The 57,671-nt window shown below is 52.2% G+C and carries 45 protein-coding genes and 1 pseudogene (1 of these 46 running past the window's edge); 13 read left to right on the forward strand and 33 right to left on the reverse strand.

The window, feature by feature from the left end:
• Nucleotides 1–277 carry the 3' end of a D-alanyl-D-alanine-carboxypeptidase/endopeptidase AmpH gene (gene ampH / locus JM656_RS16595; RefSeq protein ID WP_203358719.1) on the forward strand. The gene continues 881 nt to the left of window position 1, outside the view, so 277 of the gene's 1,158 nt are visible here — the last part of the coding sequence; its start codon lies off the left edge, out of view; the stop codon is at nt 275–277.
• A 1-nt stretch (nt 278) separates the two neighbouring features.
• Here the strand turns inward: ampH and iprA are convergent, their stop codons facing one another.
• Together iprA and ehaB are read right to left on the reverse strand one after the other, a co-directional pair.
• On the reverse strand, nt 279–902 hold the full coding sequence (gene iprA / locus JM656_RS16600; RefSeq protein ID WP_203358720.1) for a hydrogen peroxide resistance inhibitor IprA: 624 nt from the start codon (nt 900–902) through the stop codon (nt 279–281).
• Between the two features lie 89 nt (nt 903–991).
• Complete coding sequence (gene ehaB / locus JM656_RS16605) at nt 992–3,922, reverse strand: autotransporter adhesin EhaB (protein WP_203358721.1); 2,931 nt, start codon at nt 3,920–3,922, stop codon at nt 992–994.
• A gap of 508 nt (nt 3,923–4,430) precedes the next feature.
• On the opposite strand from ehaB, the gene hemB reads away from it, so the two are divergent.
• Nucleotides 4,431–5,405: a porphobilinogen synthase gene (gene hemB / locus JM656_RS16610; RefSeq protein ID WP_192611314.1), complete on the forward strand. Its 975-nt coding sequence runs from the start codon at nt 4,431–4,433 to the stop codon at nt 5,403–5,405.
• An 81-nt stretch (nt 5,406–5,486) separates the two neighbouring features.
• Here the strand turns inward: hemB and tauD are convergent, their stop codons facing one another.
• From tauD to mmuM, 5 genes are all read right to left on the reverse strand, one after another.
• Nucleotides 5,487–6,338: a taurine dioxygenase gene (gene tauD / locus JM656_RS16615; protein WP_203358722.1), complete on the reverse strand. Its 852-nt coding sequence runs from the start codon at nt 6,336–6,338 to the stop codon at nt 5,487–5,489.
• The gene (tauC, locus tag JM656_RS16620; RefSeq protein WP_203358723.1) at nt 6,335–7,162 is read right to left on the reverse strand and encodes a taurine ABC transporter permease TauC; all 828 of its coding nucleotides are present in this window, start codon (nt 7,160–7,162) and stop codon (nt 6,335–6,337) included. Before tauC ends, tauD begins: the two co-directional genes overlap by 4 nt.
• Nucleotides 7,159–7,926: a taurine ABC transporter ATP-binding subunit gene (gene tauB, locus JM656_RS16625; protein ID WP_203358724.1), complete on the reverse strand. Its 768-nt coding sequence runs from the start codon at nt 7,924–7,926 to the stop codon at nt 7,159–7,161. Before tauB ends, tauC begins: the two co-directional genes overlap by 4 nt.
• Nucleotides 7,927–7,938: 12 nt before the next feature.
• Nucleotides 7,939–8,901 (reverse strand): taurine ABC transporter substrate-binding protein, encoded by a 963-nt coding sequence (tauA, locus tag JM656_RS16630; RefSeq protein ID WP_203358725.1) that lies wholly within the window; start codon nt 8,899–8,901, stop codon nt 7,939–7,941.
• A gap of 273 nt (nt 8,902–9,174) precedes the next feature.
• On the reverse strand, nt 9,175–10,107 hold the full coding sequence (mmuM, locus tag JM656_RS16635) for a homocysteine S-methyltransferase (protein WP_203358726.1): 933 nt from the start codon (nt 10,105–10,107) through the stop codon (nt 9,175–9,177).
• Nucleotides 10,108–10,349: 242 nt separating this feature from the next.
• Here mmuM and JM656_RS16640 point away from each other — a divergent pair.
• A pseudogene (locus tag JM656_RS16640) lies at nt 10,350–10,511 on the forward strand (RNA 2'-phosphotransferase); the annotation flags it as partial.
• 62 nt (nt 10,512–10,573) lie between these two features.
• On the opposite strand, the gene JM656_RS16645 reads toward JM656_RS16640, so the two are convergent.
• Nucleotides 10,574–11,056, reverse strand: coding sequence for a cold-shock protein (locus JM656_RS16645; RefSeq protein ID WP_203358728.1), 483 nt, complete (start codon nt 11,054–11,056; stop codon nt 10,574–10,576).
• Between the two features lie 103 nt (nt 11,057–11,159).
• Nucleotides 11,160–11,699: a DUF2058 domain-containing protein gene (locus JM656_RS16650; protein WP_203361309.1), complete on the reverse strand. Its 540-nt coding sequence runs from the start codon at nt 11,697–11,699 to the stop codon at nt 11,160–11,162.
• A 248-nt stretch (nt 11,700–11,947) separates the two neighbouring features.
• Here JM656_RS16650 and JM656_RS16655 point away from each other — a divergent pair, with 248 nt between their 5' ends.
• Nucleotides 11,948–12,724 (forward strand): MBL fold metallo-hydrolase, encoded by a 777-nt coding sequence (locus JM656_RS16655; RefSeq protein ID WP_203358729.1) that lies wholly within the window; start codon nt 11,948–11,950, stop codon nt 12,722–12,724.
• Nucleotides 12,725–12,745: 21 nt separating this feature from the next.
• Nucleotides 12,746–13,699 (forward strand): GlxA family transcriptional regulator, encoded by a 954-nt coding sequence (locus JM656_RS16660; RefSeq protein ID WP_203358730.1) that lies wholly within the window; start codon nt 12,746–12,748, stop codon nt 13,697–13,699.
• A gap of 8 nt (nt 13,700–13,707) precedes the next feature.
• On the opposite strand, the gene JM656_RS16665 is transcribed toward JM656_RS16660, so the two are convergent.
• Nucleotides 13,708–14,316, reverse strand: a complete 609-nt coding sequence (locus tag JM656_RS16665; RefSeq protein ID WP_203358731.1) for a class I SAM-dependent methyltransferase — start codon at nt 14,314–14,316, stop codon at nt 13,708–13,710.
• A 217-nt stretch (nt 14,317–14,533) separates the two neighbouring features.
• Between JM656_RS16665 and JM656_RS16670 the strand changes: the two genes are divergently transcribed.
• Nucleotides 14,534–17,611, forward strand: a complete 3,078-nt coding sequence (locus tag JM656_RS16670; protein WP_203358732.1) for a beta-galactosidase — start codon at nt 14,534–14,536, stop codon at nt 17,609–17,611.
• 46 nt (nt 17,612–17,657) lie between these two features.
• Here JM656_RS16670 and prpE read toward each other — a convergent pair whose 3' ends face one another.
• The 4 genes from prpE to prpB form a co-directional block, all read right to left on the reverse strand.
• The gene (gene prpE / locus JM656_RS16675; protein WP_203358733.1) at nt 17,658–19,544 is read right to left on the reverse strand and encodes a propionate--CoA ligase; all 1,887 of its coding nucleotides are present in this window, start codon (nt 19,542–19,544) and stop codon (nt 17,658–17,660) included.
• 38 nt (nt 19,545–19,582) lie between these two features.
• Nucleotides 19,583–21,034, reverse strand: coding sequence for a bifunctional 2-methylcitrate dehydratase/aconitate hydratase (locus JM656_RS16680; RefSeq protein ID WP_203358734.1), 1,452 nt, complete (start codon nt 21,032–21,034; stop codon nt 19,583–19,585).
• Nucleotides 21,035–21,192: 158 nt separating this feature from the next.
• Nucleotides 21,193–22,362, reverse strand: a complete 1,170-nt coding sequence (prpC, locus tag JM656_RS16685; RefSeq protein ID WP_203358735.1) for a 2-methylcitrate synthase — start codon at nt 22,360–22,362, stop codon at nt 21,193–21,195.
• Between the two features lie 106 nt (nt 22,363–22,468).
• Nucleotides 22,469–23,356 (reverse strand): methylisocitrate lyase, encoded by an 888-nt coding sequence (prpB, locus tag JM656_RS16690; RefSeq protein WP_203358736.1) that lies wholly within the window; start codon nt 23,354–23,356, stop codon nt 22,469–22,471.
• A 253-nt stretch (nt 23,357–23,609) separates the two neighbouring features.
• Here prpB and prpR point away from each other — a divergent pair, with 253 nt between their 5' ends.
• The gene (gene prpR, locus JM656_RS16695; RefSeq protein ID WP_203358737.1) at nt 23,610–25,205 is read left to right on the forward strand and encodes a propionate catabolism operon regulatory protein PrpR; all 1,596 of its coding nucleotides are present in this window, start codon (nt 23,610–23,612) and stop codon (nt 25,203–25,205) included.
• A gap of 43 nt (nt 25,206–25,248) precedes the next feature.
• Here the strand turns inward: prpR and yahO are convergent, their stop codons facing one another.
• Nucleotides 25,249–25,524 carry a DUF1471 family periplasmic protein YahO gene (yahO, locus tag JM656_RS16700; RefSeq protein ID WP_203358738.1) on the reverse strand — a complete coding sequence of 92 codons (276 nt, stop codon included), beginning with the start codon at nt 25,522–25,524 and terminating at the stop codon, nt 25,249–25,251.
• 846 nt (nt 25,525–26,370) lie between these two features.
• Here yahO and JM656_RS16705 point away from each other — a divergent pair.
• Together JM656_RS16705 and JM656_RS16710 are read left to right on the forward strand one after the other, a co-directional pair.
• A complete protein-coding gene (locus tag JM656_RS16705) occupies nt 26,371–29,043 on the forward strand; it encodes an autotransporter outer membrane beta-barrel domain-containing protein (protein ID WP_203358739.1) in 2,673 nt (890 codons plus the stop codon).
• Between the two features lie 164 nt (nt 29,044–29,207).
• Nucleotides 29,208–29,840 (forward strand): LysE family transporter, encoded by a 633-nt coding sequence (locus JM656_RS16710; protein WP_203358740.1) that lies wholly within the window; start codon nt 29,208–29,210, stop codon nt 29,838–29,840.
• Between the two features lie 20 nt (nt 29,841–29,860).
• On the opposite strand, the gene JM656_RS16715 is transcribed toward JM656_RS16710, so the two are convergent.
• Nucleotides 29,861–31,015 carry an OmpP1/FadL family transporter gene (locus tag JM656_RS16715; RefSeq protein ID WP_370552278.1) on the reverse strand — a complete coding sequence of 385 codons (1,155 nt, stop codon included), beginning with the start codon at nt 31,013–31,015 and terminating at the stop codon, nt 29,861–29,863.
• Nucleotides 31,016–31,207: 192 nt separating this feature from the next.
• The gene (locus tag JM656_RS16720) at nt 31,208–33,190 is read right to left on the reverse strand and encodes an alkyl/aryl-sulfatase (RefSeq protein ID WP_203358741.1); all 1,983 of its coding nucleotides are present in this window, start codon (nt 33,188–33,190) and stop codon (nt 31,208–31,210) included.
• Between the two features lie 306 nt (nt 33,191–33,496).
• On the opposite strand from JM656_RS16720, the gene JM656_RS16725 reads away from it, so the two are divergent.
• Entirely contained in the window at nt 33,497–33,886 is a 390-nt protein-coding gene (locus JM656_RS16725) for a hypothetical protein (protein WP_203358742.1), read from the forward strand.
• A 62-nt stretch (nt 33,887–33,948) separates the two neighbouring features.
• Here the strand turns inward: JM656_RS16725 and JM656_RS16730 are convergent, their stop codons facing one another.
• The gene (locus JM656_RS16730; RefSeq protein ID WP_203358743.1) at nt 33,949–34,554 is read right to left on the reverse strand and encodes an outer membrane beta-barrel protein; all 606 of its coding nucleotides are present in this window, start codon (nt 34,552–34,554) and stop codon (nt 33,949–33,951) included.
• 179 nt (nt 34,555–34,733) lie between these two features.
• Entirely contained in the window at nt 34,734–35,363 is a 630-nt protein-coding gene (locus JM656_RS16735; protein ID WP_192611269.1) for a winged helix-turn-helix transcriptional regulator, read from the reverse strand.
• A gap of 337 nt (nt 35,364–35,700) precedes the next feature.
• On the opposite strand from JM656_RS16735, the gene JM656_RS16740 reads away from it, so the two are divergent.
• The gene (locus JM656_RS16740) at nt 35,701–37,089 is read left to right on the forward strand and encodes a diguanylate cyclase (RefSeq protein WP_203358744.1); all 1,389 of its coding nucleotides are present in this window, start codon (nt 35,701–35,703) and stop codon (nt 37,087–37,089) included.
• Between the two features lie 5 nt (nt 37,090–37,094).
• Here JM656_RS16740 and JM656_RS16745 read toward each other — a convergent pair whose 3' ends face one another.
• Nucleotides 37,095–38,711, reverse strand: coding sequence for a mechanosensitive ion channel family protein (locus JM656_RS16745; RefSeq protein ID WP_203361311.1), 1,617 nt, complete (start codon nt 38,709–38,711; stop codon nt 37,095–37,097).
• A 409-nt stretch (nt 38,712–39,120) separates the two neighbouring features.
• Here JM656_RS16745 and JM656_RS16750 point away from each other — a divergent pair, with 409 nt between their 5' ends.
• Both JM656_RS16750 and JM656_RS16755 read left to right on the forward strand, forming a co-directional pair.
• The gene (locus JM656_RS16750) at nt 39,121–41,097 is read left to right on the forward strand and encodes an alkyl/aryl-sulfatase (protein WP_203358745.1); all 1,977 of its coding nucleotides are present in this window, start codon (nt 39,121–39,123) and stop codon (nt 41,095–41,097) included.
• A gap of 189 nt (nt 41,098–41,286) precedes the next feature.
• The gene (locus JM656_RS16755) at nt 41,287–41,637 is read left to right on the forward strand and encodes a YcgJ family protein (protein WP_203358746.1); all 351 of its coding nucleotides are present in this window, start codon (nt 41,287–41,289) and stop codon (nt 41,635–41,637) included.
• Between the two features lie 113 nt (nt 41,638–41,750).
• On the opposite strand, the gene JM656_RS16760 is transcribed toward JM656_RS16755, so the two are convergent.
• From JM656_RS16760 to JM656_RS16820, 13 genes are all read right to left on the reverse strand, one after another.
• Nucleotides 41,751–43,304 carry a peptide MFS transporter gene (locus JM656_RS16760; RefSeq protein WP_203358747.1) on the reverse strand — a complete coding sequence of 518 codons (1,554 nt, stop codon included), beginning with the start codon at nt 43,302–43,304 and terminating at the stop codon, nt 41,751–41,753.
• 700 nt (nt 43,305–44,004) lie between these two features.
• Nucleotides 44,005–44,709: an oligogalacturonate-specific porin KdgM family protein gene (locus tag JM656_RS16765; protein WP_203358748.1), complete on the reverse strand. Its 705-nt coding sequence runs from the start codon at nt 44,707–44,709 to the stop codon at nt 44,005–44,007.
• A gap of 742 nt (nt 44,710–45,451) precedes the next feature.
• Nucleotides 45,452–46,813: an ATP-binding protein gene (locus tag JM656_RS16770; protein WP_203358749.1), complete on the reverse strand. Its 1,362-nt coding sequence runs from the start codon at nt 46,811–46,813 to the stop codon at nt 45,452–45,454.
• A gap of 37 nt (nt 46,814–46,850) precedes the next feature.
• Nucleotides 46,851–47,525 carry a response regulator gene (locus JM656_RS16775; protein ID WP_203358750.1) on the reverse strand — a complete coding sequence of 225 codons (675 nt, stop codon included), beginning with the start codon at nt 47,523–47,525 and terminating at the stop codon, nt 46,851–46,853.
• A 326-nt stretch (nt 47,526–47,851) separates the two neighbouring features.
• Nucleotides 47,852–48,532 (reverse strand): acylneuraminate cytidylyltransferase family protein, encoded by a 681-nt coding sequence (locus JM656_RS16780; protein WP_203358751.1) that lies wholly within the window; start codon nt 48,530–48,532, stop codon nt 47,852–47,854.
• Nucleotides 48,533–49,588 carry a nucleotidyltransferase family protein gene (locus tag JM656_RS16785; protein WP_203358752.1) on the reverse strand — a complete coding sequence of 352 codons (1,056 nt, stop codon included), beginning with the start codon at nt 49,586–49,588 and terminating at the stop codon, nt 48,533–48,535. It lies immediately after the preceding gene.
• Between the two features lie 7 nt (nt 49,589–49,595).
• Nucleotides 49,596–50,246 carry an acetyltransferase gene (locus JM656_RS16790; RefSeq protein ID WP_203358753.1) on the reverse strand — a complete coding sequence of 217 codons (651 nt, stop codon included), beginning with the start codon at nt 50,244–50,246 and terminating at the stop codon, nt 49,596–49,598.
• Entirely contained in the window at nt 50,239–51,312 is a 1,074-nt protein-coding gene (gene neuB / locus JM656_RS16795; protein WP_203358754.1) for an N-acetylneuraminate synthase, read from the reverse strand. Before neuB ends, JM656_RS16790 begins: the two co-directional genes overlap by 8 nt.
• The gene (neuC, locus tag JM656_RS16800) at nt 51,309–52,466 is read right to left on the reverse strand and encodes a UDP-N-acetylglucosamine 2-epimerase (RefSeq protein ID WP_203358755.1); all 1,158 of its coding nucleotides are present in this window, start codon (nt 52,464–52,466) and stop codon (nt 51,309–51,311) included. The genes neuB and neuC overlap by 4 nt, the downstream gene beginning before the upstream one ends.
• Nucleotides 52,467–52,470: 4 nt before the next feature.
• Nucleotides 52,471–53,616, reverse strand: a complete 1,146-nt coding sequence (locus tag JM656_RS16805; RefSeq protein WP_203358756.1) for a LegC family aminotransferase — start codon at nt 53,614–53,616, stop codon at nt 52,471–52,473.
• A 10-nt stretch (nt 53,617–53,626) separates the two neighbouring features.
• Entirely contained in the window at nt 53,627–54,832 is a 1,206-nt protein-coding gene (locus tag JM656_RS16810) for a UDP-N-acetylglucosamine 4,6-dehydratase (protein WP_238929161.1), read from the reverse strand.
• A gap of 48 nt (nt 54,833–54,880) precedes the next feature.
• Nucleotides 54,881–55,177: a DUF1496 domain-containing protein gene (locus JM656_RS16815; RefSeq protein ID WP_203358758.1), complete on the reverse strand. Its 297-nt coding sequence runs from the start codon at nt 55,175–55,177 to the stop codon at nt 54,881–54,883.
• 13 nt (nt 55,178–55,190) lie between these two features.
• Entirely contained in the window at nt 55,191–56,870 is a 1,680-nt protein-coding gene (locus tag JM656_RS16820) for a hypothetical protein (protein WP_203358759.1), read from the reverse strand.
• Between the last annotated feature and the right edge of the window lie 801 nt (nt 56,871–57,671).

Raw genomic sequence — 57,671 nt, forward strand, 5'->3', positions numbered from 1 at the left:
GAAAGTGATTGGCATGGACGTCCCTGGCAGAGCTGATGCTCTGGGGCTGGGTTGGGTTTACATGGCACCGAAGAATGGGCGTCCGGGGATCATTCAGAAAACAGGTGGCGGTGGCGGTTTTATTACCTATATGGCCATGATCCCACAACAGAACGTTGGTGCGTTTGTCGTGGTGACACGTTCTCCGCTGACCCGGTTTACCAGTATGAGCGACGGTCTCAACGATCTGGTCACGGAATTGAGCGGCAATAAACCCCGGGTGGTTCCTGCATCCTGAGTTAGTACTCTGAAGGCAAACGGGTGATACCAACCAGTTTGCCTTTATTCATTACGATGTAACCGCCCTTACGCAAAGCAGCAAGCACTTCGGCAACAACAGAGCGTGAAATTCGCGTTCTCTGGTGAATATAATTCATAACACCAATACGAAAACGCAGCTCATCATCCCACTCATTCATTGAGATCAATGTGGCCCGGATTTGTTCGTAGGAGTTATGACCAATCAACTGTAAATCACGCAATTCCATAATGCGGTTTTTCCATGCCAGCCAGCAAAATGCCTCACGCCATAGATTATTTTTTTCAATTATTTTTATCGTTTGAGACGAAGGAAGATGATATCCAGTGCAGCTACCTTCCGTTATTAATTTATACTGCATATCATTTTTCATAACACCATCAGACAACCCAATGATAAAGGGGGCCTGAGCAATACCTACAAGTATATGTTCTCCTCTCCATAAAGAAATGGCGCCACTTAAGATAACAAACGTATTGTCCTTATGATTATCATTAGAAAAAACAGTTTGTTTTTCGGTACACAACTCGAAGCGAGTGCCATATTTAGACAAACATTGATCGAGTTTACCAAATTCATTAACTGGTTTACTCAACGATAGCATTTTTCGTCCTATGCAATAATGCCCATCAAATCCTTGACGGGCATTTCTTAGATTAAATAATTTTTAGTAACTTTCTCAGAGAGAAATAATTACCAGGTATATTTAACACCCACGTTTGCCGCCCAATCTTGATCTACGTCGCCGCCACCGAGATAGTTAGCATCGGTATAGGCGCTGAAGTTCTTGGTAAAGCTAAATTGTGTACCCAGGCCAACACGTACCGCAGAACCTTCGGTGCCGTTGTCGATAGAGTCACCGTTTACATCAGCATCGTTGTTGGCGTCATCGTAAACGTAAGCCAGTTTGAAGTACGGAGTCAGAGCCTGATCCTGGCTGTAAGTGAAGGTATAACCGGTATCAATACCCAGTTCATAACGCATGCTGTCGTATGACTGACCGTCAACTTTCATGTCGTTGCTCAGCTGGTAGTCATCACCAGACTGGAACAAGCCGGATACGCTACCATACGGAGTGACATAACCTGCATCACCCACTTTCCAGTCGTAACCCAGTTTCAGACCGAAGCCCCAGGCATCAGAGTTGGTGCTGCCGTCAACGTAAGTACCGTCGCTCATGGATGCAGACAGATCGTTGTTGAAGTGAGAATAACTCAGGTTGCCATCAACAAAAATGTCGTTCGCGAAGTGGGCAGAAGAGTAGATGTAGGCAGTCTGGCTGTCTTGATCCACCTGACCTGTACGGTCACTCATGTCACCTTTCGCAAAGCCTGCTGCCGCACCCACAATCCACTTAGCGTTGTTACCGTCAACTTTGGTATCAACACCCACCATGATGCCGTTGACATCCTGATCGTAGCTAATGGTGTCGTTGTCGCCGTTGAAGTTACCACCGAAGTAACTTACCCAAGCACCACCATTATCTGTCAGACCATGACGCGAGTTGCTCAGACGCGTACCTACGGTATCCTGCTCCAGATTCCAGATATTGCTGTTAGCAGACGGAATGCTCAGCGCCATGTTCGCGTAGTCGGTCAACTCCATCTGTTGCATCACAACAGTATTGCCTTTCTGCTCAGCCTGGTAAGTGTAAGCACCCAGATCGGCTTTGTTTGCCGCAGAGAAGGTCGCAGTGCTGTTCTTGTCATTCACATAGATCAGCTCTTTGCCGTTGTAGTCAGCAATGGAGCCAGCACCTGTTGCATTGTCGATACGGACTTTGTAGTTACCGGTTGCAGCTGCAACGTGGTCGCCAGCGTTATCCACTTCGGACTGATCAGCAGAACTGTCTGCATCGCCGTTGCCATTAATGGTCAGATGACCATCAGAGTTCATCGCAACAACACCGTAACCGTAGTTAGACTTCGTGGTGTCATTGGTGCGGTCGTTGGTCAGGTCGGCATCCAGCACATAATCGCTGCTGTGAATGTCGAACACCCCTGCATGGATATTACCGCCAGTATCAGTCGTGCTGGTCAGATTCAATACATCTGTACGGAACGGACTGGCATCATACTGATCAACATTGACATCCAGCAGACCGCCGTTGGTCACGGTGATGGTGTTGGCATACAGCGCCGCATCAGCTTCATTCCAGCCAGCAGAGATATCGTCAGCCAAAGATACGGTACTGTTGTCGATAGTCAGAGTGTCAGTAGCGACATGACCATCTTCACCGATATTCAGAGCAGAACCACCGGTCAGGGAGATGGAGTCAGAAACCAGTCGGGAATCCGCTACATTGACCTGAGAGCCGCTGTTGATGCTCAGTGTATCAATCAGAGAGGCTTTGGTAGTATCCCACTCAGAACCGCCGTTCAGCGTTACGTTGAACAGACCGCTTTGATAAACTTCGTTGCCAACAACGTGACCGTCTTCATCATAAGCGGTACCGTCAGTGTTAATGCCATAGGTGGAAGATGGCCACAGGCTATTGGCTGCAATGTCGATCAGTGTTGCCGTCGCATCAGTACCCGCAGCTACGCTGTCATATACACCATCACCATCGGTATCAACCTGATGTACAGACATTGCCGCACCGACCCATTTGCTACCATTATTCAGGGTAACATCCATGCGGTCAGTACCATCCCAGCCATTGGTGTCGAGATCGGCATCGGTATCACGATAGGAATCAGCACCGTTCGGGAAGAAGTTTTCGTCGAAGTTGCTGGAGAACACAACATCGCCCATCAGAGTAGAGTTGCTGAGATTGACCGTCGTCTGCATCGCATTGTCTGCATACGGATTCGCAATTGCGGCAATCGCAACGTCATCAGCAGTCAGAGTATTGCTATAGTCACTTGCGTTATTGGTATTGCCGAACCAACCTGAAGTTCCTTCATCTGACCATGAACCTGACGTCACGGTAGAATCAGTCACAGTGATGGTGTTGTTGAACACTTCACCGCTGTTTACGCCAGTACTAACGGTGTTGTCGTCAATATCTTCCCACTCATAGCCCTGAGCCAGCGTGATGCCCGCGACATGTGAGTTATTGGTAATCGCCAGATCGACTTCCTGATCCAGGGTGATGGCGGTACCCATGTTATAAACGTCTACAACGTGAGTATCGGCGGTGCCATCAGTGTTTGTGCCATTATAAGTATAATGCTCGTAGTTATCGTCGATCGTTGAGTTATCAACGGTCAGCGCCAGGCGATCATAAACATAGCCCGTATCACGACCACCTGCACAATCGCTCGTCATGCACTCGGAAGTAATCATTCCGTGCACGGTGCTGTTTTTGATTGTCAGGCTATTACTATTGGTATTCGTTGAAAGACCATCATCCAGATAGTAGGTTGAGATAACGCCGTTAACAGTCGCGTTATTGATTACCGGGTAGATATCTCCGTTATAAACGCTATCGGTCGCGTAGTTGTTCCAGCCGACGTAACCATCATAATAAACGCCGTCAGCATAAGTTGCGTCGTTATAGTGCGTAAACGTTGTGTAAGTAGTACCAGAAATATCAGTGGAAGCATTTGCCTGAGAAGTGATTGCCAAAGTGCAGGCTAATGCTAATTTTGAGACTACGAGTTTCTTTTTCCAGGAGTGCATTTTTCATCCCTCCTCAGGGACGTAATATCGTTGATCCATCAATTATCAATGCGTAGAAAACATTATGTTTCGCAAGGAGGATTATGCGGCACCCACACTAAAAGGTTCAATTATTCTTTCCCGGCAGTCCGGAATCGGACAATAAACAAATACCGAAAGCATCTAATAAGAACCCCAAAAACACCATTAAAAATTAGTGCGTTATATAGAATTAAAAAGAAAGATCCATACAAACCATCAATAATAAAAACAAGTAAAAACAAAACAACGAATAAATAATTAGCCATTATTTAAATAATAACAAAATAAAATAAATTGATATTTTAAATATGCAAAAAACAATAATTTAACCCACCAATATAAATATTTAGCCAACCATAACAAAATATTGTTCAACTATTTATTTAATAAATCGTGAAAGCAAAAGCATAAGGCCAACTTTCGTAAAACACTCGCACGCAGCTTCAGGTATACTACGCCCTTCGATTCCACAAACATCAGGCATACCATGACAGACTTAATCCAACGCCCTCGCCGCCTGCGCAAATCTGCTGCGCTTCGCGCTATGTTTGAAGAGACAACACTCAGCTTAAATGACCTGGTGTTGCCGATCTTTGTTGAAGAAGAACTCGACGACTATAAAGCAATTGAAGCAATGCCCGGCGTCATGCGCATTCCAGAGAAGCATCTCGCGCGCGAAATTGAGCGCATTGCCAACGCGGGCATTCGTTCCGTCATGACCTTTGGCATTTCTCACCATACCGACGACACCGGCAGCGATGCCTGGAAGGAAGATGGTCTGGTGGCACGTATGTCACGTATCTGCAAACAAACGGTGCCGGAAATGATTGTCATGTCTGACACCTGTTTCTGCGAATACACATCACACGGTCATTGTGGCGTACTGTGCGAACACGGCGTGGATAACGACACAACGCTGACCAATCTGGGTAAGCAAGCGGTCGTGGCAGCAGCAGCAGGCGCTGACTTTATTGCCCCTTCCGCAGCCATGGACGGTCAGGTGCAGGCAATCCGGCAGGCGCTCGATGCCGCAGGCTTTACCGATACCGCCATCATGTCCTATTCCACCAAATTCGCCTCCTCTTTCTATGGCCCATTCCGCGAAGCGGCAGGCACGGCGCTGAAAGGCGATCGTAAAACCTACCAGATGAACCCGATGAACCGTCGTGAGGCGATCCGCGAATCACTGCTCGACGAAGCGCAGGGCGCTGACTGCCTGATGGTGAAACCGGCTGGCGCATATCTGGATATTTTGCGTGATATCCGTGAACGCACCGAACTGCCGATCGGCGCTTATCAAGTGAGTGGCGAATACGCGATGATCAAATTCGCCGCCATGGCCGGCGCGATTGATGAAGAGAAAGTGGTGCTGGAAAGCTTAGGGTCGATCAAACGCGCGGGCGCGGATCTGATCTTCAGCTACTTTGCGCTGGATCTGGCTGAGAAAAAAATCCTGCGTTAAGTTGTTTTGCCGGATGGCGGCTTCGCTATCTCCGGCCTACAAAAATGTAGGTCCGATAAGCGAAGCGCCATTAACCAATTTTCAGCCAGCACGGAAGTAAGGTTTATCGCCCAGAATGGTCGCCCGGTGCATAATGCGCCGCTGCGGCAGATAATCGGCGTTGGCGTAATGTTGCGTCACCCGATTATCCCAAATCGCCACGTCATCAGGCTGCCAGCGCCAGCGCACCTGGAACTCAGGTTTTGTGATATGCGCAAACAGGAATCCGAGTAGCGCTTCACTCTCTTTTTCCGTCACATCGACAATCCGCGTGGTAAAACCTTCATTCACAAACAGCGCCTGCTTACCGCTCACCGGATGGGTGCGTACGACCGGATGCAGCAATGGCGGGTGCTTTGCCACCGCCTCCCGCCACCGCTGATGATCGTCTTCGCTTTTGCGATATTTATATTCCTGAAACGATTTACGAAAATCATGCTCCGCGTGAAGGCCACTCAACAGCTGACGGAAAGGCGCTGAAAGCGCCTCAAACGCCGCAATCCCGCTAGTCCATAACGTATCGCCGCCGGTTGACGGCAGCTCTTTGGCAGCCAGAATCGCCCCGGCGGGCGGTGTTTCAATAAACGTCACATCGGTGTGCCAGTTGTCGTTGTCCGGCGGATTATCGTTATGGGTATCCAGCACGATAATCTCATCGACCCCTTCGGCATGCGGGTAGACCGGATGAATATGCAGTTCGCCGAAACGCTGCGCCAGCGCGCGCTGTTGCAGCGGCGTGATGGCCTGCTCGCGCAGGAACACCACCTGATGGCGCAGCACCGCGTGGTAGAGCTGTTCAAACTGGTTATCGCTCAGCGGGCGGGTTAAATCCGCACCGGAAACCTGCGCGCCAATATACGGTCCCAGCGGGGTAATGCTCAGACGTTCACTCATTGTACTTCTCCATGCCAGGGTGTCAGGCGTCGCTGGAGCGCACGCAAACCCAGTTCTAAAAGAAAGGCAATCACCGCAATGACTGCGATACCCGCCAGCACCACGTCGGTCGCCAGAAACTCCCCCGCCGACTGCACCATAAAACCTAAACCTCGCGTTGCCGCAATCAGCTCCGCCGCCACCAGCGTCGACCAGCCAACGCCCAGTCCGATACGTATTCCTGTGAGGATTTCCGGTAACGCACCGGGCAGAATCACAAACCACAGCACCTGCATACGGCTGGCGCCCAGCGATCTTGCCGCGCGAAGGCGAACCTGCTGCGCGCTTTTTACTCCCGCCATCGCCGACATCGCGACAGGCGCGAAAATAGCCAGATAGATCAGCAGGATCTTGGAAGTCTCGCCAATGCCAAACCAGATAACCATCAGCGGCAGATAGGCGAGCGGTGGCACCGGGCGATAAAGTTCGATAATGGGATCAAGAATGCCGCGTACCGTTGGGCTTAATCCCATCGCGATCCCAACCGGAATACCGATAATCACCGCCGCCAGCAGCGCCAGCACAATGCGAGTCAAACTGGCCGCCAGATGTTGCCACAGCGTGGCGTCCATAAAGCCCTGTGGCCCGGCAATCGCGATCAGTTTCTGCAATACCTGCTCCGGCGGTGGCAGAAACAACGGGCTTACCAACTGCAATGCCGCCACCGTCCACCACACGGCGAGGATAACCGCCAGCGTGGCGAGACTTAACGTTATCTGTCGCGAGAATGGCCAGCGCCATTTCAACGTCCGCTGACGCGGCTTATCACCGATCACCACACTCATGAAAAGGCCTCCCGTTGCTCAAAGACGCGGCTTAACACATATTCGCGGGTCTCAATAAACTGCGGATCGGACTTAATGCTGCGACTCGGCTCGCCCGCAACAAAACGGCGGGCAAAGTCCAGCGGCAGGCGTTCCAGCACCCGACCAGGCCCTGGGGACAACAGCACCAGTTCGGTGGCCATAAATACCGCCTCTTCAATATCATGCGTAATCAGCAGTACCTTTTTGCCCGTCTCATGCCAGAGCGTCAGCAACAGGGTTTGCATCTGCTCGCGGGTAAAGGTATCCAGCGCGCCGAAAGGTTCATCCAGCAACAAAAGCTGCGGATTCGCCGCCAGCGCGCGAGCAATCCCCACCCGCTGGCGCTGCCCGCCGGAAAGCTGCCAGATAAAACGTTTTCCCGCCCCTTCCAGCCCGACTTTTTTCAGCATCTCCTGCGCTACCTGCTGACGTTGCGCTTTCTCTACGCCCGCCAGTTGCAGGCCAAATCCAACGTTATCCTGCACGTTACGCCAGGGGAGCAGACCTTCGTGCTGAAAGACCACGCCGCGCTCTGCGCCTGGGCCGTCCACCGGCTTACCCTCCAGCAGGATGCTGCCGCGCTGATACGGCACAAATCCGGCAATCAGGTTCAGCAGTGTGGTTTTTCCACAGCCCGACGGCCCCAGCACCACCAGCAGTTCGCCGCTGTCGAGCGTCAGACTGATATCGTCCAGCGCCGGTTTACCACCGTAATCCGCAAAAAGATGAGAAATTTGCAGCATCAGCGCCCTCCTTTATTGCACGAAGCGGTCGGTGACGTACTGGCTGTAATCTGTCGCCACGGCGGGCACTTTACCTTGCTCTTTGAGGAACTGTGCGGTGTCGATAATCGCTTTGTTTACCGGTCCGGTGAGTTCAGCCGTCTGCTGTTGTGGTGTCAGATAGGTGTTGCCTTTCACCAGTGCCGGCACGTCGGCTTCGGGTACGCCGCTTAGGCGCGACAGTTTGCTGATGTTTTCCGGCTGTTTCAGCCATTCATCAGGATTCGCGAGATAGGGTTGCTGGGCATCGATGGCGCTTTTGGCGAACGCTTTCACCACCTCCGGATGCTTCTCGGCAAAGTCTTTACGGACTACCCAGACATCCAGCGTCGGCGCGCCCCACTCGCCCACTTTTTCGGAGTCGGTCAGCACCTTACCGTCTTTTTCCAGCGCGTTCACCGCAGGTGCCCAGACGTAGGCGCCGTCGATATCCCCGCGCTGCCAGGCGGCAATAATCGCAGGCGGTTGCAGATTCACAATCTCCACCTGGCCGGGCTTAATCCCCCAGTGCTTTAAGGCCGCCAGCAAACTGTAATGGGTGGTCGAAATAAAGGGGACGGCGATTCGTTTTCCGATCAAATCTTCGGGCTTGCTGATGTTTTTCTTCACCACCAGTGCTTCAGAATTACCGAGTTTTGACGCGAGCAAAAAGACTTCAATTGGCACCTGCTGACTGGCGGCGACCGCCAATGGGCTGGAACCCAGATTGCCGATCTGCACATCGCCGGAGGCCAGCGCCCGCACAATGCTCGCGCCGCTATCGAACTTGCGCCAGTCAACGGTGGCCCCGCTCTCTTTGGCGAACGTGTTGTCTGCTTGGGCCACTTTCGCCGGTTCCGCAGATGTCTGATACGCGACGGTAACGTTAACCGCCTGAGCCTGAAAAGCGATGAATGCCAGTGCGGCAATGACGGTGCTACGCGATGTTAAAGCCATATTGTCTGCTCCCCCTATTTTGTTATGGAGGCAGTATTTCGTGGCGGCTGAGTTTGATAAAGGAATTAAAAATTCTGGCTAAGAACAAAGCGTTTTTAGAAAAAAAATGGCAATAGTTAGCTATGGGGAGCATTTAGTGACAGGCAGGATATCGCGCTCACATGGCCGCCCAGCACCACTGCCGGATGGCGACGCCAAAGCGTCTTATCCGGCCTACAAAGAGCATAAGTTTCAAAGAACAGCACGAATTCGTAGGCCTTATCAGGCCGACTGTCAGCTTCGCGCTTTTATAGCGGCAATATCCTCTGGCGTGGTGCGACAACACCCGCCAATCAACCGCGCCCCCGCCGCCAGCCACTGCGGCAGGTAATCCGCCAGCCGCGCGCTGCATTCGCCGTGCTGATGCCAGGTTTTACTCACCGGATCGTAATGCTCGCCCGAGTTCGGGTAGACCACCAGCGGCAGCGACGTCAGTCCCTGTAAATGCAGCAAGGCGGCGGTGGTCTTTTCCAGCGCAATGCAGTTGACGCCAATCGCCACCACCTGAGGGAAATGGCTGAGGAACGCGACCACTTCGCGCAGCGGCGTGCCGTCGCTCAAATGTTCGCTGTCGCGCAGAGTGAAAGAGAACCACGCACGGGCGCGCGGCCAGGACTTCAACAGTTCCGCCAGCGCTTTGATCTCGACAAAATTCGGCATCGTTTCGCAGGCCAGCAGATCGGCGCCCGCATCCAGCAACGCTTCCACACGTGGACGGTGGAACGCCTGAAATTCTTCGCGGCTACGCAGGTAGTCGCCACGGTATTCAGAACCGTCAGCAAGAAACGCACCGTAGGGTCCCACGGAGCCCGCCACCAGCAGCGTGCCCGCCTGCGGGTTTTCAGCCAGATACGCTTCCCGCGCTTTACGCGCCAGTTCAACGCTCTTTCCGATAAGTGCTTTTGATTGCGTCTCATCGAAACCGCGCGCCGCTAAACCTGCGGATGTGGCCTGATAGCTGGCAGTAATGGCACACTGCGCGCCCGCACGGTAGTAGTCCAGGTGAACCTCGCGGATCACTTCCGGGTTTTCCACTAACACTTTGGCGGACCAGAGCCTGTCCGCTAACGTACAGCCACGCGCTTCCAGTTCCGTTGCCAGCGCCCCATCCAGCAACAAGAAATCTTGCTTTTCGAGGATGGCGTTCAACGGATTATGCTGCGACATGTTGTGGCTCCTGTAGGAATTTTCGACGTTAATAAACAGAAAATCACCCTATCACAACGACGCAAACGGTAACCTGTACCATCGCCCATTTTTAACGCTCGCTCAAACCGGTCGTTGATGCCACACCCTAAGGGCTGGCGCTTGTCAGAGGGTAAGACGTAATGATTAGAAACAAAAAGGTGCGCAGCAGACTGCTCTGTCATCGTTATCGTCGGGTGCCCCTCGCAGTGGTAGAGGAAAGTGAAGCTACGGCAACGGCAGTTGGCAAGCGGCACGGAAAACCGGTGGTATTGAAGATTGATGCACGCTTAAAGCACGAGAAAGGGATCAAATTTTATCAGGCCGATAATGGCGTCTGGTTGACTAAAACGGTGCCGGTAAGTTTTATTTTCCGGGAGGGATAAGCGGTGCCGAAATTCTGCTTATCTGAGCCACAGAATTTCGGCACGGGTCAGTCCGAATGATTTCAGATCTTGAGCATTTTTACCGTGGCCTCGATGTCTATCTCATCTTCCGAGAAGATTAACGTCGTGCCCTGGAAGGTGGTGATTGCCAGTTTTTTCACCGAGCGCATCTCGCCAGGCTTCGCGTCTGTTTTAGGTCTGATATTGCTCATCAGGATCCCCACCGACAGCACCGCGTTTTCTTTATCAATGCCGGTATCGACAGGGACTTCTTCGCTGTACACCAGGAAAGACTTGATCGAGGTGAGCTTAAGGCGCTCGCCCGCAATGTAGATGTATTTGCTTTCCGGGACGACTTTCACCGCATAGGCTGACAAGCCCTTGTTGTTGGTGGTCGGTTCGAAGGTCACCGCCGCATCTTTCTTAATAAGCTCCGGATTGGCGACCTTAATCACATGAAAATAACGGTTATCACCGTTTTCATCTTTGATAAATCCAAAGCCTTTATCTTTAAACCACGTTGTGATTGTTCCGTTCATCGCCATTACCGCCTGATTAATCGTTTATCTACTCAGTTTTGCTGCGCGCAGTGTAAAGCACAACGCCTGCACAGACTATGCCTTTGGCTTAAGTCTGGACTACCTTTATTTACCACATCAAATCATCGGGTACTTTAAAGTCAGCATACGGATCTTCTTCATCCTGCTCTTCTGCACTCAGCGCGCTGTGTAACACAATACTGCTCGCATCCCGTTGGGCGATCTTATCGGCTACGCTTGCGGGGATAATCGCGTATTCGCTCTCGCTACTGTTATCAACAGCCAAACGCGCAATCGCGAGACGACCGTTGATCAGCTGAGTCTGAGTCAGCTTATCCACCGTGATTTTTTTGATTAAATTGTTGTCGGTGAAGTTAAAACCAATATCGCCTCTTGAAATGGTGATTCGGTTCATTTCAATAAGTTGCTTCACTTGCGCTTTATACTCTTTCGATAAAACAGCCTGTTTTTGTTGTTCGCTCAGCTGTTTATCACGCTCAAGTTGCGCTTTTTTATTCTCTTCCACGGCCTCTCTTGCCTCACGAGCCTGAACGCGTGATTTTTTAGCCGTTCTCTGGACTTTGGCCATTTTTTTGCTGGTCACTAATCCAGCTTTAAGCATCTGCTCTTGTAAGGTGAGTTTTGTCATCTTCGTATCTAAACCGGTTGAATATTTATGGGGATTATACCTGTATTTTTTGAGGCTGTACCTGTTTGCCACATCCTGGCGTGGCGTGAGCCGACGTGTTTATTGATTTCAGGAATGCGCCGGGCGATTACGCTGAACCCGACGGATCGATTGGCCCAATCTCATCGTGACTTGCCCATTTGCCCACATTCATCTTCTGGACAACACTCTACGATGGCATCACTGACTCACCACGTGGAGTAAACATCATGAATATCACCCAAATCCGTAATGCCACGCAGCTCATCACCTTTGGCCACAAAACGTTTCTGGTAGACCCGATGCTGGCCCCGCAAGGTGCATACCCAGGATTTGCCGGAACGGCGCGCGCGGAGATCCGAAATCCCACGGTGGAACTCCCGTGCAGTATTGACACACTGTTGAAAGCCGATGCCCTGATCGTCACCCACCTGCATGAAGATCACTGGGATGAGGCCGCGGCCCGCACGATACCCAAGGACAAACCTGTCTACGTGCAAAATGCTCAGGATGCGCAAACGCTGCGGGATCAGGGCTTCACCCGGCTTACCGTTTTGTCGGATAACACCGTGTTGGGCGATATCACTCTGCATAAAACCGGCGGTCAGCACGGTTCGGATCGCGCTTACGCCATTCCACAAATGGCGGAACGTTTAGGGGAGGCTTGCGGTGTCATTTTCCAGCATGCTGAGGAGAAAACGCTGTATCTGGTCGGCGATACAATCTGGCGCGACGAGGTGGAAACCGCGATGTCGACCTTCCAGCCTGACGTGGTGGTCGTGAATGCAGGGTTTGCGCACGTCCTCGGTTTTGGCCCGATCATTATGGGCGCGGAAGATGTACTAAAAACCCACTTCGCGCTGCCGCAGGCACAGATTGTGGCCACCCATATGGAAGCCATAAACCACTGCCTGCTCACCCGTGACGCACTCAGGCAGTATGCCCAGGATAACCAAATTGCAGAACTCGTGAACGTGCCGGAAGATGGTGAAACGCTCACCTTTTAATAACTCCCGATGAGGAATCGTATGCGCCCAGTCACCGTCGCCATTATCGCTGTTGAAGATTTCAGTCCCTTCCACTTTTCGGTGCCCTGTATCCTTTTCAGTGACAAAATGACGGTGAAAAAACGATTTGAGGTACAGATCTGCGCTGAAAAGCCCGGAATTGTCAGATCACAGGACGGTTTTTCGGTCACAGCCTCACACGGCTATGAAGCGGTCACTCATGCTGACATCGTGGTCATCCCCTATTGGGGGACCACGGCGAACTGCCCGCCGCAGCGTTTACTCAACGCGCTGGTTCGTGCGCGGAATAATGGTGCGCAGATTGTCGGACTTTGTCTGGGCGCCTTCGTTCTGGGCTACGCGGGTTTGCTTGACGGTAAACGCGCCGCCACCCACTGGGAATTTGAGCAGGATTTTCAGGCGCGCTTCCCCACGACTCACCTTGATATTAACGCCCTGTACGTGGACGACGACGGCATTATTACCTCGGCAGGAACCGCCGCAGCGCTGGATTGCTGCCTGTACATAATCCGTCAACGCTTTGGCAGCGTGGTGGCTAATCAAATTGCCCGGCGGATGATTGTCCCGCCGCATCGCGAAGGGGGACAGGCGCAGTTTATAGAACAACCCGTGCCCAAAAACACCCAGGATGAGCGCATCAACGCGCTGATCGATTATTTACGCCTGCACATCCGCGAACAGCATAACCTGGACTCGCTGGCGCAGCAGGTAATGATGAGCCGTCGCACTTTGACGCGTCATTTTATGAAAGCCACCGGATCGAGCGTGGCCGGGTGGCTAATTACCGAGCGTCTACGCCAAAGCCAGGAGCTGCTGGAGTCCAGCCATCTCCCGGTCGAACGGATTGCGGAACAGGTCGGGTTTCTTTCGCCGGTGACCTGGCGCCAGCATTTTAAATCTCAATTTGGCGTCAGCCCCGCCGAATGGCGCAAAACCTTCCAGGGTGTGGCGTGAGCGAGCGCTTAACCTCGTTTTTTCGCCAGCCAGATGGTATGCCCCGTGCAGTGGGGATCTTCCATCATCATATCCACAACCTCAAAACCGTTTGCTGACAGGAGTGCGCGGTACTCTTGTGGGGCAAGACTGGCATGGAACAACGGTTCACCTTCAAACTGCCCCATGGCGATCCCGTTTTCGGGGCCGCTGGTAAACATTAACGCACTGCCAGGATGGCTCAACTGGGCAAAAATCGGGAACATCTTTTGTTGGTCCTGCTGAGTTAAATGGAAAAAGCTGTCCCACGCAATCAGACCGTCAAAATTGTCATTGAGCGTTAATTCGCGCATATCCTGTTCCAGCCAGCGCTGGTCGGGAAAGGATTGCCTTGCGCGCGACAGCATCGCCGCAGAGCCATCGACACCGGTAAGCTGAAAGCCTTGCTGGATAAAATAGTCAGCAATCGGCTGACCATTCCCACAACCGATATCGAGAATGCTTCCCTTCCCGCCAATGACAGCGATGAATTTATCCAGCCAGCGTTTCTCGAAAAGTGTGCGCGAGCGCTGGCTGGCATAGGCATCGGCGTGACGCCGGTAGATGGACAAAATGTTCTTTGCCGCAGAGTCACTCACATTTCCCTCACTATTTTTATCTTTCACTTTTATATCAGTATGTTAAACATCACGACTATAGCCCAACTCCGGTCAGGTTTCTCCGCTCAAATCCGGTCCACCGTCATTACTGTGAGTCAGTTCACCCACTCTACGTCCCCGGCTTTACAGGTTCTCTCAGCGCACTTTATGTTGATTAAAATTGTGAACGAATAACACATAAAGACAGGATCCTGCCATGCCCCTGAATACAGATTCACTCGCCACCGTACTGGCCAGACGCGACTGGGAAACCCCCGGTATCACGCAGCATCATCGCCTTGAAGCGCATCCGCCGTTTTATAGCTGGCGCACTGCTGATGATGCGAAAAACAATCTACAGTCAGAGCAACGACGAAGCCTTAACGGTGCATGGAAATTTGCCTGGTTTGCCTCCCCGGAAGCGGTCCCGGAAAGCTGGCTTTCCGGGGATTTGCCGCATACTGATACCATTACCGTACCCTCAAACTGGCAAATGGAAGGCTACGACGTCCCCATCTATTCGAACATCACCTATCCGTTCCCGGTGAATCCCCCGTATGTTCCGGCTGAGAACCCCACGGGATGTTACTCGCTCACATTTGATATTAATGAAAGCTGGCGGCAGTCAGGGCAGACCCGCATTATTTTTGATGGCGTGAATTCTGCTTTTCATCTGTGGTGTAATGGTCGCTGGGTGGGCTACGGCCAGGACAGTCGCTTGCCGTCTGAATTTGACCTCAGCGATTTTCTGCTCACGGGGGAAAACCGCCTGGCGGTGATGGTGCTGCGCTGGAGCGACGGCAGCTATCTGGAAGATCAGGACATGTGGCGAATGAGCGGAATCTTTCGCGATGTCTCTTTGCTGCATAAACCAGACACGCAAATCCGCGACCTGCGCGTCAACACCCGTTTTAACGACGATTTCAGCCGCGCCGTGCTGGAGATGGACGTCAGAGTGGCGGGCGTCCCGCGTGACGATCTCCGCGTTACCGTACAGCTGTGGCAGGGGGACACGCTGACCGGGACAAGCACCTCACCGTTTGGCAGCGAAATCATTGATGAGCGCGGCGCCTATGTAGACCGCACGACGCTGCGCATTAACGTCGAGCGCCCGGCGCTGTGGAGCGCAGAAACGCCAAATCTGTACCGCGCCGTCGTGCAACTGCATACCGCTGACGGCACGCTGATTGAAGCTGAAGCCTGCTATGTCGGCTTCCGCCAGGTCTGTATTGAAAATGGACTGTTGCTGCTGAACGGCAAACCGCTGCTGATCCGTGGCGCCAACCGCCATGAACATCACCCAAAAAACGGTCAGGTGATGGACGAAGAGACTATGGTGCAGGACATCCTGCTGATGAAGCAGAACAACTTTAACGCCGTGCGCTGCGCCCATTACCCGAATCATCCGCTGTGGTATACCCTGTGCGACCGCTACGGGCTGTATGTGGTGGATGAAGCCAATATCGAAACCCACGGTATGGTACCGATGAATCGCCTGAGCGACGATCCGACCTGGCTGCCGGCCATGAGCCAGCGCGTCACGCGCATGGTGCAGCGAGATCGTAACCACCCCAGCATTATCATCTGGTCGCTGGGCAACGAATCCGGCCACGGCGCTAACCATGACGCGCTGTACCGTTGGCTGAAATCAGAGGATCCCTCCCGCCCGGTGCAGTACGAAGGCGGCGGCGCGAATACCGCCGCAACCGACATCATCTGCCCAATGTATGCCCGCGTCGATCAGGATCAGCCCTTCCCCGCTGTACCGAAATGGTCGATCAAAAAATGGCTGTCGATGCCCGGCGAACAGCGCCCGCTGATCCTCTGCGAATACGCCCACGCGATGGGCAACAGCCTCGGCGGCTTCGCCAAATACTGGCAGGCGTTTCGTCAGTATCCGCGCCTGCAGGGTGGTTTTGTCTGGGACTGGGTCGATCAGTCATTGATCAAATATGACGCCGACGGTCAGCCCTGGTCCGCCTACGGTGGCGACTTCGGCGACACGCCCAACGATCGCCAGTTCTGTATGAATGGCCTGGTATTTGCCGATCGCACGCCGCACCCCGCGCTGTATGAAGCGAAACACGCACAGCAGTTTTTTCAGTTTTCGCGACTGCCGGGCGCAGAATGCACGATTGAAGTGACCAGCGAATACCTGTTCCGCCATAGCGATAACGAGATTCTGCACTGGGCCGTGACTCAGGACGGCAACCCACTTGCGACCGGAAAAGTGGTACTGGATATCGCCCCCCAGGGCCGCCAGGTCATCGTGCTGCCAGAGATTCCTGCGGCCAAAACGGCAGGTCAACAGTGGTTAACGGTGCGTGTCGAGCAGCCACAGGCAACCGCCTGGTCGCAGGCCGGACATATCAGCGCCTGGCAGCAGTGGAAGCTTAGCGCGAAACTCTGCACGCAACTGCCTCCATGCGTCGACACAGCCCCGCAGCTCACCGCCAGCGAAACCGCCTTTAACATTGCGGTGAACAATAAACGCTGGGAATTCTGCCGCCAGCAGGGTGTGCTGACACAGTACTGGATCAATGAAGAAGCACAGTTGCTGACCCCGCTTATCGACCAGTTCACGCGGGCACCGCTGGACAACGACATCGGGGTGAGTGAAGTCGCCCGTATCGACCCGAACGCCTGGGTTGAACGCTGGAAGGCCGCCGGTCACTACCAGTTGCACGCAGTGTTGTTGCAATGCGAGGCCGAGGCACTTTCCCGCGCCGTGCTGCTGACCACCACCCACGCCTGGCAGTATCAGGGCGAAACGCTGTTTATCAGTCGTAAAACGTACCGTATCGACGGTCATGGTGAGATGCAGATTAGCGTGGATGTTGAGGTCGCCAGCGGTACGCCGCATCCGGCGCGTATCGGTCTGAGTTGCCAACTCGCCCAGGTCGCAGAACGGGTGAACTGGCTGGGACGGGGTCCGCACGAAAACTATCCGGATCGCCTTGCCTCCGCCTGTTTCGACCGTTGGGATCTCCCGCTGGATGAGATGTATACCCCCTACGTCTTCCCCAGCGAAAACGGCCTGCGCTGCAACACCCGCGAGCTGAAATATGGCGCACACCGCTGGCGCGGCGACTTCCACTTCAACATTAGTCGCTACAGCCAGCAGCAACTGATGACCACCAGCCACCGCCATTTGCTACAGCCGGAAGCAGGAACCTGGCTCAATATTGATGGTTTCCATATGGGCGTTGGCGGCGATGATTCCTGGAGCCCTTCCGTCTCGCCGGAATTCCAGCTCAGCGCCGGACGATATCATTACCGGGTGAGCTGGGGTTAACGAATTGCCGGATAAGACGCGACGGCGACACTATCCGGCAACACTTTTACTCCTCAATCGCCAGACGGATCTGATCGAGCGACGAAGGATCGTCAATGGTCGTCAGATCGCCTGGATCGCGCCCTTCGCAAATGGCCTGGATCGTACGCCTGAGCATCTTCCCGGATCGAGTCTTCGGCAACTGAGAAACAAACCAGACGTGTGCCGGACGACCAAAATTACCGATCTGACTGTCCACCAGCGCCATGATCGCTTTCTCTTCGCTGTGCGCCACATCTCGGTCCTCCAGACTGTCGCTCAGTTTGGGAATCACAAACGCGACCGCCACCTGCCCCTTCAGCGCATCTTTCACCCCCACCACCGCCACTTCCGCCACGTTCGGATAGCTGGAGATACTCTCCTCGATTTCACGGGTGCCCAGACGGTGTCCGGCAACATTAATCACATCGTCCGTTCGCCCGAGGATAAAGTAATAGCCGTCGGCGTCGCGGATCCCCCAGTCAAAGGTGGCGTAGACCGGGCGGGAGAACAGCGACCAGTAGGTGTCCACAAAACGCCTGTCATCGCCCCAGATGGTCTGAATACACCCCGGCGGCAGCGGTCCCTCAATCACCAGCATTCCCTTTTCGTTGACGCCGCACGGCTCGCCGGTCACTTCATTGAGCAACTGTACGTTGTAGCCATACATCGGCACGCCGGGACTGCCGAGCCGCGAAGGACGGTCGTCCAGTCCACGGGCAAGCGCCATAATTGGCCAGCCGGACTCCGTCTGCCAGTAATTGTCGACAACCGGTACGCCTAGCGTTTCCGTCACCCAACTGGCGGTCGGTTCGTCCAGCGGCTCACCCGCCAGGTAAAGCACTTCCAGCGAGGAAAGGTCGTGGTTGCGAATCTGCGCGGTCGGGAATTTCTTCAGCACACGGATGGCGGTCGGTGCGGAGAACATCCGACTAACCTGATATTTTTCGACGATTTTCCACCACACGCCGCAGTCCGGATACGTCGGCAACCCTTCATAAACAATGGTCGCCATCCCCGCCAGCAGCGGTGCATAAACAATGTAGGAGTGCCCAACCACCCAGCCGATATCCGAAGCGCAAAAGAAAACGCCCCCCGCTTTACCGCCAAAAATGGTGTCCATGCTGGTCGCCAGCGCCACCGCATAGCCCCCGACATCACGCTGCACCCCTTTCGGTTTTCCGGTGGTGCCCGAGGTATACAGAATGCAGGAGGTTTCGTTCGATTCCAGCCAGGCGACAGGCACCTTCGCGCCAAGATGCTGCGGGCGCAGCGTCGCAAAATCACAATCGCGCTCCGGCACGCGTGCCATTTTCGCCAGCCCGCGATCCACCAGCAGGACATGGCGCGGCTGATGCTCTGCCTGAGCGATGGCCTCATCCAGCAGCTTTTTATACGGCAGGATTTTACCGCCCCGCGCCCCGGCATCGGCCGAGACAATCAGCACCGGTTTGGCATCATCAATACGCGCCGCCACGCTGTGCGAAGCAAAGCCGCCGAACACCACCGAGTGAATCGCGCCAATACGCGCGCAGGCCAGCAACGTAATGTGCGCCTCGGCAATCATCGGCATATACACCAACACCCGATCGCCACGCTGTACGCCAAGCGACTGTAGCATCGACGCCACCACATTCACTTCGTCGTACAACTGGCTGAAGGTGTACGTGCGCTCTTCTTCGGTTTCTGATGAGACGGCAATCAGTGCCAGCGCGTTGGGTTGCTTAGCCACCCAACGGTCAATGGCGTTATGGCACAGATTGGTCGTGCCGCCGCAAAACCAGCGGGCAAACGGCGGATTGCTGTGGTCCAGCACCTGAGTAAAAGGATGCTGCCAGTCAATACGCTGGGCCTGTTCGGCCCAGAATGATTCAGGTTGTTCGATAGAACGCTGATAAAACTCGCTAAAAGACATAATGCTCTCCTGTTGAACTTACGCCTTACTGCTCGTTGTTAGATCACGTACAGATCCAAATACTCATTAACGGGCATCTGCTCCAGGCGAGTTCTGTCCAGGGAAACCTCCAGGATGCGCTGCTGCTGACGGGTCGGGAACTGACGCGCCAGGTTGATTTTGAATTTATCGACCAGTTTCGGAATGCCGTCTTTACGACGACGCGCGTGACCGATCGGGTACTCCACCACCACCTCTTCAAAGCGTGAGCCGTCGGTAAATTCAAGGGTGATAGCGTTAGCGATAGCGCGTTTTTGCGGATCGTGATAGTCGGTGGTAAAAGCCGGATCTTCAAAGCAGTTGATCTTCTCGCGCAGAGCGTCGATGCGTTTATCCTGCGCCACGCCGTCTTCATAGTCCGCCGCCGTTAAGCGCCCGAACAGCAGCGGGATAGCTACCATATACTGGATACAGTGGTCGCGGTCAGCCGGGTTATTCAACGGCCCTTTTTTATCGATAATGCGAATACAGGCTTCATGAGTACGGATGGTTACCTTCTCGATGTCCGCAGCGGTTTTACCGGCGGCCTGCATTTGCGCATGGAGGGTCATTGCCGCTTCCACCGCCGTCTGCGAGTGGAATTCCGCCGGGAAGGAGATCTTGAACAGCACGTTCTCCATCACGTAAGAGCCGTACGGACGCTGGAAGCGGAACGATTCGCCATTGAAGGAGACATCGTAAAAGCCCCAGGTTTTTGCCGTCAGCGCCGACGGATAGCCCATCTCGCCGGTTTTCGCCATCAGCGCCAGACGGACCGCGCGAGACGTGGCATCCCCTGCCGCCCACGATTTACGCGTGCCGGTGTTCGGCGCATGGCGATAGGTGCGTAGCGATTGGCCGTCAACCCACGCCAGTGACACCGCGTTGAGGATTTCGTCGCGGGTCAGCCCCAGCATTTCGGCAACCACTGCGGTAGAGGCCACTTTCACCAACAGCACGTGATCCAGCCCGACCCGGTTGAAGGAGTTTTCCAGCGCAATACAGCCCTGAATTTCATGGGCTTTGATCATGCCGGTCAGCACCTGTTTCATGGTCAACGGCGCTTTTCCGGCGGCGACCGCGTTACGCGAGAGCCAGTCTGCTGTCGCCAGAATGCCGCCGAGGTTGTCGGAAGGATGGCCCCACTCCGCCGCCAGCCAGGTATCGTTAAAGTCGAGCCAGCGGATCATCGCGCCAATGTTAAAGGCGGCCTGTACCGGATCGAGCTGAAATTGGGTGCCCGGCACGCGTACGCCGTTGGGCACCACCGTGCCAGGCACCACTGGCCCCAGCAGTTTTTTACAGGCCGGATATTCCAGCGCTTCCAGACCACAGCCTAATGTGTCGAGCAGACAGTAATGCGCGGTGTCATACGCCACCTTTGAGGTGATCTCGTAATTCATCACGTAATCAACGATATCAACGATTTCACGGTCAAATTCGGGACGGACGTTCGAAATATGTGCGGACATAGGGTACGTTTCCTTTTTACCCTTCGTCTTTCAAGCTGCATCTGCCTTGGCTTCCTCGCTCACCCCAGTCACTTACTTGTGTAAGCTCCTGGGGATTCGCTGCGTCGCCGCCTTGATGCAACTCGAAATCCATTGGGTAACTATTTAGAGGTTATTAATTAATTGCGTTCATTCAGCGGAACAAATTCGCGATCTTCCGGGCCGGTGTAATTGGCGGAAGGACGGATAATTTTATTATCCTGGCGCTGCTCGATGATGTGCGCCGCCCAGCCAGTGACGCGGGCGATCACAAACAGCGGCGTAAACATTTCGGTCGGGACGCCCATCATGTTGTAGGAAACCGCCGAGAACCAGTCGAGATTCGGGAACATCTTTTTCGTTTCCCACATCACCTCTTCCAGACGGTCGGCGATGTTGTACATCTTCAGCGACCCGCCTTCCTGAGAAAGCTGTTTCGCCACCTTCTTGATCACCTGATGACGCGGATCGGCGATGGTGTAGACCGGATGACCGAAACCAATCACCACCTCTTTGTTTTCCACGCGCTTGCGGATATCGGCCTCGGCTTCGTCCGGCGTTTCATAGCGCTGTTGAATTTCCAGCGACACTTCGTTCGCACCGCCGTGTTTCGGGCCACGTAGTGCGCCAATCGCGCCGATAATCGCCGAATAGACGTCGGAGCCCGTCCCTGCAATCACGCGGCTGGTAAAGGTGGAGGCGTTAAATTCATGCTCGGCATACAGCACCAGCGAGATGTGCATCGCCTTTTCCCAGCTTTTCGACGGTTTTTCACCGTGCAGCAGATGCAGAAAATGCCCGCCGACAGAGTCGTCGTCGGTTTCCGGCTGGATGCGTTCGCCGTTGTGGCTGTAGTGATACCAGTAGAGAAGGATGGAACTGAGCGAGGCCAGCAGCTTGTCAGCGATGTCGCGAGCGCCGGAGACGGTGTGCCCCTCTTTTTCCGGCAGCGTACAGCCCAATGCGGAAACGCCCGTGCGCATAACGTCCATCGGGTGTGACGCCGCAGGCAGCGCTTCCAGCACGGTGCGCACATTGGCAGGTAATCCGCGCAGCGCTTTTAATTTGATTTTATACGCCTGGAGTTCATCGCGGGTCGGCAGCTTGCCGTGTATCAGCAAATGCGCCACTTCTTCAAATTCGCAATGCTGGGCCAGATCGAGAATATCGTAGCCGCGATAGTGCAAATCGTTACCGCTCTTGCCGACGGTGCACAGGGCGGTATTGCCCGCAGCGACTCCAGAAAGGGCCACTGATTTTTTCGGTTTAATGACATGGGTATTATTTTGCAGGATCGTCGTGTCGCTCATAGTGTCCTCGTCATTGTTTTAATGTGTAAGGTACAAATTCATCTTGTCGACCGGATAAACGCCGTGCCATCCGGCATTGCCAGATGGCGGCTGCCCTTTATCAGGCCTACGAATTACGTTTGGCAAACAGCGCGTCGAGCTTCTCTTCGTACTGGTAGTAATTGATGCTCTCGTACAGTTCATTGCGCGTTTGCATAATGTCGATAACGTTCTTTTGCGTTCCTTCCTGACGCAGCACGTTATAGACGCGCTCGGCGGCGCGGTTCATTGCGCGAAACGCAGACAAGGGATAGAGCGCCATGGCGACGTTGGCGCTGCGCAGTTCATCAGTGGTAAACAGCGGCGTCGCGCCAAACTCGGTGATGTTAGCGAGGATAGGTACCTGTACCGCGTCGGCAAACTGGCGATACATTGAAAGCTCGGTGATCGCCTCCGGGAATACCATGTCGGCCCCGGCTTCAACGTACGCCCGGGCACGATCGATGGCCGCATCCAGCCCTTCGACCGCCAGCGCATCGGTACGCGCCATGATGACAAAATCGGGATCGGTGCGAGCATCGACCGCCGCCCGGATCCTGTCCACCATCTCCTCTTTCGAGACAATGGCTTTATTGGGGCGATGACCGCAGCGCTTGGCACCGACCTGATCTTCAATATGCAGCGCAGCGGCACCGGCTTTGATCATCGATTTCACCGTACGCGCAACGCTGAACGCTGAAGAGCCAAAACCGATATCGGCATCCACCAGCAGCGGCAGCGGGCAAACGTCGGTAATACGGCGAATGTCGGTCAGCACATCATCCAGCGTGGAGATCCCCAGATCCGGCAGTCCCAACGAACCGGCCGCGACACCGCCGCCAGAGAGATAAATCGCCTGATATCCGGCGCGCTGGGCCAGAAGAGCGTGATTTGCGTTGATGGTGCCGACAATCTGCAATGGGTTTTCTTTGGTGAGCGCGGCGCGAAACGCCTGCCCCGGTGAATGTAGAGACATATCCCGTCCTTTTTGTTATCAGCTTGTTACTTTAGTTGATTCACATAAAGCAAGGGCTATGCCAACGCAGGTGGGATGACAGTCACTCTGTTTTTATTTGTTTTAAAACAATGAATTATCTGTTTGAGTGATATTCGAAGTGAAAAAATGCGTGCCAGTTAACGTTTCATGAAACGTGTGCTGCTGTTTCATTGCAACATTTATGAAACAAGACTAAACCCAATACTCTGTTCCTTCATTTTTTTGGGCGACTATGGCGGATACGCACCTTCCACCGCGGGTAAATGATGATAAGCCGGTGATCTGGACGGTCTCGGTGACACGGCTGTTCGAGCTGTTTCGCGACATCAGTCTCGAGTTCGATCACCAGGCGACCATCACCCCCATCCAGCTCGGCTTTGAAAAGGCCGTGACCTATATCCGCAAGAAGCTGGCCAGCGAACGCTGCGATGCGATTATCGCTGCGGGATCGAATGGCGCATATTTGAAAAGCCGGCTGTCCATTCCCGTGATCCTGATTAAACCCAGCGGCTTCGACGTCTTACAGGCGCTGGCGAAAGCAGGCAAGCTCACCTCTTCGATCGGTGTGGTGACCTATCAGGAGACGCTGCCAGCCCTGATGGCGTTCCAAAAAACCTTTAAACTGCGCCTCGATCAACGCAGCTATATCACCGAAGAAGACGCGCGCGGGCAAATTAATGAACTGAAGGCGAACGGCACTGAAGCCGTGGTCGGCGCGGGACTGATCACCGATCTGGCAGAAGAAGCGGGCATGACGGGGATCTTTATTTATTCGGCCGCCACCGTGCGTCAGGCCTTTAGCGACGCGCTGGATATGACCCGTCTGACGCGGCGACAACACCGCCCGTACGCCTCTGAAAACGGGTTGCGCACCCGTTATGATTTGGGCGATATGCGCGGCCATTCGCTGCAAATGGAGCAGGTTCGACACACGATTATGCTCTACGCCCGTTCCCGCGCGCCCGTCCTGATTCAGGGGGAAACGGGCACCGGAAAAGAGCTGGCAGCCCAGGCCATTCATCGCGAATATTTTACCCGTCAGGGCGGTCGCAGCGGCAGGCGCTCCCCGCCTTTTGTCGCCGTCAATTGCGGGGCGATTGCCGAATCCTTACTCGAAGCGGAGTTGTTTGGTTACGAAGAGGGAGCTTTTACCGGTTCACGACGCGGTGGACGTGCCGGACTGTTTGAAATCGCCCACGGCGGGACGCTGTTTCTGGATGAGATAGGCGAGATGCCCTTGCCGCTACAGACCCGGCTATTGCGCGTACTGGAAGAAAAAGAGGTGACGCGCGTCGGCGGGCACCAGCCAATCCCGGTGGATGTACGGGTGATTAGCGCCACCCACTGCAACCTAGAACAGCAGATGAAACAGGGACAATTTCGTACCGATCTGTTTTATCGTCTCAGTATTTTGCGCCTGACGCTGCCCGCGCTACGTGAGCGTCACCCCGACATTGTGCCGCTGGCGGAAGGATTTTTAAAACAGTCGCTGGCGGCATTAGAGGCGCCGTTTAGCGAATCGATACGCGAAGGCTTACAGCAATGCCAGTCGGTCCTGCTGCGATATGGCTGGCCAGGAAATATTCGTGAGTTGCGCAATATGATGGAACGTCTGGCGCTTTTCTTAAGCGTTGAGCCGCAACCTGCGCTCGACGTCCATTTTCTACAGCGACTGTTACCGGAACTGACTGCCACAGACGAAGCGACCCCAGCCCCCACATCACTCACGGCTCAGGAGGTTCTCGCACAGTTTAACGGGGATAAAACCGCAGCAGCGCGGTATCTGGGTGTGAGCAGAACAACATTCTGGCGGCGATTAAAAGAATAACCCGCCAGTGGAACCGGCGGGTTTTGTATATCAGTGAAGCGCGTTATTTCTTTTTATAAATATTGGCGGTGCCATGGATTTTATTATCCGTCTGGCCAGACGTGAGTACGACAACATCGGCACCTTGTTCATCTGCTTTCTTCAGGAGGTCTTCCTTCGCATCAGAAGTAGAGACTTCGTTGCTCGTAGAGATAGTACCCACTTTGGTATACTGTGATTCTACTTTTTCAAACTCGACTTTGGTCATCAACTCTGCTGCATACGCATTTGAAACCACTAACGCCAACGCCCCAATCAATACCTTATATCCTGTCTTCATATAAAAACTCCCATTTTTTGTTATTACGCTATCATCACACATGAATGTTACAACACCCTACAAGGATGATTAATAAGTAGTTCATGTCCTACAAAAAATCCAGTGCGAAAAGCAGTATAAATTGATTTTGCGTGGCGGCTGCGACAACACCGCCTGCGCCAACGCCTGCCGGGCTAACGCCACCGCCAGAATCCGGATGACTTACAGCATGTTGAGACCAATATCCCCCTGCGCTTCAGTGGCGGGCGGCAGCCATGCAACATCGGCATTCAGAATAATACAAACCCCGCCATAATATATTTGCAATTCTCTTAAAGAAGAGATAAGTTATCTTAAATTCGTACCATTATAGATTTTGATTATTATCAATATAACGTCAATAAAACACATAAACGGTGTCACAAACATCATCCCACTCCGTAATTAAATCAATAAAAAGAATAAGCACGCATATATTAACCACGTATTATTAATCAACATCACTTAACAAATAATAACATTAGCGAACTCTATCGCATTGTATTTTAATTACAGTTAACGCCACTGGCATAAAAATTAATTAGCCGCTATTACCTGTTTACCTACACACTGAATCATCACCGTTCTTTGTTTCTTATTTATAATTGTTGAAATCTATCAATAAACTCAATTATGGATTTTTTAAACGATTTCTTTCTTCTGTTGTGAGCAAATACCATCCGCACTATCGGAATACGCTATTCATACAACTAAGCAAACGTCATGTTTAGGACACGAATGGAGGCGTGTTGCGTATTCATACTCGACTCATGATGAGTCAATCACCAACACCAACAACACTGCATTGCCTTACGGAAGAGGAATAATATGACAACAACTATTCTACGACACCCGCTATCGGCATTATCACTCGCCATATCCCTTGCGTTATCTGTACCTGCCGCAGCAGAGACGTCAGTCAGTAATATCAGTCTGTTTTCGATCGCACCGCCTGCGACATCAGATGACGATATTGTCATTAATAATAATGAAAGCCTGACCCTTTCTGATACAGAAAATACAGAAAGCGGCTGGGATCGTTTTAGTAGCCTTAATGTCGGAAAAAATACGGATGGCTCGCTCATTATCGATGGCCGTCATATTACAACATCCGCAGGCACCATCGGCAACGGGGCGACGGGGTCCGTCACGTTAACCAACGGCGCTTCCTGGTCCTTTGATAGCGGGAATCAGGTGAATCTGGTATTGGGCACACATGATGGCTCAGGTTCCCTTTTCATTAATAATGGCAGCACGGTAAGCGGAATTGATGAACTGCGTATTGGAGAATATGCCGGGGGCGCCGAGGGACTGGTGGCGATTGATGGCGCCAACTCTTCGGTTTCGTCAGGCTGGGCGGTCGTTGGCGACCAGGGTAAAGGTAAGCTGATAATTACCAACGGGGGCAACCTCTCCCTGTCGGAACACTTTAGTATTGGTTATGTCGGGAATACGGACAACACCAGTCGCAATGGTCATGGAGAGGCCATTATCGATGGTGAAAATTCCGCGCTGAACGTGACCCAGGGTATTTATCTGGGGGGATTCGCCACCACCAATAATGACGCCACCGGTATTCTCACTGCCAGCAATGGCGCAACGATAAATTCCGGCACTTTAATTTGGCTCGCCGTTGGCCAGGGCAGCACCGGTATTTTAAATATTGGCGGCGCTCAGGGCGAAGCAGAACAAGCCGCCGGGCAAATTAACGTTCCGCGCATTCATCTGGGCAATACCGATAATCTCAGTACGGCAATTCTGAATTTTAACCATTTGAGTCAGGATTTTACGCTGGCCGCCAATATTACCGGCAAAGGCGACGTGAATCAGTTAGGTTCCGGAACCACCACGCTGACAGGGGCGAATACCTATTCCGGCACCACCCGGGTGGCAAACGGCACCCTGCGCGCGGGAACGGAAAATACCCTGAGCGCTAACGCTGATTTCACGGTGGAAAGCGCGGGTAGTCTGGATTTAAACGGCTATTCACAAACTGTTAAATCACTGGTACTGGCAGGTACGGCTACACTTTCTTCACCGCAAACCCGGGCTGCATTTACCCCAACCACGCTGACTATCAACGGGGATTACACCTCAGATAATGGCCTGCTGGTGCTGCAAACCGCGCTGGCAGGTGATGATTCCGCCACCGACAAACTGCTGGTCAAAGGCGATACCGCCGGAAATACCCGTGTGAGCGTGACTAACGCCGGGGGAACAGGTTCACAAACCGTTGAAGGCATTCAGATTGTCGAAATTGAGGGGACATCAAACGGTACGTTTACCAAAGAAGGCCGTATTGTGGCCGGTGCGTTTGATTACAACCTGGTGAAAAGCGACAATCAAAACTGGTACTTAACCAGCGCCGCCGTCACCGATCCGACGCCGGAACCCGATCCAGACCCAACGCCGGACCCGGAACCGACGCCAGACCCCGATCCGACACCAGAGCCGACGCCCAATCCTGAGCCAGAACCCGGCCCTGGCCCCACGCCAACTCCGACACCACAACCTGAAGGCAAGCAGCAATATCGCCCGGAGTTTGGCAGCTATCTGGCAAATACCTTTGCCGCTAACACGCTGTTTAACACCCGACTGCATGACCGTCTGGGCGAAACCCAGTACACCGATGTGTTCACCGGTGAACAGAAAGTCACCAGTCTGTGGATGCATCACATCGGCGGCCATAACCGCTTTAAAGACGGTCCCGGGCAGCTTAGCACCCAAAGCAACCGCTATGTCCTGCAACTCGGCGGTGATATTGCTGCCTGGAGCAGCGACGGACTGGATCGCTGGCATCTCGGCCTGATGACCGGATATGCCAACAGCAAAAGCCGCACGCACTCCAGTCTGACCGGTTACTCCTCGCGTGGCGAGATCAGCGGTTACAGCGTCGGGGTTTACGGCACATGGTATGCCAACGATGCAGACAAAGCGGGCGCCTATGTTGATACCTGGCTGCTCTATAACTGGTTTGACAACCAGGTGTCCGGCGAGAATCTGGCAACCGAGAAATATGACTCCGACGGCATCACTGCCTCTGTGGAAGCCGGTTACACCTTCCGCCTCGGTGAAAGCAGCGACGGCCGCAATAGCTATTGGCTACAGCCAAAAGCGCAACTCACCTGGATGGATGTGCAAGCCGACAACCACACCGAGAAAAACGGAACCCGGGTGTCCGATGAAACCGACGGCAATCTGCAAACCCGGTTGGGGATGAAAGCGTATCTGCAGGGCCATAGTGCAAAGGATGACGGTAAAGACCGCACGTTCCAGCCCTTTGTCGAAGCCAACTGGATCTACAACTCGAACAATTACAGCGTGAAGATGGATGACATCAGCAATGAAATCAAAGGATCACGTAATGTCGGCGAGTTAAAAGTAGGGATGGAAGGCCAACTTAACCCACGCCTGCAACTGTGGGGCAACGTCGCACAGCAGGTCGGCGATAATGGTTATAGCGATACTCAGGGGATGTTAGGACTGAAATACACCTTCTGATCCTCATCCGCCACCCGGGAACACGCGGGTGGCGGAAAACGGAAGGCGCAGTAGCCATTCTCCTCGTCAGAATAACCTCACTTGTTTGTGATCCCTCTCTCACTCGCGCCGTTTTGCTACCAATAAGATGATGTTAATTCACCCATTATTCGGAAGTGTCGCCTATGGATCCCATCCACGCCGTTGTGCTCACCGTGAGCCTGTTCGTGTTAACGTTTTTTAACCCTGGTGCGAATCTGTTTGTGGTGGTGCAAACCAGTCTGGCATCCGGTCGGCGGGCGGGCGTATTGACCGGTCTGGGTGTGGCGCTGGGAGATGCGTTTTATTCCGGTCTTGGGTTATTCGGCATGGCAACATTGATTACTCAATGCGAGGGGATCTTTTCGATTATCAAAATCGTCGGCGGAGCCTACCTGCTGTGGTTTGCCTGGAACAGTATTCGCCACCAGGCGACGCCGCAAATGTCCGCCCTTTCGCAACCGATTTCCGCCCCGTGGTATGTGTTTTTTCGTCGTGGGCTAATCACCGATCTCTCCAATCCACAGACTGTATTGTTTTTTATCAGTATTTTTTCAGTGACGCTGAGCGCAGAAACACCGACATGGGCCAGGCTGATGGCCTGGGCTGGCATTGTGCTCTCCTCTGTTATCTGGAGAATTTTCCTCAGTCAGGCCTTTTCCCTGCCAGCGGTTCGTCGCGGTTATGCGCGGGTTAATCGCGTCGCCAGTCGCGTGATCGGCGCCATTATTGGCGCTTTCGCCCTGAAACTCATTTACGAAGGCGTCACCCACCGGTAACGCCTTACGCTTCTCTCTGCTCAGAATTGATAGCTATAGTTGACGCTCGCAAACCAGAGGTAGGGATGGTCATAACTCCCGGAAAATGCCTCTGGTGATTTCACGTTTGACGATTGCATATGCAGATACGATACGGCAAAACCCACATTGCTCGCCGGGGTTATCTGATACTGAGCGCCGGTCGCAAATCGCCATTCATCCCCGGTCGGCAATGACAGCGCCACATCGCTTTGCGAATTATACACCGTACTGTCGAATGCAACGCCCGCATTCAGCCGCCACTGCTCGGTTGGGCGGTGCTGCACGCCTAACGCCGTATGCCAGGAGTCTTTCAGGCGATTCTGCTGTTGATTCTCCTGCCCGGCAATCGTGACCTGCGGACTACCAAACTGGCTCCAGTCTTGCCAGCCAAGATCGCCCATCACGGACCAGTGTTGGTTAATGTCATGCACCAGACTGAACATAATCTGCTGCGGCGCCCGAACCTGCGCCGAAATAGGCAGATCGTATTCAACATTGGGTAAATTCGGGAAGCGCGCTTTGCCGTTAATGTTAAAGTCGTAATCGGTTTTGCTGGTCCAGGTAATGCCCGCCCGCGTGCTGTCTGTCAGATCCATCAGTAACCCCAGGCGATAGCTCATCGCCCAGTCGTGATCATTCTCTTTTTCATCATCACCATTAACATTACGGGTTAATGATAAATAGCCATAGTTTGCATTGGCAGAAGCGCCAATCGACAGCCTGTCATTTAATTTATAGGCCACGGAAGGACTCAGCGTCATTGCCACCATGGTGCTTTTTTTGATCAAACGATCGCCCGCCCAATCACCAAAATCAATTCCCAGCCCATAGTTTCCGTATAATCCAATTCCGGCGTATAGCCTGTCATTTATTTTTTGAGAATAGAAAGAACTGGCGCCCGGAAAAATATTCATCACATTACCCGGACTTTCTTTACTGGAATCATCGAGGTGATACGGAATATCACCATCCATCACCTGCAATCCCCCGGTAAACATATGATCGGGTAAACGGGTCATGCCCGCCGGATTGGTGACAATGGTCGAGGCATCCTGTGCCCTGGCGGCCTGTCCTGCCCCTGCCAGCGCGGTATCTTCGGTGCCAATTTCATAGAAATACAACGCGCTCGCATGGGAAAGCGAAGAAAAGAGCAAACCGGTACACACCAGAGTTATTTTTTCATTAATTACCTGCTGAAATTATTTTCATTGTCTGTTTTATTCACCAGAAAAATCACGATGGGGAAAATAGTTCCAAGAAAAGCGTATTTATCCCATTCATAGAATAGACCTGATTTCAAAAAACGATGATGCCCAAAACGGCCAAAACCGTTTTGGGCGCATCAGTCAGGGGGTCACAATATTAAACCAGAAGTCGAACGAATCCATAAAACTCAGCATTTCGTCAAACTTCGCTGCATTACCGGTAATCGTCACGCTACCGTTATCCTGCGCCTGTTTTAGCGTCTCTTCTTTCAGGATAATTTTATTCAGCGTTGCACGATTGAGGGTAATCGTCGCATCGGCATGGCTGGACTGCTCATTGGCGGTATGGTTCAGCACACCGTTCTCAAGCTCCAGTTTGTAGATACCGCCATCCTTACCCAGATCAACATTGAAAATGGCTTTTGCGTTAGCCGCTTTTTCACCGTTGAGATGCACACCAAGATAATCAAAGAACATTTCCGGGCTCATGGCGCGTACGGTGTCCGGGCTGGCAGTGTTCGGGGTTGGGCCTTTCACCACGCCATTACGCAGCTCCTGTGCGCCGGTCAGGTAGAAGTTACGCCACGGACCGGACTCGGCCTGATAACCCAGTTGCTCCAGCGCATCCGCCTCCAGATTACGCGCAGTGGCATTCTGCGGGTCGGCAAACACCACGTTACTCACGACCTGCGCCACCCAGCGATAATTCCCCTGTGTGTAATCCTCTTTGGCCTTCTTCAGGATCTGATCCGATCCCCCCATGTAATCAACATATTTCTTTGCGGCCTCAACGGGAGGAAGTTCATCCAACGATGCCGGATTACCGTTAAACCAGCCGAGATAGAGCACGTAGGTGGCTTTCACATCATGGCTGACCGAACCGTAGTAGCCGCGGCTTGCCCAGGAGTTCGCCAGCCCTTCCGGCAGTTTGAAGTTGGCGGCAATCTCATCGCGGGTCAGCCCTTTGTTCGCCATACGCAGCGTCTGGTCGTTGATATAACGATACATATCTCGCTGGCTTTTCATTAACTTAACAACATTCTCGTTACCCCAGGTCGGCCAGTGGTGCTGCGCCATAATGATCTGCGCTTTGTCACCCCAGCGTTCAATGGCGGCATTAATGTATTTCGACCAGGCCAGCGGATCGCGGATTTTTGCCCCACGCAGTGAATACGTATTGTGCAGGGTATGGGTCACATCCTCTGCGGCTTCAATCATTTGCTTCTCTTCGACATACCACAGCATTTCAGATGGCGCTTCGGAACCTGGCGCCATCATAAAGTCATAGGTCAGCCCATCAATGACCTCTTTCTGGCCGTCTTTCTCAATGATGTTGGTGGGTTCAATAAGCGTCACCGTACCGGCAGAGGTGGTGGTCCCCAGCCCGGCGCCAACCTGGCCTTTTTCATTGGATTTCAATAAATTGCCGTACATATAGCTGGCGCGACGGCTCATCACATTACCGGCCATAATGTTCTCTGAAACCGCCTCTTTCATAAATCCGGCTGGCGCATACACTTTCACTTTACCGGACTTCACATCGGCTTCATCCACCACGCCTCGCACACCGCCATAGTGGTCAACGTGGCTGTGGGTATAAATCACGGCAACCACCGGTCTCTTGCCACGGTTTTTGTAATAGAGATCGATACCGACCTTTGCGGTTTCCGCAGAAACCAGCGGATCGACGACGGTAATCCCCTCTTTCCCTTCGATAATGGTCATATTCGACAGATCCAGATTACGGATCTGATATACCCCATCGGTCACTTCAAACAGGCCGCTGATATTAATCAACTGAGCCTGACGCCAGAGGCTTGGATTAACGGTATCAGGCGATTTTTGCCCTTCTTTAATAAAGGCATATTGCTGCGGATTCCAGACAACATTGCCTTTTTCGCCTTTAATCACATCCTGAGGCAACGGTGCAATAAATCCTTTATGCGCATTCGAGAAGTCGGTGTTATCTGAAAATGGCAGTTGGCGATAAAGCGCTTCATTTGCGGCTTTCGTGGACGGCGTGGCCTCCTTCGGCGCGTCATTTGCCATTACCGGTGATGAGATAACCGTTGCCGATAACACACCGGCCATCGCCATATATCCAACAATTTTATTCAGCTTCATAATTGCCTCTTTGCTAGCGTTTTGTTGCCAGGCGAATATTTAAGTGGAGATTCCAAACGAGCCGTAACGCGCTAAAGAGTAAACAGCCCAACAACATTAAATATTTTCGACAACGTTCAACGCTTATGTCGTAGTGTAGATAACTGAAATCAGGTTATCACTTAGCCCGTTATTTGACACAACCCAACTTGTTTAATTTTAAACATTCAGAGGACATAATTTAAAACTAAACAAATATCTTCTCGCCAGACAAAAAACGAACGGGATAATTGCCTTCCAGTTATTCACCAGGAGCGTTATATTTTTATGAAGATCCGTATTTCTCCTCTTTTACTCAGTCTTTGCATGCTCACCGCATGTAGCACTCACTCGCCTGACACCGTGCAACAATTAAATAGCCTGACCGTTCCCGTGGTTGCGCCAGACACCGTGCAAGCGCAGGTAACCACAGCCACGTTGCGACCGCTACACCAGCAAAATCAACAAAAAATAAGCACGTTAACGGCAAACCTTAAACAGACGTATCTGCAACGGAGCACCAGGAAAGATATTTTTGACACCCACAGCGAGACAGCGCGGGTTTATGCCGCACTGACGAAACTGGAGCAATTAGGCAATATGAACGACAACTATCTGACGCAGCATAATGTGCAAGGATTGCAGGAGATTTCGATGACACTCCAGTCAGTGTCATAACCCCATTGACGGTTAAAACCCGACACATTCAGTATCGGGTTTTACGATTACGGCCTCTCGCATTATTGAGCGAAACGGTAGGTCAGACCGACATTCAGGGAACTGACATCACTGCTGACGCCAATCTGATTCGCATTCCCGACATTACTCACCCACTGATATTCTAAGCGACCGGCCAGATTTTGATTGAAAGCATATTCCGTCCCTACCGCAACTAACGGACGCACGCCAGTATCAAAGTGATTTTTACCACTGATATCGGATTCCGCACGGTAACCCATCGCCCCCGCCCGACCATAAATATCCCAGTTATCATTCAGACCATAACTGGCTTTTAATGACAACTGCAGCCCCTGACTCTTCATTTTAGCGCCTGCAGCCCCATGATGACCTTCGACGCCCATATTCCCCAAATAGTCATATCCCCCTTCTACCGCCAGCCACGGGGTAATCTGATAACCGGTATATACCCCACCACCCACATTATCATGATTAAAATCGAAATCCGTTGATGAGCTATTTCCCCCGTTTTTACTGTTGCTGGTATCAAAATAGTGCGACCAGCCAAATTTCCCCCCGGCATACCAGGTTCCGGTGTCCGCAGCGGCAAATGCGGTTGATGCTGTAACCGCGTTAACAATAATTAAAGCGACAAGCGTCTTTTTCATAAATATCCCATTATTCACGTGTTGCAATCTATACGATCGCGTGCATTTGTATAAAAACGCAGAAAATATAAATAAAAACACGCACAGGGGTAATCTTAAATTTATTTATTTTTGGACAAAAGAATTTACGGGCGAGATAACCTGCTGAGATTAATGAAATTCCTGTTACCAGCGAGAAATTAAAACCGTTCGGGCAACTCTGTCAATTCCGTCAAATAACCGCCACGTTTAAACGCGATGTAACCCCCCTGTTTTAATGCAGAAAGCACATTCAATACACTGCTGCGAGAAAGGTGGGTTCGCTCCTGAATATACTCGAGGATCGAGGTTCTCATTCGGGTCTCCTCCGGCAGTAAAATCATCTCCTGCAAGTGGCTACGAATAACAGAATAGGTGCCTTGCTGCACAATCAATGCATCCCGATAAAACAGATACGCAGAGTGATACGAGAGCAGCGCTGCGACGTCCTCCCATAATCCTTCCCGACGAAACACCTCAGCAGCCTTTTGCGAATCAACCCGCAGGATTGTTGAATCCGTCTCGGCGCGTAAAATATGCCCCCGAACAGGCTGAATCATCTCAGCAAGCCCAAAAAGATGAGGGTCATACAGCGTGGCAATCAGAAGCCCATCCGAGGCCCGCAATATTGAAAGTTCGCCTTCGATGAACAGATAGAGCTGTGACTGGCCCTGATAATCCCACGTAATCCTCTTGCGCGGTATCACCTTCATTTTTTCTGCCAACGGTTTCAGTACCGCGGTTAAACGCTCAATACTCTGATCGGGTTGTACAGGAGGATGAATATGCATACGAATACCAGACCGTCTACGCCAGGGTGAGTTATAAACTATATATCTTAACGTTAAAAAAACACAAACGGATATTAAACAGACTATTTTCGTTAGGGGAATAATACCGGGCAATGCGCTTTGCGTTTATTTTTAAATAATCGCTGATAAGGCATGTCGTGATGGGTCTCTGCTCAGCGACTGTACGCTTGTTGTGCCATAATTTCAGTGAAGTGCGTGAGCGATAGACAATGAGTGCTTCAGCGCCCCCGCGCCTCACGCTTTAGCTTGACCATCGCACTGAAATTCCTCGTAATATCCACCCAACTCTTTAATGGTATTTACATTCGGCGGAAAGATGGAACAGGTAGAACCCGGTAACGACAAATTACTCCTTACAGAATGGCAGACGTTGCTACACCAAACCTCTCCTGAGGTTCACGAGATTTTGACCTCGTTAACCGACGAGGAGATTCGTCATCTGGTTACCGTCTTTTATGACTATATGCTTTCACACGCCGAGAGCGCGCTGTTCCTCAATACCGAGCAGGTGGCAACCCGACTCAGCCACAGCATGTTTCACTGGTTACGCAGCGTGTTGGGAAGCGCGCAGGAAGATCTCCACCAACTGCTGGCTAAACAGCGCGATATTGGCGTCGTTCATGCCCGTATTGGCCTGCCGATAGACCTGGTCGCCCGTGGCGCACGTAGATTGAAAGATGAGCTGTATCGCCTGCTAAAGGCGAAATCCGTTTACCCGACGACCGTGCTCAGCGATGCGATCTGCTTTAGCAGTCTGGCAATGGACACGGCGATAGAGGCTATGACCGTCTCGTATTCCCCCAATTACCAAAACTCAATGAACACGCAGGAACAGTATCGCCTGTTGACGATTTACGATGATGTCAACGTAGAGCGGGAACGCCAGATCCGCTCCCTGACGGACTGGGAAAATCAGTTTATCTACAATATCGCCACCGGCTTGCCTGTCGAAGAGCTGATCTTTTTGTCGAAATCTGACTTTGGTATGTGGCTATCGCATAAGGGAAAACACATTCTCGGTAACGGAAAACTGCTTTCCGGGATGGAGCAGTTGATACAGCAGATCGACGGCAACCTGACTGAGGTGTTACTGAATGGCCAACAGCCTTCAGCAGACGAACGGATGAGTTTGCTCCAGGATATTCGCCAGTTATCCGCGCAAATCCACTTTCTGCTGTCCTCCATGTTTGAAGAGCTGGTGAAACAAGAGAACGGCAAAGATTCGCTGACGCAGTTGCTTAACCGCCGCTTTATTCCCACCATTATGCGCCGTGAAATTTCCCTTGCGCTGCATTCGCGTAAACCGTTCGTGCTGGCCATGCTCGACATTGATTATTTCAAGCAGATCAACGATCGCTACGGGCATAATGCCGGAGATACCACGCTGAAAAATGTCGCCGCGGTCATTTATGAACATATCCGCAGCAGCGATTACGTTTTCCGCTACGGCGGCGAAGAGTTTATGGTACTGCTTGTCGAATCCGAGGTGTCGCAGGCGAGCATCATTCTGGAAACGCTGCGGACAAAAATTGCCGCTTTACGGATTTCGGCATCACCGGTGGAAACCTTCTCGGTCACCACCAGCATCGGCATCGCCGAGTACGATTATCACCCGGACTACAAACAGCTGATCGAGAAGGCAGACCAGGCGCTCTATCTCGCGAAAAGCAACGGACGAAATCGCGTGGAAATTTATCGCCGCTAACCCCTTTATGCCTCTGACTTTTCGGGCGGCATTGCGGGTGAGGCATACCAGTTTTCCTTCGCCACCATCACCGCCCCTTTCGGTTGCATCACAAAGTTCGGCGACATGATTTGCACATTGAATTCGTTGAAAACGTCCTGAATATTGCTATGCAAGGCATCGCGGGCAGCCGCCAGCGACGTATCGGGCTGCAGACGAACCTGTAGCTCATAAGAGATGTACCAGTCCATCAGACTGAGCTGGCGCACCAACGGCGGCTGCGTATGATCGATGCCCTGGGCGCGGTTGGCCGCCAGCTCAAGCATGGCATGCACCTGACGCCAGGGGGTGTCATAACCGATAGTGACGCCGACGGTTAAATTGACGCCGCCGTCCGGATTTTGCGCGCTGAGATTGGTAATTTTGCCACTGACCACCACCGCATTGGGAACCGTGACGACGTAGTTTTCCCGGGTAATAATCTTGGTAGCCAGCATACCGATTTCACTGACCAGCCCTTCGTTGTCGGCAATACGGATCACATCACCTTTGCGCAGCGCACGTGAATAGATGAGTACCAGCCCGCTCATGGCGTGATTCATCACCCCCGCAGAACCGAGTGTGAGCATCAAACCGAAAAAGACGCTAATGCCTTTAAACGCCAGTGAATTCGCGCCGGGAAGAAAAGGATACGCCGCCGAAAGCGCAAACAGCCACACCACCACGGAGATTAACTTACGGGTCGCGCCAACCGTTTCAGGGTGAATGCCCGGCAACGTCAACCGCCCGGCCTCCACCTGATTCAGAATCACTTTGAGCAATTTTAAAATCAGCGCGGTGATGGCAAAGATGAGCAGGACAATCATTAATCCCGGTAATGCGGAGACAATCGACAGCGCGATTTCCCTGACCACCCGCACTGACCAGTCCCCCAGTGACTCCCCCCACACCCGGGTCCATGGGAACAGGCTGAATACCCAGCTTAGCCAGACATAGAACGCAATTATACCGAGCAAAATCATCAGCAATGCATACAATCGGGTTTCAATCGCACCGACGAAACGCCGCCAGTTTTGCGGGACCCAACTGCGGTTTTCGAAAATTTTACGTCGATAATGTCGACGTACCCACCGCCAGGAGCGGTAAGCGCCATACCAGAACAGCGTGAGTCCCAGCAAACCTGCAGCGGTTTTCACAGCGGCGAGGGCAAGCCAGCCGCGGTCATACTGGTCGCGCAGCGAGGTGCGCTGGATCTCCATCCGGGCCAGTACGCGCTGTGCCGCCTGGTCGAGCGTCAGGTCGTCCCCTTCATCCAGATCCCCTTCCGCCAATAGCATGACCGGTTTACCGTTCATCACGATCAGCCGTCCCTGCTGGCGATAACGGGTGACAGGCACAATTTTCAACGGCTCGCGCACGTCGGCCTGGGTGAAATTACGCAATGTATTGTGGATACGCAGAACGCGTTCTTCTGGCGTGGTCAGGCCAAACTTCGCCTGCAACATGACAATGGGCTGATGAAAAATATACACCGTGCGCGCACGCTCTTGTTCTGTGGGCTGCTGTCGGGGTTCCGCCGCCTGGGAAGGGAGCGCCAGAATGACCATAAAACATGCCAGTATAGCGAGCAGCATCCTGTTCATCACCACCACCCAAAATGTATAATTATCGTTATTATTCATAGAGTCAAAACCAGAGGTCATCATTACTCTTTTTGAGCATAGACCAGCCTGGTGCTTTGTCATCTACCAACATGCTTCACCTTTCAGCGTTGCCCGATTTTATGCGGCCCTGTTTCAAGGCGTATAAACCCGCAGTGACGTTTACACCTCCCTCTCCCGGCATTATCCCCTTCATCGATTTCCCGTCTCAGATGCTTTAATCCTGATGGATTAATCGGAATGTTAAATAAAATTTATCAAATTAATTATTTATATGGATTAACTGGCTGAATGTTAACAACGGGTTATATTTAATTGCGAGGGTTACAGAATGTAACTTTAGGGATCGTACAAATATTCATCACTAAGCCTAAAAAATGTGAGAATCATAATGAGACTAAAACCCATCGCCAGAGGGCTTGCCCTGGCAGGCTTGTTAACAACACTCATTGTTCCAGCCTATGCCGACACCGCCTCAAAGGACGCCACATCGGCCACTAAGCAAGCCAACGAACAACTCTACAACCAGCTTCCGTTCTCCGACAACACTGACTTTACCGACGCCCACAAAGGTTTTATTGCCGCCCTGCCTTCCGACATCATTCATGGCGAACAGGGGAACGTGGTCTGGAACCCACAGCAATATGCCTTTATTAAAGAAGGGGAAAAAGCACCTGATACGGTAAACCCAAGCCTCTGGCGTCAGTCTCAGTTGATTAACATCAGCGGCCTGTTTGAAGTCACTGACGGTGTATACCAAATCCGCAACCTTGACCTGTCGAATATGACCATCATCGAAGGTAAAGAGGGGATTACCGTCGTCGACCCGCTGGTTTCTGCAGAAACCGCAAAAGTCGGTATGGATCTCTACTTTAAAAACCGCGGTAAAAAACCGGTGGTCGCTGTTATCTACACGCACAGCCACGTTGACCACTATGGCGGCGTGCGCGGCGTGGTCGACGAAGCCGATGTGAAATCCGGTAAAGTGAAAGTGTATGCGCCGGCGGGCTTTATGGAAGCTGCCGTCGCGGAAAACATTATGGCCGGTAATGTAATGAGTCGCCGTGCCAGCTATATGTACGGCAACCTGCTGAAGCCGGATGCCAAAGGCCAGGTGGGTGCGGGTCTGGGTACCACCACCTCTGCCGGTACCGTCACCCTGATTGCGCCGACCAATATCATTGAGAAAGACGGCCAGAAGGAAGTCATTGATGGGCTGACCTATGACTTTATGCTGGCGCCAGGCTCCGAAGCGCCTTCCGAAATGCTGTGGTTTATCGAAGAGAAAAAACTCATTGAATCCGCAGAAGACGTGACCCACACCCTGCACAACACTTACTCGCTGCGCGGCGCGAAAATTCGCGAGCCGCTGCCGTGGTCGAAATACATCAACGCGGCCATCGTGCGCTGGGGTGATAAAGCCGAAATTATCATGGCGCAGCACCACTGGCCGACGTGGGGTAATGAGAATGTCGTCAAACTGCTGAAGAGCCAGCGCGACCTCTACCGCTACATCAACGACCAGACGTTGCGCATGGCCAACGAAGGTCTGACCCGTGATGAGATTGCCGCCAACTTTAAACTGCCTGATTCACTGGCGCATACGTGGGCGAACCGTGGTTACTACGGTTCGGTCAGCCACGATGTGAAAGCCACTTACGTGCTCTATCTCGGCTGGTTTGACGGCAATCCGGCGACCCTGGACGAACTGCCGCCAGAAGAAGCCGCGAAGAAATTCGTCGAATACATGGGCGGCGCGGACGCCATCCTGCAGAAAGCGAAAACCGACTTTGACCAGGGTAACTACCGTTGGGTAGCTCAGGTAGTCAGTAAAGTAGTGTTCGCTGATCCGGGTAACCAGGATGCGCGTAACCTTGAGGCGGATGCGCTGGAGCAACTGGGCTATCAGGCCGAGTCCGGCCCGTGGCGTAACTTCTACCTGACCGGCGCGCAGGAGCTGCGTAATGGCGTGGTGAAAGGCCCGACCCCGAACACCGCCAGCCCGGATACCGTACGTGCGATGACCCCGGAAATGTTCTTTGATTATCTGGCGGTGCATATCAACGGTCAAAAAGCCGGTGATGCGAAATCGGTGTTCAACATCGACCTCGGTAGCGACGGCGGTAAGTACAAGCTGGAGCTGGAGAACGGCGTGCTTAACCACACCGCCAATGCCGAAGCGAAAGAGGCTGACGCGACCATTTCACTGAATCGCGACACGTTGAACAAAATTATCCTGAAAGAAGTCACGCTGAAACAGGCGCAGGATAGCGGCGACGTGAAGGTGACCGGTGATGGCGCCAAACTCGACCAGATGCTCGGCTACATGGATAAATTTGAGTTCTGGTTCAACATCGTTACGCCTTAATCCCATCCCCCCCGTGAACAGATCACGGGGGGTTAGTTAACGATTTTTCTGCTGTATTGACCCCTTAAGTTAAGGGAACAGCTCCCCCTCCTCCCGGATGTCTGCGGATAAGCGGTTGGCAGCGCGGTCTTGTTCCGATTAGACTGAACGCTCCCAACGACTTACTGAGATACTCCATTGATTAAAAACATGCTTTCATATTCACTGCCATTGCTGCTGGCTGCCGTGGCGACATCTGCCTGTGCAAAGCAACCCGCCGCGCTCCATTCTCCAGAAGCGGGCGTACTGTGCGACCAGTATATTTGCGCTGACAGCGCGAAGGGCGTTTCCCGCGATAAAACCGAAAAATACCTCGGTGAAAAAGCCGCAAAGAGACTGTTTTCACAGGGGGAATTTGATACGACCGAGTTTACCTTTGCCAACGGTACTTTCTGCGATGTCAAAGAACGGTTATGTCGCGAAGACCGGTACTACGGCACTGACGGGAAGCGTAGCGGCGCTATTTCAACGAAATATACAGAGTTGCTTTTCGGGAAGTGAAGGTAAGCCGGCAGTTCATCTCTGCCGGAAGCCATTCTGATTAAAGGCGCCCTTCAGACGGCAAAACCGGCACATTGCGTGCCGGTTTTTTTACGGTTCAACACCACGGCTTATCAGGCGTTGGTTACCGGTTTTGGCTCAGTTTTTACCTGAGCATTTGCCAGCATACGACGCACCGGAACAATCAGCACGATCAGCACAGCAGCACAGATCAGCAGCGCAATGGAGCAACGCGCGAAGAGATCCGGCAACATATCCAGTTGGTCAGCTTTCACATGACCGCCAATCAAACCTGCCGCCAGATTACCCAGCGCACTGGCGCAGAACCACAGCCCCATCATTTGGCCGCGCATTCTGTCTGGCGCCAGCAGCGTCATGGTGGCAAGCCCAATCGGGCTCAGACACAGTTCGCCAAGCGTCAGCATCAGGATACTCCCGACCAGCCACAGCGGCGATACGCCCGCCCCGCCGTTACTCAGAACGTTTTGCGCAGCCAGCATCATCAAACCAAAACCTGCGGCGGCACACAAAATACCGATCACGAACTTGGTAATACTGCTCGGACGCACATTGTTCTGCGCCAGCTTCGGCCATGCCCAGCTAAATACCGGCGCCAGCAGAATAATGAACAATGCGTTGATCGACTGGAACCACACGGCCGGAATTTCGAAATTGCCGATCATGCGGTTGGTGTAGTCGTTAGCAAACAGGTTGAACGATGTCGGCTTCTGCTCAAAGGCCGACCAGAAGAAGGCGGCAGACACCAGCAGAATAAAGCAGACCAGCAGCCTGGCGCGCTCTTTACGGCTGAGACCGGCAAACACAAACAGATAAATGAAGTAGAGGGCCACTGAAACCGCAATCACGTACACCAGCATGCTGGCCACCGCGACCGGGTTAATGACAATCACACCCTGAGCAATCAGCGTGACGACGATAGCCATACCGACCGCCAGCGCCAAAAGCCAGCCACCTACGCCCTTTCTCTTCACAACAGGACTGTTCCAGGTTGAGTCCAGGCCCACTTCGCTGTCATAGCGTTTCATCGCCGGAACGGCAAACACGCGGAAGATAATCAACGCCACCAGCATTCCGATACCGCCGATACCAAAGCCCCAGTGCCAGCCGTGGGATTTAATCAGCCAGCCGGAGATCAGCGGCGCGATAAACGACCCGATATTGATCCCCATATAAAACAACGAGAAACCGCCGTCACGACGCGCATCGCCTTTCTTATACAGCGTTCCCACCATCACCGAGATACAGGTTTTGAACAAGCCGGAACCGAGGACGATAAACATCAGGCCGATAAAGAACAGGTTATCTCCCATCCAGGCAGACAGTGCGATAGAGAGGTGACCGAGCGCAATCAGAATAGAGCCGTACCAGACGGCCTTCTGCTGACCGAGCCAGTTATCCGCCAGCCAGCCGCCAGGCAGTGCGGCAAGATACATGGTACCGGCAAAGATACCCACAATAGCGGACGCATTTTCACGGGCCAGTCCCATGCCGCCGTCGTAGACGGTCGCAGCCATAAACAGGATCAGTAAGGGGCGGATGCCGTAAAACGAGAATCGCTCCCACATTTCAGTGAAGAATAGCGATCCCAATGGATAGGGATGGCCGAAGAACGTTCGGCTTTCGTTTTGATTAACAGTGGAAGACATAAATTCTCCTGGAGAGGTGTTGTCGTGTTTATAAACACCAGAATGCACGCCGTCCTTTATGACGCTGGTCGTTGCTTTACATTCGGCGAAATATTATTTAACCATTTGATAACCGGTGGCTAGTTTTGTCTAGTACCAAATAGCATAATTTAAGATGAAAAGTCGACAAACATCTACTTCCACAGATTTTATATCGGCAAACCGTGAATAATGATTGACATAGAAACCTGCTCAAAAACTTTGAATATTTTCTTTAATAAACATAGAGTTGATAAAGGTGTTTTTGCATTTAAGGTGTATCGACATGGAATAACCACATTGGCTGTATTGATGTAAAAAAGATGACGTTGGTTCTCTGTACTCTCCAGGAGAGTGGGCGATTTCCCCTGATAAAGATCAACGAGTTATTGTCTGGAAGGTCAAAAAAAGGGCAGGCATCAATGCGGGAATAACAGCAGGAATAATTTGTATTGCATTGATTTTATAGAGTTTTTAGATTTCTCGTAGTAACAGGTGTCAAACAAACCAGCGCATCTGGGTTTATCGGTAAAAAAAGACGTCACTCGCCCGTAAAACGTGAGCAATGCCTCATAAATACAATAATCCATAAGCAAATCCCCGGAGACTGATATCAATCAGTCATCCGGGGAGCGGATTATACTGTCGCAGGAACACTCTGCGAATCGTAGAATTTCAACGATTAGAAGTTGTATTTAATCCCTAAACGATAACGGAATTCCATTTCATCTTCTTCGTCCACGGTGTTATAACGCGGTACATAACCGACTTCAGTATAAGGCGTCCATTGCTTATTAATCGGCATTGCCGCCGTCAAGTTGAACAACCAGTAACCGTTGTCACCTTCATAATCATCGTAGTTAGTAAAGCGACGCTCTACATCACCCATAACTGAGAAATGAGAGTTTGCATATCCTAACTCCCAGTTAAACTGGTTATAGTTTTTGTTAGCAACGTTTGGATCTTCATCATTCTGGATACCACCACGCCAACGAAGGGTTGTCACCCAGTTCTCGTTGAGTTTATAAATGGCTTTAACCTGTGCACGATAGCCAACAAATTTATCACCGTTATCGAGGTTTAACGCTGGCGCTAACGTCAGTTTATCGTTGATGACGTAGTTCTTGCCTAATTCCCATTCACTGCCGCTACCAGAGAAAGAACCGTTACCTTCTTTGAAACCATCACTCTGAACTTTTGTGCTTTCTTCCATTTTACCTTCAACGCTGGCGAAAACACCATTTGGCGCAGTGTGTGAAAGTTTTAAACGGTTAGCTTGTGTCTTACTGTCTTGTTTATACTCGTGGCGATAATCAAGAGTTAATGCCTGAGCACTTGCGGAAGATAAAACTAATGCAATGCAACTCAGTTTAAAAGCACGCGTCATTATTTATTCCTATTTTATTAAACTAAAAACGCACTCCGAAACAATTTCAGAGTAAAAAATAGACTACAAATCAAGCAGTACTGGCCGTTGCCTAAGAGCAGACAGCACCTGAGTAAAACGCCCCCATGACCTGTTCATGAAAACGTCAAACAAACGGGGAGATGTCATTAGATTGCAATAAAAATTAACAATCGCAGTAATCTTTTGGTTACATTGAAATATCATTAAAACAATTATATAAAATTAAAAGAACAGCAACCCAAGAAAACAAGAACATCGAACCCTGCAATATAAAACATCATTTCATAAACAAGATCTGTGACTTGTGAAATGGTTTTTATATCTCTAAAATTAAACAAATAGGATTATTTAAATAATGCGTACAAAAATACCCCAGGACGTAAAATTACTTATTCAGATAATTAATTTAGAATAATAAATAATTTATTCAGTCATAACGATGAACACCGCCATTCTCAGAACATTGACGGTTATCCTTCCTGGTATACTGTTTGCACAGTTCCATTAGAAAAATGGAACGATTTAAAAATGGATGCGTTAATTAAAAGAACGGTGGTTGAGGTGTAGCATAAAAAAGCAACCCGCAGGGGAAGTGGTCATCAGGATGACGTTTAATAATGGGATCAGCAGTGCATTAACTGATCGGATTTGCGCCGGAGAGGGTCTGTGAAAACGACGGCCAGATTTCGTTGACCGCCGTAACGTCATTACAGGAGACTGCCTAGTCAGTGAATATCAAAATAAAATGAGCCCCGCCCAGAGGGGACTTCTCAACCCTGATTTGCCCGCCATAACTGTGTACGATTTCAGTCGCCACGGCGAGGCCTATCCCCTGACCGGATGAGCTGTCGGCCCGCACCCCGCGCAAGAAGATCTGTTGTAACTTGTCCGGCGCGACACCGGGACCGTCGTCCTCGACCTCAATCTTCAGCCGATTGCAGTGATGGCTAACGGTCACCTTGATTTCACTGATCGCAAACTTGAACGCATTGTCGAGGAGATTGCCCATTAGCTCCATCAGATCGCCCTGTTCCCCGGCAAAAAAGACATCATCATCAAATAAAAAACGAGTCTGCAACTTCTTATGCCGGTAGACCCTGGAGAGGCTCGCCAGCAGTTTCTCGATGAGGGGCACCGGTTCAGTTCCCTTGCTGGCAAGGCGCTTACGCCCGGAGACCGCACGACGAAGCTGATACTGGATAATCTGATCCATAATAACTATCTGATCTTCGATATTGTCATGGCTCTCCCGACCGGACCTGAACTCCTGCGTCGTAATCTGGATCAAAGACAGACGGGTCTTCAGGCTGTGCGCCAGATCGTTCAAGGCATGCTGGTAGCGCTGAGTCTGTTGCCGCTCATTTTCCAGTAGCTGGTTGACCGATTCGGTTAAAGGCAGTAATTCCCGCTCGTAATTATGGGAGAGCGCTTCCCGTTTACCTTCCCGGATTTCATCTATTTGATGTGCCATGGTGCGCAGTGAAGAAAGGCTCCAGAAACAGGCGAGCATCAACAGAACACCGAGTAACGAATAAGCCAACAGCGCCTGGCGAATGCACCAGTAAAGATAGGCACGCGTGTGGGCACGAAAGTCGGCGTCGGAGTTGAACATCACCACATAGTAGGTAGTGGGACCATCACCATGGTTGCGCTGAAATCGCAGGCTGTAGATAAAGTAGCTCTCACCGCTTTTGATGGTGTAATGCTTGAAAAAATAATCCTGAGATAATTCCCCAAGGTAGTTCATCAGATCCTGACACAGGGTTTCTTTGGACTTGATCACCTCCGGGATAAACAGGCTCGACCAGCTCAGTTGGCCATCGGCGCGACAGATCAATGTGTCCAGCTCGGGATCGCTGATATCCTGCCTGGTGTTGTCAAAATTCTTGAACCCATGCGAGGCCGGATGCCCGGCAGAGAGGAGTCTGGACAGATTCTCCTGCATGCGGGTACTGACCTTCTGGGACTGCTCTTCGGCGTGCCCCATATAGAGCACATAAACCGAGAAGGACATCATGAACGCAATGATCAACATGGCGCTCATGATCAGCTTGAAATGGAGGGAGCGAAGGATCAGTTGCATGGGTTCTCGACAGCAGATAAAAGCTGGATAGTCGTATTCAGTTGCAGGGGATAGTAAAGATGTAACCCTGACGACGAATAGTGGAAATGGGCAGAATAGTTCCTTCTGGATCCAGCTTTTTGCGCAGACGGCTGACCATTACCTCCACGACATTCGGATCCCCCTCGCCATCGCCATAAAGCTGGTCGAGTAGCTGTTGCTTAGAGACGACCTGAAGGGCATTGCGCATCAAATACTCCAGGATCTGATATTCAAAGCTGGTCAGTACGACCGCCTCGCTACCAATGGTCAACACTTTACGGGAGAGGTCCAGTTCATAATTTCCCACCTTCACCCTGGGAGAGATGAAACCAGCGCTTCGGCGCACTAAGGCGTTGAGCCGCGCCAGCAACTCATCTTTCTGAAACGGTTTGACCATATAGTCATCAGCCCCGGCCTCCAGCCCTTCCACCTTATCCTGCCAACTGCCACGGGCGGTCAACACAATGATGGGAAAGGGTATTCGCCGCGCTCTCAACTCACTGATGAGTTGCACACCACTCAGATCAGGTAAACCGAGATCGATAATGGCCACATCAATAGGGTAATCAGCCGCATAGTGCAGTGCTACCCGGGCACGATCTGTGCTGTATACCTGATTGTCGGACTCAGTCAATAAACTGGTTAAATGATGATTAAGCAACTTGTCGTCTTCGACCAGGAGTATTTTCATAAGGCACACACACTTGCAACACTAAAGTTGCCAATTAAAGAATTTAACTTAGGGAGAGTCAATGGAATTTTAATCAAATAATCGAAACGTTGTATCAAAAATATGGGATGCAACTCACATAAAAAAACGAACACTCCTTAAAAAAAGTTATGCCCCTCCCTATTATGTTTTATTGCCAACCCTCTATTTTTACTTTTCGGCCAATAAGTACACCTATTTATTATAAGGATTTACCCTTGAAATGGGACATATGTCTTTTTTCAACGATATGCGTTATTTCAGTCATGTCGGTAGTTTTACATCTCTATTTAATGGCAAACGTGAGGTCATCGTCGGGTCATAATGATTTCTGCAATGTCGAAATCCAGCATGCTATCAATATCGATCGAGTCATCTTGCCTCATAATGTAGGCGTATGATTTATCGCCATAGATACCGGTTAAAGAACCCACAAATGTTCTGTCAAAAATATAGATAGCCCCATTAATCCGGTAATAGGATTCTAACTCCTGACTTCTCACATTATATTTTTCCTGAACAAAACCAGACATAGAATGATCTGCTGGTAGTTTATTACATAACTGAACAGGATGCTCCATTTTACAGACAGAAATAACGCTCAACGCTTCCATTTTCTCATACAACGCGTGAGCCTCAACAATATTTGACGCTGTTCGTAGCGGTGATGTCGGTTGCAGTAAGGTGATCGTATTCACGTTTCCCCACTGCGCCTCAACGATCGCAACCATATGAGAAATAACATCATTCGTCGTTGCCGTATCGCTTGCCAGTATAGCAGGTCTTAAACAAGGCACAATGGCACCATAGTGCTCTGCGATATCCGAGATTTCCTGGCAATCGGTACTCACCAGCACCAGATCAAATAATGTACTGTTTAGCGCAGCCTCAATAGACCAGGCGATCATGGGCTTACCGGATAAAACCTTTATATTCTTTCCAGGTAGACGTTTGCTCCCCCCACGTGCTGGGATGATGGCTATTTTCATTTACCATACCAACTGATGAATATCGGCCTGAGCACGATGGAAATCATCCAGACGGCCAATATCTAACCAATATTCGTGAATGGGAAACATCAAGACACTGGAGCCATTATTGATATTCGAATCCAGCAGCGCGGGCATATCAATGGATATCCCTTTGGGCACGCTTTTAAGAACCGTCTGGCTCAGCATATAAATACCTGCATTAACGAAATAACGGTGGATCGGTTTTTCTGTCATTTCGATAACTTTTTCGCCATCACAACTGATAACGCCATAAGGTACCTGGTATTCATACTGGCGAATACACATGGTCGCAGCCGGTGAGTGCGTATCATGAAATAGCATGAAACGTTCAAAATCGAGCGAGGTCAGCACATCGCCATTGATCATAATCAGGGGTAAGTCAGGGATGTTGTCGGGTAGCAACCCCAATGCTCCGCCGGTACCAAGAGGCGTTTCTTCGTGCACATATTCAATATTAACCCCCCAGTGACGCCCGTCACCAAAATAATCCCTGATAATGTCTGGCAAATAGTGGGTTGAAATATATATATTTTTGAATCCGGTTTTTGCAAAACGCTCAACCAGGATTTCCAGCATCGGCTTTCCGCCAATTTTCAGCATCGGCTTTGGACAATGATCTGTCAGCGGTTTCAGGCGCGTACCGAACCCACCCGCCATGATAAAGACAGGATTTTCATATCGCCGATGAGCCGAAGCCGTCTCCCAGGTTTCCAGCCCGACCAGGCGACCATCCTCAGCCACCACCGGAATAGAAAGAATACTGCGCGTCTTCATTTCTGAGAGGACTTCATTTCGGCTGCAATTCATGGGAGACGTCACCGGGTTGCAGTTCATGACCTCTGCAACGGCAGTGCTCAGGCTCACGTCAGCCAGAATTGCGCGTCTGATATCGCCATCCGTGACGACCCCCAACAGTCTCTCCTGATCATCAACCACCATGGCCACGCGCAGGGCTTCTTCATTGACGATAGACAAGGCATCACGCAGAGAATCCTGGGGTGATAACAAGATCTTTTTCCAATCTTTGCTCATTGCAATATTATCCCTGTTTATTATTCCGCTCGATCAGATAAGGACGGGCAGGATAGACAATGTGATTTTCAGGTAGGTTACGGGTCAAAGTCGCCCCCGCGCCGACAACAGCCTCGTTCCCCAGTTGCAGCCCCTGGACAACGACGGCTCCGCTGCCGACATGCACGCGCTCCCCCAGAGTCACGCCACCACATAACACAGCGCGCGGGGCAAGATGAGCGTGGCGGCCTACCACGCTGTCATGCTCGACAATGGCACCGGTATTGATGATGCTGTTGTCACCAATCTGCGCACCGCTCTGTACAATGGCCCCCGGCATCACCTGTACCCCCTGTCCGAGGCTTGCATGGGGGGAGATAACCGCTTCTTGTGCAAGTACGCAGGCAAAGCGATATCCCTTTTCGCTATAGCGCGAAAAGATTCGGGCGCGCAGTCCGCATCCCGGTAATGAGCCTATCCCGTTGACCAACAGGTATTCTTCGGGGGAAACCGTCATACAGAGCGTCTCGTCCTGCCACAACGGTAATCCAGCCAACGCCCCTTTTCCTGATGAGTCTGGCGCAACCAACGCAAGGATCGTCTGCCCCTGTCGGGTGAGGATATCGGCCAGTACTGAAGCATGCCCCCCTGCGCCGATCATAATCAGCGGCTTATTCACGGATCAGATCTCCCGCCAGATAGGCATGACTTGCTCGCTTGCCGATCACATCCCACCAGGAATAGGGGCTCATGCCCTCACCGGGTCGCATGATCGCCACGTTCTGCTCATTGAGCACGGTACCCGGTGCGATGTCGCAGGCCGCCACCAGGCTCTTTCTGGCAATGGCTTTGTTTTTCAGCTCACACGGACGCGGCCCCTTGATGCCATTGCCGAGCGCCACCTCCACATTGCGGATCGCATTGACCATGTCGGCCAGCTCAGACGGCTCCAGTGACGCTTTGTGATCGGGCCCGGCCATCGTTTTATCGAGGGTAAAGTGTTTTTCGATAAGACAGGCACCACGGGCGGCAGCGGCAACAGGCACCGTAATGCCCTCGCTATGGTCGGAGTAACCCACCGGCAGGCCGAAGGCCTGGGCCAGCGTCGCCATGGCATTAAGATTGATATCAGACATCGGCGCCGGGTATTCGGTGGTGCAGTGCAGCAGCGTCACTTTTTCGCGCAGCGCCGCCTGCCCCTGCGGTGAGGCATAGGCCGCCATAAAGGATTCCATACCCGGCGTTGCATCGTGTTCCCGAACCATGCCAAAGGCGATGACCGCCAGGGCTGATTCCACCTCGGCAAGGGTCGCCATCCCGGTGGACACAATCAGGTTGCAGCCACTGCGGGCATGCCTGAGGACAAAGGGCGCATTGGTCAGCTCACCAGAGGGAATTTTCAGGGTTTGCAGCTTGAGATCGCGAACCAGGAAATCAAGACTGTCGTCATCAAAAGCCGTGGAAAGAAATCCGATCCCCAGCGCTTCGCAATGGCGGATGAGGCTAAGATGCGCGTCAAAAGAGAGCTCTAATCGGGAGAGCATGGCGAGCTGGCTTTCCGATTTTCCCGTATTAGTCGTCTGATAATCGGCTTGCCGGGCATTGCCGGTAACCAGTTTATCTGCCCTGAACGTTTGAAATTTCACGATGTCTGCACCGGCCTGATGAGCAGCATCGACAAGCGCATGGGCCAGGGACTCGTCCCCATTATGATTGACGCCGGCCTCGGCGATAATGCGGATCATTGAGGTAAGCTCCTGGCGATATCATGAAAAGCTTTGGCTGATGTCAGCGGATAACGACGCAGTACCGCCACAATACGGGCGCTCACATCCCCCGTGCCATACGGGTTGGTAAAGGCACTGGCGGGAAGAGGACACAGCGCGTCGTTGATGGCAGACGAAATAGAGGCGCTATCGGGCTGGCAATTCACCACGCTGGCAGCCGCCATTCTCCCCTTCTGCCGCTGCCCGATATTCACCGTTGGCACCCCGAGCGAAGGAACTTCGATGATGCCGCTGGAAGAGTTGCCAATAACGGCAGCGCAATGTTTGACCGCACTGAGGTATCGCTGGTGGCCCAGAGAAGGGATAGCCAGCACCCGTTCGGGCTGTAACGCCGCATAGTGCTTAAGCAACGGAATGAGTTGTCGCCCGCCATCATCCGCGTTGGGATACGTCACTATGACCTGGTAATCGGGGTAATCATCCAGCGCGTTCAGCAATGCCTGAGAGCTCTCTACCGCAGGTTCTGAAAAGAGGGTGACGGGATGGTAAGTCACCACGAAATAGGGTTTGTCGAGCGCGAACCCGAGGGATGCGCTCAACGCATCCCTGGACATCAGCGGTGTCCTGTCGATGTGATCAAGCCCCACGGCCCCCAGATTGAACACGCGCTCAGGCGCTTCTCCAAGCTGGATCACGCGCTGACGATAGGCGTCATTGGCGGTGAAATGGAGATAACTTAGCTTGGTGATCGCATGACGAATGGCATCATCGTAAGCGCCTTCGGTAATTTCACCGCCATGCAGGTGCGCCACGGGAATTCGCATGATCATCGCCGCCTGTGCCATCGCCAGCGCCTCGTAACGATCCCCGAGGATCACCAGCACATCCGGCGTAAGCCGTGCCAGGGCATCGGCCATACCGATCAGCGCAAGCCCCATGCTTTTGATGACGCCCACCGCGGTGTCAGAAGAGAGCAGCATCTCAACGCGCTCATCTATCTGAAAACCATCCTGTTCTATCTGCCGGTAGGTCAGTCCGAATTCGGGTGACAAATGCGCGCCGGAAACCACCGTTTTCAGTTCCAGATCGGGAGCCGCAGCGATCTCTTTCATCAACCAATAGAGCAACCCATACTCCGCCCGGGTGCCGGTAAAGACAGCAATTCGTCTCATTGCGTCAGACCTCAACAGGCGAACTGGGCAGGTTAATCACCCGGCTTTCAAGCCACTCAGAGACCTTCAGTTCGCCGCGAAGCGCACCAGCAAACATCGGCAGTCGATGCATCAGTTTCCAGACGGGGCGAGTCATCACGCCACTGGCGTTGGTTTCTGTCAGCAACGCGTCACGCTGGGTCTCGCTCTCGCAGATGATGGCATTGAGCCAGTAGTTGGAACTCGCGTATCCCGGTTCCCGTACAAACTGACAGTCCTGGCCCCGGAAGAACGCCGCGTAATGGTGTGCTAATGCCCGTTTCTGTTTCAGGAACGTCGGGAGTGCTTCCATCTGAGCGCATCCCAACGCAGCATTGAGATTCGGCAGGCGGTAGTTAAACCCCGGTTCATCGTGGAAAAATTCGTAAGGATGGGGCACCTTCGCCGTCGTTGTGACATGCCGGGTATGAACGCCCTGCTCTACACGCCGACATAACACCATACCGCCGCCGCCCGTGGTGATTATCTTGTTGCCGTTGAAACTGAGGGTGCCAAACTCGCCCACCGTACCCGTATGTTGGCCCTTGTAGAAGGATCCCAGGCTTTCAGCCGCATCCTCGATCAGGATCAGGTGCCATTGCTGGCACAGCAGCAGTAATTCATCCAGTTCAGCAGGGTGGCCGAAGGTGTGCATCGGCACAACCGCCTTGATACGCTGCCCCGTTCGCTTGTGGTAGCACCCCAACTCGGTCAGCACAGCATGCTCTTGTAGATACGCCTCAACGGCTCGCGGGCAGAGGCTCAGACTGGTTTTCGAGACATCGACAAATACGGGTTGCGCGCCCATGTGGTAAAGCGCATTGCAGGTTGCCACAAACGTCAGGGCCTGGGTGATCACCAGGTCGTTTCGCTTAATACCGGCCATGTATAAGGCGGCGTGAAGCGCAGCCGTTCCGTTGACGGTCGCAACCGCACGCGAACTGCCGGTAAACGCCTCTATCCGGCGTTCAAATTCACCGACATAGTTACCCACGCTGGACACAAACGAACTCTCAATCGTGTCCGTGACGTTAATGCGTTCCTTTTCAGAAAAAACTGGCGCATGCAACGGGATAACCCCATTGGTTTTATAAATATCGCGAATAAACGCGACCAGACGGGATGATTGCATTTGATCCACCTTACATCTTTGCATCAAGATACTTACCGGTTTCCTGATGACCGAAATCGGGTATCACCTCGAAGAAAAGAGCAACGATCTCCTCCTTGCTCCATCGACGATTTGCTCTCATCGCGTTAATTTTTTGCTCAAAGACGTCCAGCAATTCTGACGGGTAAATGGGGGCATTTTTAATCACGCCGATACGGTTGAATCGCGCCATATCCAGTATTTCTTTTTCCGTAAAGAACTCTTCGACCTCTTTTTCGCCTGTCGTATCGCTGGTGGTGAACAGGCAAGGCCAACGCCCTTGCTCCGGCAATGTTCTTGCAAGCTCGCGCGCCTCATTTTCATCCCGACAGAGATACGGCTCATACCCCTGCTGTTGAAGGTATTTGGCGGCGATCTCCGCAAAGGTGATGAGATGCTGTTCTTCGCGCAATTTAGGGAAGAAAATGTCTCTGTTTTCACCGAAAATGCAGGACATCAAACACAGTTCACCGGCCTCCTGCGGGGTCACGAAATAGCGTTTTATATCGTTCGGGGCCACGATCGGTTGATGCTTCTGCAGCCTCTGATTAAAACCGTGAAGCAGGGAACCATCTGAGAACGCCACATTGGCAAAACGCGCGGTAGAAATAGTGATTTGTTCGCTTCTGCGCATCAGGAACATCTCCATAATCCGCTTGGAGGCACCCATCATATTGACGGGGTTGGCCGCCTTATCGGTGGACACACAGAAGTATTTTTTAACGCCTGCCGCAATCGACTGTCGAAGTGTCTTGTCAGTATTGAAGACGTTGACGTCGATCATTCTCATCAGGGTGTACGGATCTTTTTCACTGCGTACATGCTTGAGGGCAGACAAGTTGAGAACATAGTCATACTGGCCATCGGCCTCGATAAACGCGTCATACTCGAGAGAACCGATATCCAGGGCAAAGGTCTGAAAATCCCCGTCGATATAACCCAGTGAACTGCGGATATCACGAACCAGTTCGACGATGTTGTTTTCACTAATATCAACAACATGCAGTTTTTTGGGCTGGCGTTTAAAAATCTCCCGGGTGACGGCCTGACCGATTGAGCCTGCGCCCCCTAAAACAAGAAAGCGGGACTGGGAAACGTGTCGATCCAGCGCGGATCCAACATCGCCGATGTCCTGAACAAACAAGGCGTCAGTTCGCCCAATAAGGGGAAGTATCGAAAGCATGGTGATTCCTGGCAAAAATTGTCATGTGTTTAACTCAACAGCCCACATCCCGTTCCGGGCAGCTTATTTACGGATCTCAATGACCCGGCCCGCGTCATCCTGACGTTGCCTGATGCTGGTTTTCTCTGTATCGCCTTCCCGCAACCACCCCAATGCGCCGTTTTCAGTCACATCGTCCAGCACACCGCAGCGAATAGTCTCTTCGCCGTTCTGCAACTCAGCGCCCTCGGAATAGCGTTTACCGTCGAAGTAACAGGCACGTTCGCTCAGGCTGTCGGTATTAATGTTGAATTCAGTCCGGTTCGCCACAGCCTGTGCGGACAGCAGCGATAACAGCGTGAACATCAGGCGCGTTCTCATCGATTTCCTCACTTCACATTAGAATCACATATTTCTTCTGGGCATTAAGGATCCCCAAAATCATGTGCTGCTGAGTGCCCTGGCTGCTCACGGGGCTATACTCCGTCCAGTGATAACCCCAGGTATGCAGGTCTTCCCGCCCCGCAGGCACGGCGAAGCAGTCGAAACGGAAGTCCGCCTCTTTGATTGCTGCGAGGGTAAATGCCTGCAGATCTTTGCGTGTTACCGTGTTCATGTGCTCGCACACCGCGGTAAAGTCCGGGCTCGTCTCATCAATCGCCAGAATGCACTGGAACCCCATCCGAATCAGATTGTCCAGGCTCTTCTCCAGGGCGACGAACTCATCCGGGTGGCTGATATAAAAACCCAGCGTCAGCGTCTTTTGCGGCAATGTCAGACCCGATCCGCGCTTAATATCATTCATTGCCCTCATCCCCGCTAAAGACTGGCTGGTGTATTTATCCCAATACGGATAAGGGATTTCACCGCGCCGATAGAGTTCGCTGTAGAGCACAATCTGCCGTTCTTCCACGATACCCAGCAGCAGCGCCAGTCGTTGCAGGGGCCACTGACGCAACGCCACGTCGCGCGGCACGTTTTTCTCAGGCGGCGCGAGAATGAAGGGGATCTGCTCCTTGCTCAGACTCAGGTGGGTGCTGGACATAAAGCCGCAGATGCCCCGAAAAGGGGTCTTGAGCATTAGCAGCAATTCCATCGGCATAGATGCCGGCAGGGGAATAAGCCGGGGATGTTGGCGAACAATATGCTCATTTACGATGTAACCTGCCGGATGCCCCTTAAAGAGCAAAGCCGGCTTGCCGCGAATATAAAGAGGAGAACCCTCCTTGCGGATATGCTTGAGTAAATCGTGATGGAGTCGGATGATCCCGCGCGCGGCCAGGCCTTGTGCGTCCTGAACGTTTTGCGATGTTCCCAGCACGATGATCGCATCCTCGCACCCGGCCAGCTGCTGCTCCAGGGATACCCTGTCAACCCCAACGGCGCGGAACAACCACGCCTGCTGATGGGGGGCCAACAAATCAAAATCCCCCCAGTCGGTCCGCTCCATATGGGGGAGCAGTTCGTCGGCCAGCGATTTTAAGGCGGGCAAGCGGGTCATAATGTCAGGTCGTACCATGTGGTAGCGGGTAGGATAGAACCGGTGCCACCCCTGCCCCACGATTATCTTGTCTTGTCCCGGGCCACTAAAGCCGACGCTACGAGGAGATTCATAGAGATAGCTCTCAAGGCGAGACAGTATCGCTTCTCGTTGTGTCAGCCGCTCCGGTTCATCGCTTAACTTGAGTAACTCACAGTAGTCGAACGTTCCATCTTCATAGAGATGCAGCATCCGCACCGGATATTTGAGAAAGTGCAGTGCGTTAAGCAGCGGCGCCAGCGCATCCGAGCTATAGATAAGATTGGAGTGAATCTCAACCTCGATGCGCCCATGCTGCTCGCACAGCGCAATCAATCGCTCGTAAACCCCAATGACAGGGGCGATGCCCTGCTTAAAATGCTGATGGCGCGGGTGCAGCTGTTCGCCATCCTGCAAGGTCGAACGTCCCCAGGTGGTGAGGGACGTTGTGTGCTCTTCTTCGCTGTGACGGCAAAAATGGAGCAACTGTTGCAACATGGGCATCGTAAAGGGATCAAGATAGATCCGCACCAGATGGGGGAGAGGCTGAGTCATCAAACTTTTCTCTGTCTTCGCTTACTTTCACGGCATAATTGTCTGGTAAAAAGCAAATACCGTGCCAACAATGAATCATCCTCCGACGTCCCTATTGCTGGTCAGTTAATCGCTGGCAAACCGAAAGCCTGAGGTATTTATCCAGAAGAAGTAGCATGCTGGTTTCGCGAAGGGTTCCGTTCACTTCATGTTCTTCGCTTCTCTGGCATTTCATGCCCCGTGAACGGGTTAAGGGTGCTATCGCCGCACCCTTAACAATCCCAGCTCCCGGCAGGAAAATTGCCGCTTCGCGGAATATTCGCCCCATCACTGGGGCTCACCCCTTCGGGGCCAGTTCAGGAACTGTTCAAAATTGCTCCCTGCAATTTTGTCCCTCCGTTTATTCCTCCAGGCTACCGGGTCGGGCGCGAGGTAACGTCCCTGTAAAACGCGCCCTGAACCCGCATCCCTGCGGGTTCCCCCGGCCTTACGGAAACACGTCGGCAATTTTCGGCCGGACCCTTCCCACACCTGACCATCTGAGTTTTTGGTTAAACAGCCAAACGGAAATCACTGAAAGTCAGAATGCGGAAGCGACACCACGGTCCGGCTGAAAATCGATGAGACGTTGACGGCTGACCGGGGCCGCCCGCAGGGACGCGGGCGGAGGGGACGGCCTGCAGGGATGCAGGCTCGACCCCGACCCGAAAGGCAGACGGAATAAGGCGAATATATCGCGAAGCGACGATTTTCCCGCCGGGAGCCAGGGTTGCAAGGGAGGCTCCCTTGCACGTTCACGGGTAGTGTGGTTTCAGAGAGGCT

The sequence above is a fragment of the Citrobacter sp. R56 genome (genome assembly GCF_016811995.1).
In the GTDB taxonomy this organism is placed as follows: domain Bacteria; phylum Pseudomonadota; class Gammaproteobacteria; order Enterobacterales; family Enterobacteriaceae; genus Citrobacter_D; species Citrobacter_D enshiensis.

Bases quoted from the DNA above. Each gene is read 5' to 3' on its own strand.
- iprA (WP_203358720.1), bottom strand. From the start codon at position 902: ATGCTATCGTTGAGTAAACCAGTTAATGAATTTGGTAAACTCGATCAA.
- ehaB (WP_203358721.1), bottom strand. From the start codon at position 3,922: ATGCACTCCTGGAAAAAGAAACTCGTAGTCTCAAAATTAGCATTAGCC.
- hemB (WP_192611314.1), top strand. From the start codon at position 4,431: ATGACAGACTTAATCCAACGCCCTCGCCGCCTGCGCAAATCTGCTGCG.
- tauD (WP_203358722.1), bottom strand. From the start codon at position 6,338: ATGAGTGAACGTCTGAGCATTACCCCGCTGGGACCGTATATTGGCGCG.
- tauC (WP_203358723.1), bottom strand. From the start codon at position 7,162: ATGAGTGTGGTGATCGGTGATAAGCCGCGTCAGCGGACGTTGAAATGG.
- tauB (WP_203358724.1), bottom strand. From the start codon at position 7,926: ATGCTGCAAATTTCTCATCTTTTTGCGGATTACGGTGGTAAACCGGCG.
- tauA (WP_203358725.1), bottom strand. From the start codon at position 8,901: ATGGCTTTAACATCGCGTAGCACCGTCATTGCCGCACTGGCATTCATC.
- mmuM (WP_203358726.1), bottom strand. From the start codon at position 10,107: ATGTCGCAGCATAATCCGTTGAACGCCATCCTCGAAAAGCAAGATTTC.
- JM656_RS16645 (WP_203358728.1), bottom strand. From the start codon at position 11,056: ATGGCGATGAACGGAACAATCACAACGTGGTTTAAAGATAAAGGCTTT.
- JM656_RS16650 (WP_203361309.1), bottom strand. From the start codon at position 11,699: ATGACAAAACTCACCTTACAAGAGCAGATGCTTAAAGCTGGATTAGTG.
- JM656_RS16655 (WP_203358729.1), top strand. From the start codon at position 11,948: ATGAATATCACCCAAATCCGTAATGCCACGCAGCTCATCACCTTTGGC.
- JM656_RS16660 (WP_203358730.1), top strand. From the start codon at position 12,746: ATGCGCCCAGTCACCGTCGCCATTATCGCTGTTGAAGATTTCAGTCCC.
- JM656_RS16670 (WP_203358732.1), top strand. From the start codon at position 14,534: ATGCCCCTGAATACAGATTCACTCGCCACCGTACTGGCCAGACGCGAC.
- prpE (WP_203358733.1), bottom strand. From the start codon at position 19,544: ATGTCTTTTAGCGAGTTTTATCAGCGTTCTATCGAACAACCTGAATCA.
- JM656_RS16680 (WP_203358734.1), bottom strand. From the start codon at position 21,034: ATGTCCGCACATATTTCGAACGTCCGTCCCGAATTTGACCGTGAAATC.
- prpC (WP_203358735.1), bottom strand. From the start codon at position 22,362: ATGAGCGACACGACGATCCTGCAAAATAATACCCATGTCATTAAACCG.
- prpB (WP_203358736.1), bottom strand. From the start codon at position 23,356: ATGTCTCTACATTCACCGGGGCAGGCGTTTCGCGCCGCGCTCACCAAA.
- prpR (WP_203358737.1), top strand. From the start codon at position 23,610: ATGGCGGATACGCACCTTCCACCGCGGGTAAATGATGATAAGCCGGTG.
- yahO (WP_203358738.1), bottom strand. From the start codon at position 25,524: ATGAAGACAGGATATAAGGTATTGATTGGGGCGTTGGCGTTAGTGGTT.
- JM656_RS16705 (WP_203358739.1), top strand. From the start codon at position 26,371: ATGACAACAACTATTCTACGACACCCGCTATCGGCATTATCACTCGCC.
- JM656_RS16710 (WP_203358740.1), top strand. From the start codon at position 29,208: ATGGATCCCATCCACGCCGTTGTGCTCACCGTGAGCCTGTTCGTGTTA.
- JM656_RS16720 (WP_203358741.1), bottom strand. From the start codon at position 33,190: ATGAAGCTGAATAAAATTGTTGGATATATGGCGATGGCCGGTGTGTTA.
- JM656_RS16725 (WP_203358742.1), top strand. From the start codon at position 33,497: ATGAAGATCCGTATTTCTCCTCTTTTACTCAGTCTTTGCATGCTCACC.
- JM656_RS16730 (WP_203358743.1), bottom strand. From the start codon at position 34,554: ATGAAAAAGACGCTTGTCGCTTTAATTATTGTTAACGCGGTTACAGCA.
- JM656_RS16735 (WP_192611269.1), bottom strand. From the start codon at position 35,363: ATGCATATTCATCCTCCTGTACAACCCGATCAGAGTATTGAGCGTTTA.
- JM656_RS16740 (WP_203358744.1), top strand. From the start codon at position 35,701: ATGGAACAGGTAGAACCCGGTAACGACAAATTACTCCTTACAGAATGG.
- JM656_RS16745 (WP_203361311.1), bottom strand. From the start codon at position 38,711: ATGAACAGGATGCTGCTCGCTATACTGGCATGTTTTATGGTCATTCTG.
- JM656_RS16750 (WP_203358745.1), top strand. From the start codon at position 39,121: ATGAGACTAAAACCCATCGCCAGAGGGCTTGCCCTGGCAGGCTTGTTA.
- JM656_RS16755 (WP_203358746.1), top strand. From the start codon at position 41,287: ATGCTTTCATATTCACTGCCATTGCTGCTGGCTGCCGTGGCGACATCT.
- JM656_RS16760 (WP_203358747.1), bottom strand. From the start codon at position 43,304: ATGTCTTCCACTGTTAATCAAAACGAAAGCCGAACGTTCTTCGGCCAT.
- JM656_RS16765 (WP_203358748.1), bottom strand. From the start codon at position 44,709: ATGACGCGTGCTTTTAAACTGAGTTGCATTGCATTAGTTTTATCTTCC.
- JM656_RS16770 (WP_203358749.1), bottom strand. From the start codon at position 46,813: ATGCAACTGATCCTTCGCTCCCTCCATTTCAAGCTGATCATGAGCGCC.
- JM656_RS16775 (WP_203358750.1), bottom strand. From the start codon at position 47,525: ATGAAAATACTCCTGGTCGAAGACGACAAGTTGCTTAATCATCATTTA.
- JM656_RS16780 (WP_203358751.1), bottom strand. From the start codon at position 48,532: ATGAAAATAGCCATCATCCCAGCACGTGGGGGGAGCAAACGTCTACCT.
- JM656_RS16785 (WP_203358752.1), bottom strand. From the start codon at position 49,588: ATGAGCAAAGATTGGAAAAAGATCTTGTTATCACCCCAGGATTCTCTG.
- neuB (WP_203358754.1), bottom strand. From the start codon at position 51,312: ATGATCCGCATTATCGCCGAGGCCGGCGTCAATCATAATGGGGACGAG.
- neuC (WP_203358755.1), bottom strand. From the start codon at position 52,466: ATGAGACGAATTGCTGTCTTTACCGGCACCCGGGCGGAGTATGGGTTG.
- JM656_RS16805 (WP_203358756.1), bottom strand. From the start codon at position 53,616: ATGCAATCATCCCGTCTGGTCGCGTTTATTCGCGATATTTATAAAACC.
- JM656_RS16815 (WP_203358758.1), bottom strand. From the start codon at position 55,177: ATGAGAACGCGCCTGATGTTCACGCTGTTATCGCTGCTGTCCGCACAG.
- JM656_RS16820 (WP_203358759.1), bottom strand. From the start codon at position 56,870: ATGACTCAGCCTCTCCCCCATCTGGTGCGGATCTATCTTGATCCCTTT.